This window comes from Streptomyces sp. NPDC003379 (genome assembly GCF_053589195.1).
Genome location: NZ_JBSFRK010000009.1, coordinates 57269 through 112843, shown reverse-complemented (window position 1 = coordinate 112843; position 55575 = coordinate 57269). Strand labels below are relative to the sequence as shown.

Sequence of the window (55575 nt, the reverse complement as noted above, 5' to 3'; positions counted from 1 at the left end):
GTCCGGGCGGGAGGCCAGGAGGGTGCGTACGGCCGAGGACATCCACACGTGGCGGTGGGCGTCGCGGACCACCGCGACGATGCGGCGCTCCCCCGCCGCCGCGAGGGCCTCGGCGCCCGCCGTGTCGCCGGAGAAGCTGCCCGACGCCGTGCCGGGAAGTCGGCGTTCGAGCTCGGCGGTGACGCCCCACGGGGTCTCGTCGCCGACCGCGATGTTCGGGAGCGGGGTGAAGGTGGCGACGTAGGGGGCCTCGATGACCGGGGCCGCGTAGGTCTCACCGCGCGTGACCGTCAGCGCGCGGCGGGCCGCGACCAGGCCGATTCCGGTGTCGGGCGCGCCCCCCGAACGATCGGCCGCGCCCGACACCGAAGTCCAGCCCGCCAGCGCCCGTACGCGGTCGGCCGCATCGGCAAGACGCTCCTCGGGCAGTTCGCCCGAGCGCACCGCCGCGACGAAGGCGTCCCGGAGGCGCAGGACGGTGCCCTCGTCCGAGGGGCCGCCGCCCACGCAGATCGCGTCGGCGCCCGCCGCGATGGCGAGGACGCAACCGCGCTCGAAGCCGTACCGGCCGGCGATGGCCTGCATGTCCATGCCGTCGGTGACGATCAGGCCGTCGTAGCCGAATTCCCCGCGGAGGAGGTCGGTGAGGATGCGGCGGGAGACCGTCCCCGGGTACTCGGGGTCCAGGGCGGGGGCCAGGATGTGGGCGCTCATCACGGCCCGGGTGCCGGCGGCGATCGCGGCGCGGAACGGCGCGAGGTCGCGGGAGTTCAGCACGTCCCGGTCGACGTCGATGACCGGCACGGAGTGGTGCGAGTCGACCGCGGTGTCCCCGTGCCCCGGGAAGTGCTTGGTGGAGGCGGCGACGCCGGAGGACTGCAGGCCCTCGACGTACGCGGCGGTGTGCCGGGCCACCAGCAGCGGGTCCGCGCCGAAGGAACGTACGCCGATGACGGGGTTGTCGGGGTTGGCGTTGACGTCGGCGGACGGTGCCCAGTTGAAGTTGATGCCGCAGGCGGCGAGGCGGCGGCCGAGGTCGGCGGCCACGTCGCGGGTCAGCGCCGTGTCGTCGACGGCGCCCAGCGCGTGGTTGCCCGGGTAGGAGGAGCCGGTGCGCACCTCCAGGCGGGTGACGTCGCCGCTCTCCTCGTCGATGGCGACCAGGAGGTCCTCGCGCTCGGCCCGCAGCTGGGCGGTGAGGGCGGCGACCTGCTCGGCGGTCCTGACGTTGCGGCCGAAGAGGCCGACGGAGGCGAGGCCCTCGCCGATCCTGCGGCGCAGCCAGTCCGGCGCGGTGGTGCCGTCGAAGCCGGGCTGGAGCACGGCCAGAGCGTTACGGGTGAGCGTGTCACCGGCGGATGTCGCGTCACCGGCGGGCGTCGTGAGTGTCGTCATCAGGCGTTATCCCTTCACTGCGCCGTCGGCCAGGCCGCTGACGGCCCTGCGCTGCAGGAAGACGAAGAGGATCAGGATCGGGAGGGCGAAGAGCGAGGCCGCGGCCATCGTGGCGCCCCAGTCGTCGCCGAAGGCGGTCTGGAAGCTGGAGAGCCATATCGGCAGGGTCTTGGCGTCCGCTTCCTTGTTGAGCACGAGGGCCAGCGGGAACTCGTTCCAGGCCGTGATGAAGCCGAAGAGCGAGGTCGACATGAGGCCCGGCGCGAGCAGCGGCAGGATCACCCGGCGGAAGGCCTGCATGCGCGTACAGCCGTCGACCATGGCGGACTCCTCCAGCTCCTTCGGCACGGCGGCGACGAAGCCGCGCAGCGTGAGGAGGGTGAAGGGCAGGATCATCACCATGTAGAAGAGGGTGAGCGGGATCAGGCTGTTCAGCATGTCGGCGTCGCGCACGATGATGTAGATCGCGATGACCATGACTTCCCAGGGCGCCATCTGGGCGAGCATGAAGCCGATGATGAAGCCGCGCCGCCCCTTGAAGCGCATCCGGGCGAGGGCGAACGCCGCGGTCACGCCGATGATGAGGGAGAAGACGACCGCGCAGACCGTGACGGTGATCGAGTTGCCGACCATGGTCCAGAAGTGGTCGACGTCCATGGCCGTCCTGAAGTGCTCCAGCGTGGCGTCGGTCGGGAACCAGACCGGGTCCTCGCTGATGATGTCGCCGGTCGGCTTGAAGGCCGTGGCGAACATCCAGTAGACGGGGAAGACGAAGATGAGGAAGAGAACGACGGCGGTCAGGTTGGGCCAGATCCGGCCCAGCGGCGAGCGCTTCACAGCTCGTCCTCCCCTTGCTTGAGCACGATCCGCAGGTAGTACGAGGTGATGGCCAGCAGGATGACGATGGTGAGCAGCGCGATCGCCGCGCCCATGCCGAAGTGCTGGTTGCCCATGCCCTCGATGTAGGCGTAGACGGGCAGGATCTCGGTGAGCCGGTCCGGGCCGCCCTCGTTGAGGGTGAAGACCTGCACGAACGCCTTGAAGACCCAGATGATCTCCAGGAACGTCGTGGCGTAGAGGAAGGGACGCAGATACGGCATGGTGACCGAGGTGAACTGCTTCCAGGCGCCGGCGCCGTCCAGGGAGGCGGCCTCGTACAGCTCCTTGGGGATGGTCGTCGTGGCGGCGTAGAGGTTGATCGCCACGAAGGGGATCGACTGCCAGACGATCAGGAGCAGGACCACGAAGAAGGTGGAGTACTGGGTGCTGAGCCAGTCGTGGTCGGCCATCGACTCGAAGCCGAGTTTGGCGAGCACCCAGTTGACGACGCCGAAGCGCTGCGCGAACAGCCACTGGTAGACGGTGGTCGAGGCGACCACGGGCATCGCCCAGGCCAGGACGAGACCGACCATGAGCAGCGTGCGCATCTTCCGGCCGAGCCGCGCGAGCAGCAGGCCGACCAGCAGGCCGAGGATCATGATCAGTACGACGTTGGCGGCGGTGAAGACGACCGAGCGTCCGGTGACCCGCCAGAAGTCCTCGCCGGTGAGGACCTCCTTGTAGTTGTCGAATCCGTTCCACTCCGTGAGGTGCAGAATGAACTGCCTCATGTTGAGGTTCTGGAACGACAGCATCCCGTTGCTGACCAGCGGCCAGCCGAGCAGCAGCAGGGTGGCGACGATCGCGGGGGCGAGGAGCAGATAGGGCGCCAGGCCGGCGAGACGTTTTGGGCCCTTGCGCGGGCCACGTGGTCGTGGTCCGCCGTCCGGTGTCTGCACCTCCGTCGGGCCGGAGGGCGGCCCTTCGGTCTTCTGCACGGTCATGCTCGCCATCTCTTTCGTGGGCATCGCGGTACGCAGAGGTGAGCCGGGGGCGGCGAGGGCGTGTCACCCGCCGCCCCCGGCGAGAGGGGCGTCCTTACTGCTTCTGCGACAGGCGCTTGTTCATTTCGCCCTCGACCTGCTTCGCGGCGTCGGCGGGCGACTTACCGTTGAGCACCGCGGTCATGTAGTTCTTGATCGGGTTCGGCGGGTTCTCGACCGCGCCCCACTCCGGGATCAGCGGGGTGATGCCGCCGCCGGGGGTGGCCGGGGTCATGGCCTTGGCGGCCGGGTTGCCCGCGAGGGCGGACTCGAGAGACTCCTTGTTCGGGATGACGCCGCCTTCCTTGGCGAACTGACCCTCGAACTTGTCGGACAGCGCGATCTTCAGGAACTCCTTGGCGAGCTCCTGCTTCTTGCTGGTCGCGGCGATGGCGAGGTTGGAGCCGCCGAGGAAGACACCCTCGGGCTTGTCCGCCGTGGCGCCCGGGATCGTGAAGTAGCCGATGTCCTTCGCGATCTTCTTGTCCGTCTTGATCGCGAGGTCCGCCTCCCACGGCATGCCGATGAACGTGGCGGTCTTGCCCTTGCCGAAGACCTCGCCCTGCTGCGGGGTGGCCTCGTCCTTGTTCTTGGGGGCCTTGGAGAGCTTCTGGAACTCCTGGTACGTCTTCATGGCCTTGGTGACCTTGGGGTCACCGAGGTTGGAGACGTACTTGTCGCCGTCCTTCTTGACCAGCTCGGCGCCCTCACCGATGGTCAGGCCGACGAAGTGGTACCAGAACTGGCCCGGCATGTAGAGCGGCTCGGCGTCGGTCTTCTCGCCGATCTGCTTGAGGTCCTTGAGGAACTCGGCGCGCGTCTTCGGGGTGTCCTTGATGCCGGCTTCGGCCCAGATCTTCTTGTTGTAGACCACGACGCGGTTCAGGACGAACCACGGGGCGGCGTACTGCTTGCCGTCGATCACCGAGGCCTTGTTCATCGACTCGGTCCAGTCGGCGCCGAGCGTCTCCTTGAGGTCGCCGAGTTCGGCGAGGCCGCCCGTCTTGGCGTACGCGGCGGTCTGGGTGTTGCCGATCTCGAAGACGTCCGGCGGGTTCTCCTCGGAGAGGGCCGTGGTCAGCTTCTGCTGGATGCCGTTCCACTGCTGGACTTCGAACTTCAGCTTCGCGCCGGTCTTCTTCTCGAAGGCCGCCGTGACGTCCTTCTGCCACGTGTCCGGCGTCGAGCCGTCCATCGCCCAGAGCGTCAGCGTCTCGCCCTTGAAGCCGTCGGCTCCGCCGGACTTCTTGTCCCCGTCGTCACTGCCGCAGGCCGCGACCGAGACCAACATGCCCGCGACACCAATGGCCGCTATGAGCTTGCGCTTCACGTCACCCTCCTCAAGGGATGCCAGTCAACCCCCCACCCGCAGCGACCGAATGGACCGAGATCTGCCCGTGGGACTGGAACCTGGTCTTTAATGGTGTAGACCAGTACCGGGAGCTTGGCCTAGACCTATAGGGGTGTCAAGGGTGTATAAGAAGGGCTGTCGCGTCCGTTATCGGACCGACACCTGAGCGGACAAGGTCCTCCCCCAAGCTCTCGACTTCGCTCGACCAGGGGGCGCCCCCATGCCCCGTACCGTGCCACGATGTGAGCCGCGACAGACGGAGGAGCCGGTGACGGCAGCAGCACAGGAGCCGGGAAGGCTGACCATGGGCACCGAAGCGGGCAGGACCGGGACCGATGCGGGCGCGCCTTCGGAGGGCCCGAGCGTCGGCCGCACCGCGCGCGTGCCCAAGTACTACCGCCTGAAGCGGCACTTGCTCGACATGACGGAGACGCTGCCGCCCGGCACCCCCGTCCCCCCGGAGCGCACGCTCGCCGCCGAGTTCGACACCTCGCGCACGACGGTCCGCCAGGCCCTCCAGGAGCTGGTCGTCGAGGGGCGCCTGGAGCGGATCCAGGGCAAGGGCACCTTCGTCGCCAAGCCGAAGGTGTCGCAGGCCCTCCAACTCACCTCCTACACCGAGGACATGCGGGCCCAGGGCCTCGAACCCACCTCGCAGCTCCTGGACATCGGCTACATCACCGCCGACGACACCCTCGCCGGGCTGCTCGACATCGGCGCGGGCAGCCGGGTCCTGCGCATCGAGCGCCTGCGCCTTGCCAACGGCGAGGCGATGGCCATCGAGACCACGCACCTGTCGGCCAAGCGCTTCCCCGCGCTGCGCCGCTCCCTGGTCAAGTACACCTCGCTCTACACCGCGCTCGCCGAGGTGTACGACGTGCATCTCGCCGAGGCCGAGGAGACCATCGAGACCTCGCTGGCCACCCCGCGCGAGGCGGGCCTGCTCGGCACCGACGTCGGCCTGCCGATGCTGCTGCTGTCCCGGCACTCGCTGGACGGCACGGGCCGGCCGGTGGAGTGGGTGCGCTCGGTCTACCGGGGCGACCGCTACAAGTTCGTGGCCCGCCTGAAGAGACCCACCGACTGAGCACGGCACGGACACACCGACCACGCGGTCTGGCGCGGATCACCTCGCTGCTCTACGTTCCTCCCGTCATCGCATGATGAACGGGAGGACGACCCGGTGCGCAGAGCAGATCCCCGATCCATCGCCGTCTGGACCCTCGTCGCGCTGGTCGGCGCCACGGGCTGGACCGTACTGGCGCTCGCCCGCGACGAGGAGGTGTCGGCCGCCTGGATGGTGGCGGCGGCCCTCGGCTCGTACGCCGTCGCGTACCGCTTCTACTCCAAGTTCATCGCGTACAAGGTCCTGAAGGTCGACGCGACCCGGGCGACGCCCGCCGAGCGGCTCGACAACGGCATCGACTTCCACCCGACCGACCGCCGCGTCCTGCTCGGCCACCACTTCGCCGCCATCGCCGGCGCGGGACCGCTGGTGGGGCCGGTCCTCGCCGCGCAGATGGGATATCTGCCCGGCACGATCTGGATCATCGTCGGCGTGATCTTCGCGGGTGCCGTACAGGACATGGTCGTGCTCTTCTTCTCGACGCGGCGGGACGGCAAGTCGCTCGGGCAGATGGCACGGGACGAGATCGGGCCGTTCGGCGGGGCCGCCGCGCTGCTCGCCGCGTTCGCCATCATGATCATCCTGCTCGGGGTGCTCGCGCTGGTCATCGTCAACGCGCTCGCCGAGTCGCCGTGGGGCACCTTCTCCATCGCGATGACCATCCCGATCGCCCTGCTGATGGGCTTCTATCTGCGGGTCCTGCGCCCGGGGCGGGTCAGCGAGGTCTCCCTCATCGGTGTCGCGCTGCTCCTTGTCGCGCTCGTCGCCGGGCGCTGGGTCGCCGAGTCCTCGCTCGCGGACACCTTCACGCTCGCGCCATCGACGCTGGTCGTCTGGCTGGTCGCGTACGGCTTCATCGCCTCGATCCTGCCGGTGTGGATGCTGCTCGCGCCGCGCGACTACCTGTCGACGTTCATGAAGATCGGGACCATCCTGCTGCTCGCGCTCGGTGTCGTCATCGCCCTGCCGACGCTGAGAATGGACCCGGTGACCGACTTCGCCTCGCGCGGCGACGGGCCGGTCTTCGCGGGCTCGCTCTTCCCCTTCGTCTTCATCACCATCGCGTGCGGTGCCCTGTCCGGCTTCCACGCGCTGATTTCCTCGGGCACCACGCCGAAGATGATCCGGAAGGAGACGCAGGTCCGGATGATCGGGTACGGCTCCATGCTGATGGAGTCGGCCGTCGCCGTCATGGCGCTCGTCGCGGCGTCGATCATCGACCCCGGACTGTACTTCGCGATGAACGCGCCGGCGGGCGTCGTCGGCGACACCGTGCAGGAGGCGTCGAAGGCCGTCGCGGGCTTCGGGTACTCCATCTCCCCCGCCGACCTGGCGCAGGCCGCCAAGAACGTGGAGGAGTCCTCGCTGCTCTCGCGCACGGGCGGCGCCCCCACGCTCGCGGTCGGCGTCTCCGAGATCTTCTCGAAGGTCACGGGCGGCTCGATGCGGGCCTTCTGGTACCACTTCGCGATCATGTTCGAGGCGCTGTTCATCCTGACCGCGCTCGACGCGGGCACGCGCGTGGGCCGCTTCATGCTCCAGGACATGCTCGGGAACGTCTACAAGCCCTTCAAGAACGTCAGCTGGAAGCCGGGCCTCGTGCTGACCAGCGCGGCCGTCACCGGCCTCTGGGGCTACTTCCTCTGGGTGGGCGTGCACGAGCCGCTCGGCGGCATCAACCAGCTCTTCCCGATCTTCGGCATCGCCAACCAGCTCCTCGCCGCCGTCGCCCTCACCGTCTGCACGACGCTGCTCGTGAAGTCAGGACGCCTCAAGTGGGCCTGGGTGACGGGCATTCCGCTCGCCTGGGACGCCACGGTGACGCTGACGGCGAGCTGGCAGAAGGTGTTCTCCGGCGATCCCCGGGTGGGCTTCTTCACGCAGCGCTCGATCTACCAGGACGCCATCGACGACGGCAAGGTCCTGCCGCCCGCCAAGACCATGGACGACATGCACACCGTCGTCACCAACTCCACGGTGGACGGCGTCCTCTCGGCCGCCCTCGCCCTGCTCATCGTCATCGTGATCCTCGACGCGGCACGCGTGTGCGTGAGACACGTGCGCAACCCCGCCGCCACCGAACTGCACGAAGCGCCTTACGTGGAATCGAAGTTGACGGTATGACCATGGTGCTGCGCGGGCTGCGCTGGATGCGCTGGTACGTCCGCGAACTGACCGACGAGTCGGCGTACGAGCGGTATGTGGCGCACGTACGCAAGGACCATCCGGCCGCGCCGGTGCCCAGCCGCCGCACGTTCGAGCGTATGCGGACGGACCGCCAGGAGTCGGACCCCCGGCAGGGGTTCCGCTGCTGCTGAGCAGGCACATTGGCCGGTCCGTTATTCGGACAGGGGTTCCATACAGCGAGACCGTGGCTTAGATTTCCCGCACGTTAAGCATGAGATAAGTGAGGGAACGGAGCCGCGACATGTCAGATGCGCCTGAAGTGAACAGACCGGTGGTCACACCGGTCCGCGTGATCATCGCAGCCTGCCTTGTCGCACCCTTCGTGGCAATGCTCTGGGTCAGTTCGTACGCGAAGATCGAACCGACCTTCATAGGCATCCCGTTCTTCTACTGGTACCAGATGCTCTGGGTGCTCGTCTCCACGGTGCTCACGATGATCGCGTACAAGCTGTGGCAGCGTGACCAGCGCGCCCGCAAGGAAGGTGCGCGGTCATGAACGGCGGAGTCAACGGCGTCGCGCTCGCCGTCTTCATCCTCTTTTTCGTCGCGGTCACCGTCATGGGCTTCCTCGCCGCCCGCTGGCGCAAGGCCGAGAACGACCAGAGCCTGGACGAATGGGGCCTGGGCGGCCGGTCGTTCGGCACCTGGGTCACGTGGTTCCTGCTCGGCGGCGACCTCTACACCGCGTACACCTTCGTGGCCGTCCCGGCGGCGATCTACGCGGCGGGCGCGGCCGGGTTCTTCGCGGTGCCGTACACGATCCTCGTCTATCCGCTGATCTTCACCTTCCTGCCGCGCCTGTGGTCGGTCTCGCACAAGCACGGCTATGTGACGACCTCCGACTTCGTGCGCGGGCGCTTCGGCTCGAAGGGGCTCTCGCTGGCCGTCGCGGTCACCGGCATCCTCGCCACGATGCCCTACATCGCGCTCCAACTGGTCGGCATCCAGGCGGTCCTCGACGTCATGGGCGTCGGCGGCGGCCCGGACACCCACTGGTTCATCAAGGACCTGCCGCTCCTGATCGCCTTCGCGGTGCTCGCCGCGTACACCTACTCGTCGGGGCTGCGCGCGCCCGCGCTGATCGCGTTCGTGAAGGACGGCCTGATCTATCTCGTCATCATCGTCGCGATCATCTACATACCGATCAAGCTCGGCGGCTTCGACGAGATCTTCGCCAAGGCCGGTGACGCCTTCGCGCAGACCAACCCGGCGACCGACAAGCCGCGCGGCGCCCTCGCGCCCGCCGAGGCCGGGCAGTGGACGTACGCGACGCTCGCGCTCGGCTCGGCCCTCGCGCTCTTCATGTACCCGCACTCGATCACGGCGACCCTCTCCTCCAAGAGCCGCGACGTGATCCGCCGCAACACCACCATCCTGCCGCTGTACTCGCTGATGCTCGGCCTGCTCGCGCTGCTCGGCTTCATGGCGATCGCGGCCGGGATCAAGGTGGACAACGGCCAGTTGGCGATCCCGCAGCTCTTCGAGACCATGTTCCCGGACTGGTTCACGGGCGTGGCCTTCGCGGCCATCGGCATCGGCGCGCTGGTCCCGGCGGCCATCATGTCGATCGCGGCCGCGAACCTCTTCACCCGGAACATCTACAAGGACTTCATCAAGCCCGACGCGACGCCCGCGCAGGAGACCAAGGTCTCCAAGATGGTCTCGCTCATGGTGAAGGTCGGCGCGCTCGCCTTCGTCCTCACCATGGACAAGACCGTCGCGATCAACTTCCAGCTGCTCGGCGGCATCTGGATCCTCCAGACGATGCCCGCGCTGGTCGGCGGCCTGTTCACACGCTGGTTCCACCGCTGGGCGCTGCTCGCGGGCTGGGCGGTCGGCATGGTCTACGGCACGCTGGCCGCGTACGGCGTCGCCTCGCCGACGCAGAAGCACTTCGGCGGCTCCTCCGACACGATCCCGGGCATCGGCGAGATCGGCTACATCGGCCTCACCGCGTTCGTCCTGAACGTCGTCGTGACCGTGGTCCTCACCTTCGTCCTCAGGGCGCTGAAGGCGCCGGACGGCATCGACGAGACCTCCCCCGAGGACTACACCGCGGACGCGGGCGACCCCGGCGTCGTCCAGGAACTGCCGAAGGCGACGGCGGGCGCCGGGCACTGAGCCTCTCCCCGTCACGACGTGGGCCGCCGGAAAAACCGGCGGCCCTCTGTCGTACCCGTGTTGCACACTGCGCGGCATGGACATCACGATCAGACACGCACACCCCGAGGAGTACGAGGCGCTCGGCGCCCTCACCGCGCAGGCCTATCTCGACGGCGGGCACCTGGACTTCGGGGCCGAGGACCCCTATCTCGCGGTGCTGCGCGACGTGGCGGCGCGCGCGGCCGACGCCGACATCCTGGTGGCCGCCGCGGACGGGAGGATACTCGGCTGCGTCACCTACGTCCCGTCCGGCGGGCCGATGGCGGACATCGCGCGCGAGAACCAGGCCGAGATACGGATGCTGGCCGTCTCTCCCGAGGCGCGCGGCCGGGGCGCCGGCGAGACGCTCGTACGCGAGTGTGTGCGGCGCGCCAAGGACGCGGGCCGCACCGGGCTCGTCCTGTCCACGCAGACGTCGATGCACGCCGCCCACCGGCTGTACGAGCGCATCGGCTTCGTACGGACACCCGAGCGCGACTGGAGGCCGATCGAGACGGTACCGCTGCTGACGTACGAGCTGAGGCTCTAGGCACACCCCTCCGGGCACCGCCCCTCCAAGCAACACTCCTCCAAGCACCGCCCCTGCGAGCCGACACAAGATGTGGGCCCGCTTCAGAGACCCGGCACAAGATGTATGCTCGTGCTCGCTGTCGCCGCAGGGGAATCCGGTGCAAGTCCGGAACTGTCCCGCAACGGTGCATGTGTACGTATTTGGCGTACGCGGAGTCCGAGGACCTGTCGACAGCGCACCCGTGCCGTCCGGCCCGGGTGCCGACCGTCCGGGCCTCGTGGAGTGGGCCGGTGGACGCGGTACGCCGCCCTGCCCGGGTGCGCCCGTGTGCCCTTCCCTCCCCTGGCCCAGAGCCGAGCGAGGGAGTGCCCCACGTGACCATCGCGCCTGCCGAACCCGCGTCAGTGCCGTCGACGCCGACGCCGATGCCGACCACCCAGGGTGCCGAGGGAACCGACGGACCAGGGGCCGCGCTGCTGCGCACCCTGACCGACCTCACCGCCGACCTTCCCGACGCCGACCCCGGCCGGGTCGCCGCCGCCGCGCTGCGGGGCCGGTCCGCGAAGGCCGCCGCCGAGATCACCGCGGAGCTGCGGGAACTGGCGACCGAGGCGGCCGCGGGGCTCATCTCCGAGGACCCGGCGTACTCGAAGCTGGCGGCCAGGCTCCTGTCGATCGGCATCCGCGAGGAGGCGGCGACGCAGGACGTGCGCTCCTTCACCGACTCCATCGCGGTCGGCCACCGCGAGGGCCTGATCGCCGACCGCACGGCGTCCTTCGTGACGGAGCACGCGGCCCGGCTCGACGCGCTGGTGGACGCCGCGCTCGCCGACGGCGCCGACTTCCGCTTCGAGTACTTCGGTCTGCGCACCCTGCACAGCCGCTATCTGCTGCGCCACCCGATCACCCGGCAGGTCATCGAGACCCCGCAGCACTTCATGCTGCGCGTCGCGAGCGGCCTCGCGGAGGACGGCAGCGAGCGCGCCCTGGACGAGGTGGCGGCGCTGTACCGCCTGATGAGCCGCCTGGACTACCTGCCGTCGTCGCCGACGCTCTTCAACTCCGGCACCCGCCACCCGCAGATGTCCTCCTGCTACCTCCTCGACTCCCCGCTGGACGAGCTGGACTCGATCTACGACCGCTACCACCAGGTCGCGCGGCTCTCCAAGCACGCGGGCGGCATCGGACTCTCGTACTCCCGCATCCGTTCCCGTGGCTCGCTGATCCGTGGCACGAACGGGCACTCCAACGGCATCGTGCCGTTCCTGAAGACCCTGGACGCCTCGGTCGCCGCCGTGAACCAGGGCGGCCGGCGCAAGGGCGCGGCCGCGGTCTACCTGGAGACCTGGCACTCCGACATCGAGGAGTTCCTGGAGCTGCGCGACAACACCGGTGAGGACGCGCGCCGCACGCACAACCTCAACCTCGCGCACTGGATCCCGGACGAGTTCATGCGCCGGGTCGCCGCCGACCAGGACTGGTCGCTGTTCTCCCCGGCCGACGTGCCCGACCTCGTCGACCTGTGGGGCGAGCAGTTCGACGCCGCCTACCGCGGGGCGGAGGCCGCCGGGCTCGCGAAGAAGACCATCCCGGCCCGGGAGCTGTACGGCCGCATGATGCGCACCCTCGCGCAGACCGGCAACGGCTGGATGACGTTCAAGGACGCCGCCAACCGCACCGCCAACCAGACGGCGGAGCCGGGCCACACCGTGCACTCCTCCAATCTCTGCACGGAGATCCTGGAGGTCACGGACGACGGCGAGACGGCCGTCTGCAACCTCGGCTCGGTCAATCTCGGCGCGTTCGTGGACGCCGCCGCCGGTGACATCGACTGGGAGCGGCTCGACGAGACCGTCCGTACCGCCGTCACCTTCCTCGACCGCGTCGTCGACATCAACTTCTACCCGACCGAGCAGGCCGGGCGCTCCAACGCCAAGTGGCGCCCGGTGGGCCTCGGCGCGATGGGCCTCCAGGACGTCTTCTTCCAGTTGAAGCTGCCCTTCGACTCCCCCGAGGCGCGCGCCCTTTCCACCCGCATCGCCGAGCGGATCATGCTCGCCGCCTACGAGGCCTCGGCCGACCTCGCCGAGCGCAACGGGCCGCTGCCCGCCTGGGAGAAGACCCGCACCGCGCGCGGCGTGCTGCACCCCGACCACTACGGTGCCGTGCTGACCTGGCCGGAGCGGTGGGCGGCTCTGCGGGCGCGCATCGCCACCACCGGCATGCGCAACTCCCTGCTGCTCGCCATCGCGCCGACCGCCACCATCGCGTCCATCGCGGGCGTCTACGAGTGCATCGAGCCGCAGGTCTCCAACCTCTTCAAGCGCGAGACGCTCAGCGGCGAGTTCCTCCAGGTCAACGCCTACCTGGTGGAGGAGCTGAAGCGGCTCGGCGTCTGGGACGCGCAGACCCGCGAGGCGCTGCGCGAGGCCAGCGGCTCGGTGCAGGGCTTCAGCTGGATCCCCGAGGACGTGCGCGCGCTGTACCGCACGGCGTGGGAGATCCCGCAGCGCGGTCTGATCGACATGGCCGCCGCGCGCACGCCGTTCCTCGACCAGGCGCAGTCCCTGAACCTGTTCCTGGAGACGCCGACCATCGGCAAGCTCTCCTCGATGTACGCCTACGCCTGGCAGCAGGGCCTGAAGACGACGTACTACCTGCGCTCGCGCCCCGCCACCCGCATCGCCCGCGCGGCAGGCTCCGGTGCGACCGCCGCCACCGCCCCCGTTCCCGCGCAGGTCACGGCCGAAGACGCCGTCGCCTGCTCCCTGGAAAACCCCGAGTCCTGCGAGGCCTGCCAGTAATGAGCTCCACGACCAACAGTACGAAGAACCTCCTCGACCCGGGCTTCGAGCTGACGCTGCGCCCCATGCGCTACCCGGACTTCTACGAGCGCTACCGGGACGCGATCAAGAACACGTGGACGGTGGAGGAGGTCGACCTCCACTCGGACGTCACCGACCTCGCCAAGCTCACGCCGGGCGAGCAGCACATGATCGGCCGCCTGGTCGCGTTCTTCGCGACCGGTGACTCGATCGTCTCCAACAACCTCGTGCTGACGCTCTACAAGCACATCAACTCCCCCGAAGCGCGGCTGTACTTGAGCCGTCAGCTGTTCGAGGAGGCCGTGCACGTCCAGTTCTATCTGACGCTGCTCGACACCTATCTGCCCGACCCGGAGGACCGCGCTGCGGCCTTCGACGCGGTCGAGGAGATCCCCTCCATCCGCGAGAAGGCGCAGTTCTGCTTCAAGTGGATGGACTCGGTCGAGAAGCTGGACCGCCTGGAGACCCAGGCCGAGCGCCGCCGCTTCCTGCTCAACCTCATCTGCTTCGCCGCGTGCATCGAGGGCCTCTTCTTCTACGGCGCCTTCGCGTACGTCTACTGGTTCCGCAGCCGCGGGCTGCTGCACGGCCTGGCGACCGGCACCAACTGGGTGTTCCGCGACGAGACGATGCACATGAGCTTCGCCTTCGACGTGGTCGACACGGTCCGCAAGGAGGAGCCCGAGCTGTTCGACGACGCGCTCCGGACGCAGGTCACGGACATGCTGAAGGAGGCCGTCGAGGCCGAGCTGCAGTTCGCCCGCGACCTGTGCGGCGACGGTCTGCCGGGCATGAACACCGACTCGATGCGCGAGTACCTCCAGTGCGTCGCCGACCAGCGCCTCCAGCGCCTGGGCTTCGCACCGGTCTACGGCTCGTCCAACCCGTTCTCGTTCATGGAGCTTCAGGGGGTCCAGGAGCTGACCAACTTCTTCGAGCGGCGCCCTTCGGCGTACCAGGTCGCGGTCGAGGGGTCGGTCTCCTTCGACGACGAGTTCTAGGGACGCCCGCGCTCGGGAGCTGCGCGGGGCGTCCTCCGCCGCGCGCAGCTGCCGGTCGATCCGGAGCCCGGGTCCTCGCCGACCGGCACCACGCCGTACCGCTGGTTCCTGCGCCGGCGGGTGCTGCCGGCGCAGGAGTTGCTGGCGGGCTCGGAGGAGACGGTGGACGCCGAACGCCTACCGCCGCACCTTCCGCGGACCGGCCGTCAGCGCCGCTCGGCGCGCAGGACCAGACGCTTGGGGTGCAGCGTGATGCCCACGCGTGTGCCGGTGTCGGTCTCCGCGACCGGCTCCAGGCGCCACTTGGGCACCACGGTCCCCAGGATCAGGGCCAGTTCGGCCAGGCTGAAGTGGTCTCCCGGGCACTTCCGGTTGCCGACACTGAACGGCATCATCGCGAACTCCGGTACGTCCCCGACGCGTTCGGGGCTCCAGCGGTCCGGGTCGAACTCCAGGTGCCGCTCGAAGGAACGCGGGTCGCGCTGCATCGCGTACACGCTGTAGACGATGTCCGCGCCAGCCGGAATGCGATAGCCGCCCAGCTCGGTTTCGGCCACGGACCGGCGCGTGAATATCCAGGCGGCCGGGCGTATGCGCATGGCCTCGGTGATGACATTGCGGAGGTGCGGCAGGCTCCCCAGATCGGCGAATGTGATCGCGCGATCCCTGGCCACGGAATTTACTTCTTCAACCAACCGCCTTTCGTGCTCGCGGTGTTCGGTGAGCAGATGGAACGCCCACGCCAGCGTCGACGCGACATTCTCCGCTCCGGCGACGACGAGCGAAACCACGTGGTCGTGGATCTCCTGGTCGGCTATGGGCTCCCCGGATTCGTCCGTGGCCCGCAGCAATTCCGCGAGCAGGTCGTCCGGGCCGCCGGGCCCTGCCGCGCGGCGCTCCGCGACGATCTCGTCGACGAGTGCGTGCAGATCGGCGAGCGCCCTCTCGAAGCGCCGGTTGGCGGGGGTCGGCACGCGGTGGAGCGGCCCGAAGGAGAGCACCATCCGGCGGTAGAGCCCCTGGAAGACGGTGTGCAGCGAGTCGGCGATGCGGTCCGCCTTCTCGCCGATCGAGCCGACCTCCAGCAGGGAGCGCGAGACGACGCGCACGGCCGTGCGGAACATCTCCGCGCTCACGTCGACCGTGGCGCCCGGCCGCCAGCGGGCCGCCGTGGCGCGTGCCTCCTCCTCCATCACCTTGGCGTAGTCGGCGATCCGCTCGGGCCTGAACGCGGGCTGCATCATCCGGCGCTGGCGCCGGTGCAGCTTGCCGTTGCTCGTCGCCACACCCTTGCCGAGAAGCACCTCCAGGGTGTCCCAGAGCGGTCCGCCGACGATGTACTCGGGGCGTTTCAGCAGGGCGCCGACCAGCTCCGGGGCGCAGACCACGTACGCCGTCCCGGGCCCCAGCCTGATCCGTACGAGATCCCCGTGGTCACGCAGCGCGGCGAGGAAGCCGAGCGGGTCGCGCACCAGGTTCCAGGCGTGGCCGAGCAGCGGGGCACCACCGGTGACGAGCGGCGGGGCGCTCATTCCTCACCCACCAGTTCGTTTTCCGCCAGGACATCCTCCGTCACATACGGGGGCATGGACCGGTCGTCCCAGCTGTCCACCCGATAGCGCCCGGATTCGTGGTGGAACCAGTAAACGGAAGAGAACCAGTTCCGCATGTTGAAGACGCAGGATTCCACCGCGTCCGCGAGTTCTTTTCCTTCGACGGTTCCGTCGGACAACTGCGCGGCGAGCGACAGCACTTCTCCTTCGGCTGCGAGGAAATCCGTGACGCATTGACTGACCCGCCGGTGCACTTCTCTTACGGCTTCTTCGAGCGTCAGCCCCTCGTGCTGAATGAGGCTGATCCCGAGATTGTGCAGTTCGTCTCCCGCGAGTTCTTTGGGGAGCGAGCACAGGTCGTTGTACCAGGCCGAGAAGTCCTGGGTCGCGAGGGCCGCCCGGAGGTACGCGGGGTGTTTCCTTATGGCGCGTGGCAGTTCACAGCGCGCGGTCGGTTCGAGGAGGTCGATCCAGGCCCAGTGCGCGAATGTGAGGCGGCGCAGCTCCACGTACGCCTCGACCGTGGGGACGCTGCCGCTGCGCCGGTTCCTGAACTCCTGGTCGTACGCCTCGATCACGGGGTGGAAGTGGCGGGCGAACCGGGCGTTCCAGCTGGGGCCGAGGAAGCAGTACAGGCGGCGTACGCAGTCCGCGAACCCCGCGACCAGCGGGTCGCGGTGGTGGCGGTACCGCCGGGGGTCTTCGAGGGCGCCGTGCAGGCCGCGGCAGAGCCACCGCCACTGTGCCGCCCTGCCGTGCACCGAGTCACGGTCGTGCCGGTCGTCCCAGGCGAAGAACCAGCTGCTGAGGTCCGCTATCGCCCTCAGCAACTCGTCGGGGGCGCCAATGTAGTAGCCCGCCACCAGGTCGGTGTAGCAGAGGCCGTCCGCGTACCGCTCGACCTTGTCGGGCGGCATGAGCCGCATTTCGCGTAGCCAGCTCCTGGACTTCTCCTGAAGTTCTGGCCAATACGGGTGCAGACGGCGAGGAAACGCTGCCTCGATCACCGGAACGGCCAGCGCCGGTGGGACCGATACCTTCTGCGCGTGTGGCTGTGTCTGTGAAGTGCTTCCGGAATATGCAGGCACGGACAAACCCCTTTCAGCCGCCTGAGCGGCACACACCCCTCCCGCCGTGCCGGGCGCGCGCCGTGGTGTATCTCCCCGCGCTTTCCATTCAGCACCACAACTGACCGTTCAGGGAACAGTTTTGCGCCATTCACTACCCCCCAGTGCCGAGAACACCCCCGTACATGACTGATTATGGATCTTCGGCAGCCGGTTCTGCTCGCACAGGTGAGCGGCTCATGCCGACGGCCCCTGACCGGGAGGGTTCCCGGCCAGGGGCCGTCGGTGTCACGCGGTTACCGCGCCGCTCAGATGTCGCGCACGCCGCTCACGTCAGTCATTGGGCACCACGGGGTAGCGCGGGGTGCCCTCTGCCATCTGGCGCAGGGCGTCCTTGCGCTCCCTCTTGGAGAGACGGTCGATGTACAGGTAGCCGTACAGGTGGTCCGTCTCGTGCTGGAGGCAGCGGGCGAAGTAGCCGCCGCCCCGCACCTTGATGGGGTTGCCCTTCTCGTCCTGCCCGGTCACCTCGGCGTAGTCCGGGCGAGCCAGATCCGCGTAGGCGGTGGGGACGGAGAGGCAGCCCTCGCCCGAGTCGTCGAGACGGCGGCGCTCGGCGGGCAGCTCGGCCAGGACCGGGTTGCAGACCACGCCGACGTGGCGCACGCCCTCGTCGTCCATGCAGTCGTAGACGAAGACCTTCAGGTCGACGCCGACCTGGTTGGCGGCCACGCCCACGCCCTGCGCGACGCGCTGGGTCGCGAACATGTCGTCGACCAGCTTCGCGAGCTCGTCGTCGAAGGACGTGACGTCCTTGCACTCCTTGTGCAGGACCGGGTTGCCGACGACCGTGATCGGCCGCGACGTGCCGCGCTCGCGGTAGGCCGTCTCGCGCTCCTCGCAGTCCTCCGTGTCGATGACGAAGCCCTCGTCGTCGACGGGGAGCACCCCGCCGGAGGCCTGCTGCTCAGTGTCCTGCGCCATGTCCGCCGTAAGCCTTCCGTGAAACCCTCAGAGTTTGTGCCGGTACAGCCTACGGCGAAGCGACGACCGGCCTCTTCGCGTCAGCGGACCTCTTCGCGTCAGCGGACCTCTTCGCGTCAGCAGACCTCTTCGAGATCCCGCCAGTCCCGCGAGTCCGGGCTGTCCGCGACCCAGCTGTCGAGGAGCCCGCGCACCAGGGCGGCCGGCGCCGCGATGCCGCACTCCCGCTCCGGCACCCAGACCGCGCCGGGGCTGCGGTGGCCGAGGGGGCCCGGATGGCCCGGCTCGCTGTGGTCGTGCGGGTCCAGGTGCTCGCCGTCGCCCTCGTCGCTCGGCATCCGGGACTCCGAGCACATGCGGCACAGCAGCCGCACGGACGACGACCAGTCCTCGGCGGCGAAGCCCGCGTCGGCCGCCAGCTGCTCCAGGGCGTCCCGGTCGTCCTCGGTGGCGGCCTCCAGGAGGACGACCCAGGTCGGCACGGGTGAGGGCGCCCAGAGCTCGATCTCGTCGAACACGGGGTACGAGTGTCCGGCCGCCGTCGTCCGCTCGCCGTGCGGGACGCCGTCGTGCAGCACGACCTCGCCCCAGCGGCGCCCGGAGGAGGGCAGCGGGATGGAGAGCACCTCGATGCGCGCGGGGTCCAGCCTGCGGCCCCACACCACCTCGGCCTCGCCCTCCGGGGAGAGCCGCACGGCCGCGCTGCCCAGCTCCATGCCCGAGGGCTCGCCGGACGCGGCCACACCGCCGGGCACCTTCAGGCCGTACGCCTGCCAGGCGCGGCGGGCCAGCGGCCAGTCCTGGAGGGCGGTCGCCGCGATGCCGACGTTCCACCAGTCCGGGGCGCCGGCCGAGCGGTCCAGGAGCGCGACGGCGCGCAGCCCGGCGGCCCGCGCCTGCTCCCAGTCGTGCCGGAACTTGTGCAGCAGCGCGAGGTTGAACCAGGACTCGGACAGCCAGGGTTCCAGATCCGCCGCGCGCGTGAGCAGCGCTCCCGCGTCCTCGTACCGGCCGTCGCCGATCAGCGTGAACGCGCGGTCGGTCGCCTGCCGCCATGAGGCGGAGGGCCGATGCCGTCCCTTGCCGAAGATCCTCACGATTCCCGCCTGATTCCCGCCTGTCACGATTTCCGGAAGTCCCATCTTGCGAAGGCGCGGCGTCGGGTCCATGCCCCCGTGCACCCTCTTCTTCGCATCCAACCACGTACGGTCGGACGGCCGCTCATTACCCATGGGTTACCCAGCCGGGGACGAGCTAAGGCCGCCCCTCGACACCACCCTCGCCAGCGACTCCACGACCTCGGGCTGGTAGTCGCGGCCGGTGGCGAGCCTCAGCCTCTCCAAGGCGTCGAGCGGCCCGCCGAGCGCCCCCGAGACTCCTTCTCCCCGCGCCATCTCGTCGTACGCGTTCGCGGTGCGCACAATACGGGCGGTGAGCGGCTGACGGCGGTAGGGGTCGGCCTGGCGCTCGACGACGACGGCGACCTCGGAGTCCACCCCCGTCTGCCGTACGACGGCGCCGCCGAGCAGGGCTATTCGGCGCTGCTGCGCCTCGGGCAGCGCGGCGGTGGCGCCCTCGGGGACGGGGTCGACGAGGGACAGCTGGCCGATGTCGTGCATCAGCGCCGCGTACTCCAGGACCGTGAGGTCCGGCCCGGTGAGGCCGAGGTCCCGCCCGACGGCCCGGCTGAGCCCGGCGACGCGGTGGGCGTGGCCCTGCGGGGTGTACCCGGCGATCTCGGTGGCGCGGGCCAGCGACGCGATGGTCTGCCGATAGGTGGCCCGTACCGCCGCGTACCGCCGGAAGGACAGCTGGGTGAGCAGCAGGGGGAGGCTGAACACGGGCAGCGCCCAGAGCCCCGCCACGGCCACCGCGAGCGCCATCACGGCCCCCGTCGCGCAGACGGCGGAGCCGATGCCCAGCATGGCCCGCAGCTCGTCGCGGAGCAGCGGCCCGAACGGCCAGCGGGTCCGGGCGTGCGCCATCGCGGCGGCGAGGACGGCGTCGCAGAGCGCGGTGAGGGCGAGCAGGGCGACGATGACGAGCGCGAACCAGGGCCCGTGGCCGACCCAGTCCTTCAACTTGCCCGCGTTGTAGAGGGGTTGGAAGCACACGGCGGCGAACGCGACGGTCAGCACGCGCCGCGCCATGTGGTCGGGCGTGGGGCCCCGGCCGCGCGCCACGTGCGGCACGGCCCCCACGAGGGCGGCCGCGACGACCACGGCGATCACCTGGAGTACGCCGTGGTGCGTGGCCTGCCCGGCGTTCTGCCCGAGCAGCGCGTACGCCAGCGCCCCCGCGGCGCCGAGCGGCGCGGGCTCGCGGTCGCCCGCGCCTCCCCACCGGGCCAGCTCACCGAGGGTGATCAGCACCCCAAAGGCGAGCGCGACCGGTCCTTCGACGACGCCGTGCCACAGGGTCCAGCCGAGAGCGGCGGCGGCGAGCAGCCCGGCGAGCCCGTGGGCCGCCGTTGCGGGCAGGCGTTCCGCACGCCGGGACAGGCGGCGGGCACCCTCGGCGCCGGGAGCCGGGACGGAGGCGCTCACCGCGGTGCCGAACCGCGGACCGCGGGTGCGGGCAGAGGCCGTGCGGGCGGTACGTTTCCGCCGCCTTCGGGGACGTCCGACGTGACCCCGGGGTGCCATCCGTCCCGGCCGAGGGCCCGCGTAAACGCCGCGACCATCACCGGGTCGAACTGCGCCCCCGCGCACCGGGCCAGCTCCTCCAGCGCCGCCGGCACCGGCCGGGCCCGCCGGTAGGACCGCGTGGACGTCATCGCGTCGAAGGCGTCGGCCACGGCGACCACCCGCGCGCTCTCGGGGATCTGCCGCCCGGCGAGCCCGTAGGGGTAGCCGCTGCCGTCGATCCGCTCGTGGTGGTGCAGGATCGCCGCCCGCGCCTCGCCGAGGAAGCCGATGCCGCGCACCATCTCGTGTCCGTACTCGGGATGCAGTTCGATGACGCGCCGCTCCTCCGGGGTCAGGGGTCCGTCCTTCCGCAACAGCCGTGTCGGTACGCCGAGTTTCCCGACGTCGTGCAGGATCCCGGCGAACCGCAGGACCTCGACCCGCTCGTCGTCCATGCCCAGCTCGCGCGCGATCATCACCGAGGCGCGGCCGACCCGCTCGCTGTGGCCGCGCGTGTACTTGTCCTTGAGGTCAACGGCCTGGACGAGCGCCCGGATGGTGGCCTGGTGGGCGGCCCGCTCACGGTGGTACTGCGCGAAGACCCAGCAGGAGACGCCCATCGGGAGCAGCACGAGCAGCGCGGCGGCGGGGCCGTACGGGCTGGTCCAGAGCACCGCCATCATCAGACCGGCGAGCCCGTGCACGGCGACGGGCGCCAGCGAGCGCGGGAAGAGCCCCCGCCAGGCGGCCCGCGCGGGAACGCGCTCGGCGGTCAGCAGAACGCCGCCGTCCAGGGCGGCGAGCACGGCGGAGAAGGCGAGCACGGCGGCTCCCGCGGGCCCGAGGACGTACGGGAAGTCCGGCGCGGCACAGGCCGCGGGGCCGCCCAGCGCGGCGTACACCCGCGCCGCCGCCCAGGTGGCCAGGGCGAGTTGGGCGGCGCGCCAGAGGCGGCGCACCCAGCGGGGGCGCCGGTCGACACGGGCGAGCAGCGCGCCGGGCACGGCGACGAGCGCGGCGGCCGACGGCGGCAGCAGGAACGCCCCGGCGAGCAGCACGGGGAAGAAGGTGCCGAGGCCGCGCGTGCGGCTTCGGGGAAGGGTGATCCGCTCGCACCCGGCGCAGAGCGCCGCGAGGAGCGCGACGGCGGGCCAGGGGGTGCGCCCGCTCAGCAGCGCCGGGGCGGCACAGGCGGCGCCGACCAGGGCGACGCACAGGGTGTACACGCGGGCCCACGCCGGCACCGACCGCATGGAGTTCTCCTCCCCGTTCCGGGTCGCAAGACCCAGGTCCGGAGACTAGAACGGCTGCTCGGCGGCCAGCACCCGACGGCGGCGAATTAGCACATTCGAGTGACGGGAGGGGGGAACGGGGCCTTGGGGTGGTACCGGAGTGTTCACGCCTCCGAGGGGGCCGCGTCCTGCGTGACGTCCTGGTCGGGCACGGTCTGCCCGGAGCGGATGAGGTCGATGCGGCCCATCACCTTGGCCCGCAGGTCGACGGGTACGTCGTCCTGGCCGCAGCAGCGCTTCACCAGCTTCTTCACGGCCTGCTCCAGGCCGTACTTCTCCAGGCACGGTGAGCACTCCTCGAAGTGCGTCTCGAACTTGGTGCAGTCACTGTCCGGCATCTCGTGGTCCAGGAACTCATAGAGGTGGTCCAGGACTTCACTGCAGTCAGTCTCGTGCGGCTCTCCGCAGCTCATGAGCCCGAGCCTTTCGTTCCGTTCGACTCCCCGGCACCCGCCGGGACGAGCCCGCGCTCACGGGCGTAGTCCTCCAGCATGCCGCGCAGTTGGCGTCGGCCCCGGTGCAGCCGGGACATCACCGTACCGATGGGTGTCCCCATAATGTCCGCGATCTCCTTGTAGGCAAAGCCCTCTACATCGGCCAGATAGACGGCGATGCGGAATTCCTCGGGGATCGCCTGCAGCGCCTGCTTCACGTCCGAGTCGGGCAGGTGGTCCAGCGCCTGCGACTCGGCGGAGCGCAGACCGGTGGACATGTGCGACTCGGCGCGCGCGAGCTGCCAGTCCTCGATCTCCTCGGCGGCGCTGCGCTGGGGCTCGCGCTGCTTCTTGCGGTACGAGTTGATGAACGTGTTCGTGAGGATGCGGTACAGCCACGCCTTGAGGTTGGTGCCCTCGCGGAACTGGTGGAACGACGCGTACGCCTTCGCGTAGGTCTCCTGCACCAGGTCCTCGGCGTCCGCCGGATTGCGCGTCATGCGCAGCGCCGCCGAGTACATCTGGTCGAGGAAAGTCAGTGCGTCCCGCTCGAATCGGGCCGTGCGCTCCGCGGCCGTCTCAGAACCCTCATCGGGGCGCTCCGCCTGGCCGTGCTCGGTCCCTGCGTCGGTCCCAGTGACCGGACCCACCTCCTCCAACGACGTGGCGAGGCCGAAAGCAGCCCCACTCGAATCGGAGGATAGACGACGATCCGCTCCGCGCGCCGCCCGAATAGTTGCGCTTTTGGGTGCGCTCAAGACCGTCCACTCCAGGTCAGAGGCGCTGGAGCGGTTCGGGCAGATGGTCGAACCCATGCGGCGGACTCCCTCTTGTACGAACACGTCGGCGACGGTGCACACCGTCTGTTCGCGACAACAGAGGTCACGCGCCCAACATTCCCGTCCACCGTGTGACGCCGTCCGTGATGACCGCCACGGCCTCGTCCTGGGTCGGATCCGCCTTCTTCGGCACCGCGAAACCGTGATCGCCGAAGGGCACTTCCACCAACTCGTACGTCCCGTCGGGGAACTCGGCGGGCCTCCCGAACGGGTCGTTGCCGCCCTGCACGACGAGGGTCGGCACGCCGGCGCCGAGCAGCTCGTCGGCGCGGGACTTCTCGGGCCTGCCCGGAGGGTGCAGGGGGAAGCTGAGGGCGAGCACGGCGGCCGCGCCCAGCTCCGTGGCCGTGCGGCAGGCGACGCGCGCGCCCGCGCTGCGGCCGCCGGAGATCACCGGGAGCCCCTTCTTCTCCAGGGCGGGCCAGATCCCCCGCCACCCCACATCCAGCGTCTTGGGGGCGGGCGCCAGCTTCTTGCCCGCGACCCGCCAGGGCTGCTCGACGAGGGCGACGCTCACGCCGTGGGCGGGCAGGGTGGCGGCGAGCGCCCGGAGGTCGCGGGCCTCGATGCCGCCCCCGGCGCCGTGGCTGACGGCGAGCAGGAAACGGGCCTTCTTCTTCGCCGGGTGCCAGGTGATCCGCGCCTCACCGGCGTCGGTCTCGACGGTCTCGGTGGTCTCGCTCCGCGTCACGTGCGTCGTCATGTGCGTCACGTCAGAAGAGTGTGCCCTCTTCGGGGCCCTCCAGCTCCTTCAGCAGCTCCGGGCCGTTGTTGCGTACGTTGCTGACCGCCGTCGATACGGGGTAGGCCCGCATCAGCCCGGCCGGGGGCGGCTCCAGGAGGGCGCGCAGCTCCTCGACGTCCGTGCGGGACGGGTCGAGCCAGGCGTCCCAGCGGTCGGGCGTCAGCATGAGCGGCATGCGCGGATGGATGTCGGCGAGCGAGCGCGGGCCCTCCCCGGGGGCGACCGCGAGGGGCGTGGTCTCGGCCTCCGTGGTGATCACCGTGCAGGTCACCCACCAGGCGAGGGGGTGCTCGTCGGGCAGGGTCTTGTCCCGCCAGAACTCATAGAGCCCCGCCATGGCGAAGACGGAGCCGTCGGCGGGGGTCACGAAGTACGGCTGCTTGCGGGGCCGCTTCTTCTTGCCCTCGACCTCCAGCTGCCGCTCCTCCGGCGCGGTCACCCACTCGTAATAGCCGTCGGCGGGCAGGACGCAGCGGCGGGAGGCGAAGGCGCGGCGGTAGGAGGGCTTCTCGTGCACGGTCTCCGCGCGGGCGTTGATCATCCGGGCGCCGCCCTCGGGCGTCTTGGACCAGGACGGCACGAGCCCCCACTTGAGGGTGCGCAGCTGGCGAACCGGAGCCGGGTCTTCGGCGTCTTTCAGTGGACGGTCGAGAACCGCGTAGACCTCTTTGGTGGGGGCCACGTTGAAATCGGGGGCGAGCGTCTCCTCGGGCTCCCACTTCTCGATCTCGAAGGTCGCCGCGAGATCCTCGGGCCTACGACTGGATGCATACCGTCCGCACATACGTGCCAGACTGCCAGACCGCGTACAACCAGAGGAGCCAGTACCAACAATGGCCATAGGAACGGAAAGCACCGCCACGGCCAGCCTGGCCCACCTCTGGGACCGCGTCTTCGGTACGCAGTCCGCGCCCGAGCAGTGGCTGGTGATCGCGGCCGCCGCCGTGGCCCTCGCCGTGGTCGTCCCGCACGGCATATGGCGCCTCGCCCGCAACGCCATCACCATCGCGCACGAGGGCGGCCACGGCCTGGTCGCCCTGCTCACCGGGCGCCGCCTCGACGGCATCCGGCTGCACTCCGACACCTCGGGCCTGACCGTCTCGCGCGGGAGACCCACCGGGCTCGGCATGATCCTGACCGCGGCGGCGGGGTACACCGCTCCCCCGCTGCTGGGCCTCGGCGGCGCTGCGCTGCTCTCCTCGGGGCGCATCACGGCGCTGCTGTGGATCGCCACCGCGCTGCTCGTCGCGATGCTGGTGATGGTCCGCAACGCGTACGGCGCCCTGACGGTGATCGTGACCGGCGGCACGTTCCTGCTCGTCTCCTGGCTGGCGGGCACGGACGTGCAGGCGGCGTTCGCGTACGCGGTGGTGTGGTTCCTGCTCCTGGGAGGCGTCCGTCCCGCCTTCGAGCTCCAGGCCAAGCGCAGGCACGGGGGCGCGGGCGACTCGGACGCGGACCAGCTCTCGCGGCTGACGCATGTCCCCGCGGGCCTGTGGCTCTTCCTCTTCCACGCCGTCTCGCTCTGCTCCCTGATGGGCGGGGCGCGCTGGCTCCTCGACGTCTGAGAGGGGCGGGGCGCGCTGGCCGCCGACCGTCTGAGCGGGGTCACCGGCAGCCACTAAAGTGAGGGCATGACCGAAACCCCGGCGCACACCGCCCTCTGGCCCGCCCCGCACGCAAGCGGAGCCGTCACCGCGACGGTCCACGTCCCCGGTTCGAAATCGGTCACCAACCGCGCGCTCGTCCTGGCCTCGCTCGCCGCCGAGCCCGGCTGGCTGCGCCGCCCGCTGCGCTCCCGCGACACCCTGCTGATGGCGGGCGCCCTGCGCGCGATGGGCGTCGGCATCGAGGAGACGGTGTCCTCCAGCTCCTCCGTCGCGGGCGCCTCCGGCGAGGCCTGGCGCGTGATCCCCTCGGGCCTGCACGGCCCGGCCACGGTCGACGTCGGCAACGCCGGCACGGTCATGCGTTTCCTCCCCCCGGTCGCCGCCCTCGCCGACGGCCCGATCCGCTTCGACGGTGACCCTCGTTCGTACGAGCGGCCGCTGACCGGCGTGATCGACGCCCTGCGGGTGCTCGGTGCCCGCATCGACGACGACGGGCGCGGCGCGCTGCCGCTGACCGTGCACGGCGGCGGGGCCCTGGACGGCGGCCCGGTCGAGATCGACGCCTCGTCGTCCTCCCAGTTCGTGAGCGCCCTGCTGCTTTCGGGCCCGCGCTTCAACCAGGGCGTGGAGGTCCGTCACGTGGGCGGCCCCCTGCCCTCCATGCCGCACATCCGGATGACGGTCGACATGCTCCGCTGGGCCGGTGCGCAGGTGGACACCCCGGAGGCGGGCGGCGAGCCGAACGTGTGGCGGGTCACCCCGGGCGCGCTGCTCGGCCGCGACGTGACCGTCGAGCCTGACCTCTCCAACGCCCAGCCGTTCCTCGCCGCGGCGCTGGTCACCGGCGGCACGGTCACCATCCCCGACTGGCCCTCGCACACCACGCAGCCCGGTGACGCGCTGCGCCGGATCTTCACGGAGATGGGCGGCTCCTGCGAGCTGACCGAGCAGGGCCTGGTCTTCACCGGCTCCGGGTCGATCCACGGCCTCGACGTGGACCTCAGCGAGGTCGGCGAGCTGACCCCGGGCATCGCGGCGGTCGCGGCCCTCGCCGACTCCCCCTCCACGCTGCGCGGCGTCGCCCATCTGCGTCTGCACGAGACCGACCGCCTGGCCGCGCTCACCAAGGAGATCAACGAACTCGGCGGTGACGTCACCGAGACCGCCGACGGACTGCACATCCGCCCGCGCCGGCTGCACGGTGGCGTCTTCCACACCTACGACGACCACCGCATGGCGACCGCGGGCGCGGTCATCGGCCTCGCGGTGGACGGCGTACAGATCGAGAACGTCGCGACGACGGCGAAGACGCTCCCGGACTTCCCCGACCTGTGGACCACCATGCTCGGGAACGGCTGACGGGCGGAACGACAATGCGCCGCTACGGAAAGAACCCCGACGAGGACGACATCCGCGTCCGCCCCAACCGCAAGGGCAACCGCCCCCGCACCCACATCAGGCCCAAGCACGAGGACGCGGCCGAGGGCATGGTCCTCACCGTCGACCGGGGACGCCTCACCGTGCTGGTCGACGACCGGATCGTGATGGCCATGAAGGCCCGCGAGCTGGGCCGCAAGGCCGCCGTGGTGGGTGACAGAGTGGCGGTCGTCGGGGACCTGTCCGGGAAGAAGGACACCCTCGCGCGGATCGTCCGGATCACGGAGCGCACATCCGTCCTGCGGCGCACCGCCGACGACGACGACCCCTACGAGCGGGTGGTCGTCGCCAACGCCGACCAGCTCGCCATCGTCACCGCCCTCGCCGACCCCGAGCCGCGTCCGCGGCTCATCGACCGGTGCGTAGTGGCGGCGTACGACGGCGGCCTCGAACCGATCCTCGTACTGACCAAGTCGGACCTTGCATCGGCCGACAAGCTCCTGGAGACGTACGCGACTCTCGACATCCCCTATGTGGTCACCAGCCGCGAGGAGTTCACGGACGGCGCGGAGCTCGCGCGGGTCCACGAGCTGCTCGACGGCAAGATCACGGCCTTCGTCGGGCACTCGGGGGTGGGCAAGACGACATTGGTGAACGCCCTTGTGCCCGAGGAGCGGCGGCGCTCGACCGGGCACGTCAACGCGGTCACGGGCCGCGGCAGGCACACCACGACCTCCGCGCTGGCGCTCCCGCTGGCGGATGTGGGCGGCTGGGTGATCGACACCCCGGGCGTGCGGTCCTTCGGGCTCAACCACGTCGACCCGTCCCGCGTCATCCTCGCCTTCCCCGACCTGGAGCCGGGCACGGCCGGCTGTCCGCGCGGCTGCAGCCACGACGAGAAGGACTGCGCGCTGGACGCCTGGGTCGCCGACGGGCACGCGGACCCGCAGCGCCTGTACTCCCTGCGCCGGCTGCTGGCCACGCGGGAGCGGCGCGAGGACGACTGACCTCCCCGTTGTTTGCGCCCCCCGTGGCGCAGGTAAATGCATAATCGCACCAAGCCGGATTCAGCCGGGCGAAGCGGTCACGGAACGTGGACGAGTGCGGGAGGCAGGGACATGGCGTGGCTGCTGGTCATCGTGGCGGGGATTCTGGAGACCGGCTTCGCGGTCTGTCTGAAGCTGTCGCACGGGTTCACCAGGCTCTGGCCGACGATCGCGTTCGCCTGTTTCGCGCTCGGCAGTTTCGGTCTGCTCACGCTGGCGCTGAAGAAGCTGGACGTGGGGCCCGCGTACGCGGTGTGGACGGGTATCGGCGCCGCGGGCACCGCGATCTACGGAATGATCTTCCTCGGCGACCTGGTCTCCACGCTGAAGATCGTCTCGATCTCCTTCGTCATCATCGGCGTGGTCGGCCTCCAGCTGTCCGGCTCGGCACACTGAGCCCAATGACCTCCCTGACGCGCCTAGTCGGCGCCCACCCAGCGCCCGATGGCCCCGCGGACCAGCTCCGCGGGGTCGTCGTCGTTCCGGGCGGGCGCGACGACGTACGACAGGGCGAGCCGGACGGCGCTCTCGCAGGCGAGGGCGAGCTCGGGGTCCTTGGGCCTGCCCCGGCCGCCGAGCGCGGCCACCGCCCGGTCCCGCACCAGCGCGAGCAGCTCCGCGGACGAGGGCACCCCGGCGTCCGCGCGGCGCTGCGCGGGCACCGACGACGTGGACCCGGCGGCTCTGCTCGGCGCGGGCAGCCGCTCGCCCCAGCAGCCGGTGAGCGCGGCCCGCACGAGCGCGTTGCCGCGCGCGGCGCCCACCGTCCAGGCGGCGACGGCGGCGAGCCGGTCGGCCGGCTCGCGCTCCTCGGCGAGCGCGCGTTCGACGCCGTGCAGATAGCCGTCGGTCTCCCGCCGCAGCAGGGCGCGGGCGAGGCCGTCCTTGCTGCCGAACTCGTTGTACAGGGTCTGCCGGGACACCCCGGCGACGGCCGCGACATCGACCATGCGCACACCCGGCCACGGTCGCCGGGTGAGGGCCGTGTAGGCCGCGTCCAGTAAGGATTCCCGTGCTGCGGGCATCGTCGCCTCCCCGGGCCGAACCGGCTCCGGCTGCCAGAGTTGACGCGCTGGGAGGCACTGTCAATAGCTCCGGCGCGAGCCCGCGCATACCGGGCCCGGTCGGGCGTTGTGGCTCGCGCCGATCGAGATCGATACTGTTCACCCATGCCCGACTACCACGATGATCTGCGTCTCGCCCACGTCCTCGCGGACGCCGCCGACGCCCAGACCATGGACCGGTTCAAGGCTCTCGACCTCAAGGTCGAGACCAAGCCGGACATGACGCCGGTGAGCGAGGCCGACAAGGCGGCCGAGGAGCTGATCCGCTCCCAGCTGCAGCGCGCCAGGCCGCGCGACGCGATCCTCGGCGAGGAGTACGGCATCGAGGGCACGGGCCCGCGCCGCTGGGTGATCGACCCGATCGACGGCACGAAGAACTACGTACGCGGTGTCCCGGTCTGGGCCACGCTGATCTCCCTGATGGAGGCGGGCGAGGGCGGCTACCAGCCGGTGGTCGGCGTCGTCTCCGCGCCCGCGCTCGGCCGCCGCTGGTGGGCGGCGAAGGGCGGCGGCGCCTACACGGGGCGCAGCCTCACCTCGGCGAGCCGGCTGCGCGTCTCGGAGGTCTCGCGGCTCTCGGACGCCTCCCTCGCGTACTCCTCGCTCACCGGCTGGGAGGAGCAGGGCCGCCTCGACGGGTTCATGGACCTCACCCGGGCGGTGTGGCGCACGCGCGGCTACGGCGACTTCTGGCCGTACATGATGGTGGCCGAGGGCGCGGTCGACATCTGCGCGGAGCCCGAGCTGTCGCTCTGGGACATGGCGGCGACCGCGATCGTGGTCACGGAGGCGGGCGGCAACTTCACCGGCCTCGACGGCAGGCCGGGCCCGCACAGCGGCAACGCGGCGGCGTCGAACGGCCTGCTCCACGACGAGCTGCTGGGGTACCTGAATCAGCGGTACTGACCCGGAGCCCTGCTGATCCGAGCGTCGGAGATACGTCCGCCGGTGGCGCGAACGTTCGTATCGCATGCCCTGAACTGACGACGTACGCCCTCTTGTTGACCCCCGGTCCGGCTGCGACTCTGGGAGTCCCCCCACTTGTGAACTTGTGAATCCATTCTCCAAGCAGGTAGCGGAGGCAATCCTTCGCCCACCGGGAGACCTCGGATCCACCAAGGAGGTGGCTCACGCCCATGCTCGTCCGCGACGCCATGAGCACGGTGGTCCTGACCATCGGCCCCACCCACACCCTGCGCCAGGCGGCCAGGCTGATGTCCGAGCGCCGTGTCGGCGCCGCCGTCGTCCTGGACCCCGACACCTACGGGCTCGGGATCCTGACCGAACGTGACGTCCTCAACTCCGTGGCCCTCGGCCAGAGTCCGGACACAGAGATCGCCGGTACGCACACCACGACCGACGTCGTCTTCGCCACCCCGGCGTGGACCCTGGACGAAGCGGCGGACGCCATGGCGCACGGCGGCTTCCGGCATCTGATCGTCATGGAAGCGAACGAGCCCACGGGCATCGTCTCGGTCCGCGACATCGTCCGCTGCTGGGCGCCCGCCCGGCGCGCGGCGCCCCAGCTGGCGGTCTGAGAGAACGGCGGCGGACCGGACCCCCGAGGGAGTCCGGCCCGCCGTCACTCTTCGACAAGAGGTACTGGTCAGCCGCGCAGGGCCTGGACCGCGGCCTCCAGCCGCTTGCCGAAGTCGCCGTCCGCCTGGCGGAAGTTGTTGATCGCGCGCTCGGCGATGTCATCGCGCGAGACCTTCGCGATGAAGCCCGACAGGTTCTCGATCAGGCGGTCCTTCTCGTCCTCGGACATCAGGCGGTAGAGGTTGCCCGCCTGCACGAAGTCGGTGTCCTCGGCGTGCCGGACCGCCTCGTGGCTGCCCGTGCCGCCCGTGAGGGGGACGGACTGCCACAGCGGCCGGTCCGTCTGGAAGGGGCCGCCGAAGCTGTTCGGCTCGTAGTTCTTCGCGCCCTTGTGGCGGCCGTCGTACAGGAAGCCGTCACGGGAGTGGGTGCGCGCCTCGGTGGCGTGCGGGCGGTTCACCGGCAGGTGGTCGGCGTTGATGCCGACGCGGTAGCGGTGCGCGTCGCCGTACGCGAAGAGGCGGCCCTGGAGCATCTTGTCCGGGGAGGGACCGATGCCCGGCACGAAGTGGGCGGGGCTGAAGATGGCCTGCTCGACCTCGGCGAAGACGTTCTCCGGGTTGCGGTTGAGCTCCAGCTTGCCGATCTCGATCGGCGGGTAGTCCGCGTGCGGCCACACCTTGGTCAGGTCGAACGGGTTGAAGCGGTAGTTCGCCGCCTCGTCCGCCGGCATGATCTGCACCTGCACGGACCAGGTCGGGAAGTCACCGCGCTCGATGGCCTCGCGCAGGTCGCGCTGGTGGGAGTCGGGGTCCTCACCGGCGAGCTTGTTGGCCTCGGCCTGGGTGAGGTTCTTGATGCCCTGGTCGGTCTTGAAGTGGTACTTGACCCAGAAGACCTCGCCGGCCTCGTTGTTCCACTGGAACGTGTGCGAGCCGAAGCCGTCCATGTGGCGGTACGAGGCCGGGATGCCGCGGTCACCGAAGAGCCAGGTCACCTGGTGGGTGCTCTCGGGGCTGAGCCCCCAGAAGTCCCAGACGTTGTCCGCCTCCTGCGAGCCCGTGTAGGGGTCCCGCTTCTGGGTGTGGATGAAGTCGGGGAACTTGATGGCGTCCCTGATGAAGAAGACCGGGGTGTTGTTGCCGACGAGGTCGTAGTTGCCCTCTTCGGTGTAGAACTTCAGCGCCCAGCCGCGCGGGTCGCGCACCGCGTCGGCGGCACCGAGGTTGCCGGCCACGGTGGAGAAGCGGAGGAACGTCTCCGTCTCCTTGCCGACCTCGGAGAGGAACTTCGCCCGCGTCCACTGCGAGACGTCGCGGGTCAGCGTGAAGGTGCCGTACGCACCCGCGCCGCGGGCGTGCACGATGCGCTCCGGGATCCGCTCGCGGTTGAAGTGGGCGAGCTTCTCCAGCAGCAGCTGGTCCTGGACCAGGACGGGTCCGCCGGCGCCCGCGGTCTCACTGTTCTGGTTGTCGGCGACCGGCGCGCCGGCCTCCGTGGTGAGCGGTCCCTGCGTCACGTGCGCCTCCTGCGTAATCAAGCCTGCGGGTCCTGTCCCTCGGCCAATGTCGTAATTGATCCTACGATAGACTTTGTCTAAGTCAAGTGAACATCCAAAGTCACACCCGTTCGGGACTTGGTCCCCCGCCTGTTAGGCTGGTTCTCATGAGTGACCTGTTGGAACGACTGCGCGGACGCGGCTGGCGCATGACAGCGCAGCGGCGCGTCGTGGCCGAGGTGCTCGACGGGGAACACGTCCACCTCACGGCCGACGAGGTGCACGCCCGCGCCACCGACAAGCTGCCGGAGATCTCCCGGGCGACGGTCTACAACACCCTGGGCGAGCTGGTGACCCTCGGCGAGGTGCTTGAGGTCTCGACGGACCGCCGCGCGAAGCGGTACGACCCGAACGCCCACCGCCCCCACCACCACCTGGTCTGCGCCCGCTGCGGCGCCATCAGGGACGTCCACCCCACGGGCAACCCCCTGACCAGCCTCCCCGACTCGGAGCGCTTCGGCTTCACGGTCGAGGGCGTGGAGGTCACGTACCGAGGGGTCTGCCCGGACTGCGCCACGGCGTAGTTTTTCCGTACGTTCCTGAAGGGCCCGGCGTCGAAAGGCGCGGGGCCCTTCGGCGTGCCGCCACCCCTTCTTCGCGCGTGCGCCGAAGGGCGTACGCCGTGCATACACCGAAGGCCCGGAACCCATTGGGTTCCGGGCCTTCGGCCTTCAGTAGCGGGGACAGGATTTGAACCTGCGACCTCTGGGTTATGAGCCCAGCGAGCTACCGAGCTGCTCCACCCCGCGTCGGTAAACTCAACAGTACGTCAGGGCTCCGACCAGCGCAAATCCGTTCCCCGGCGGGCGCTCCGGCCGGGGCGATCACGCCGACGCGACCGTGCCGGGACGACCGTGCCGGGACGACCGTGCGGGGCACCACACCTACGCGGACAGCTCCTGCCGCAGCGCCTCGCGCAGCCGGCCGGCCCGCTCCGCGACCTCCGCGGGACCGAGCTCGACCGCCCGCGAAGCCCACCGCTGCCCCTGCGCCAGCTGCCCGCGCCGGGCGTAGAGCAGGGCGAGCCGGAGCGCCGCCCGGCCGTGCCCCGCGTCGGCGGCCCGCGTCCACCAGAGCGCGGCCTCGGGCTCGCTCCCCTCGCGGGCGAGCAGCAGCCCGAGGTTGAACGCGCCGTTGCGGCTGCCCGCCTCCGCGGCCTTGCGGTACCACCGCGCGGCCTCGACGACGTCGCCCCGCCCCGCGGCCAGCATGCCGACCCGGACCTGGGCCCGCCGGTGGCCCTGCTCGGCGGCGCGCTCGTACCACTCCTCGCACTCGGTCTTCTCCGCCGCGGGCTCGCCGAGGGCGGGCGGCGCCGCGGCGGGGCGGCGCGCGTCGAGCAACGTCCCGAGCCGGTACGCCGCCTCCGCGCTGCCGCCTCCGGCCGCGCACCGCAGATGCCGCTCGGCCTCCTGCTCGTCGCCCTCGCGCAGCCGCGCGGTGCCGACCTGGAGGGCCGCGTCGGTGTGCCCGGCGGCCGCCGCGCGCTCGTACCAGCGCAGGGCGGAGGCCTCGTCGCCGCGGCTCGCGAAGAGGATCCCCAGGTTGAACGCGGCGTCGACGCTGCCCGCCTCGGCCGCCTTGGAGAACCACGGCTCGGCGCCGGCCGCGTCGCCGCCCTGGAGCAGCAGCACGGCCAGCGCGTTGGCGGCCTCGCGGTGCCCGGCGTACGCGGCGCGGCGGTACCACTGGTCGGCCTGCGCGGTCCTGCCCTGCTCGGCGCAGAGCAGCCCGAGGTTGTACGCGCCGTTCACATCGCCCGCGTCCATCGCGGCGCGGTACCAGCGCTCGGCGGTCTGGGTCTCGCCGCGCTCGGCGTGCAGCGCGCCCAGCGCGTTCGCGGCGTTGCCGTCGCCGTCCTGCGCGGCCTTGAGCCACCACACGGCGGCGCTCTCCTCGTCGCCCGCGTCCCGCAGCAGGAAGCCGAGCGCGCAGGCAGCCCTGGACTCGCCGTCCTTGGCGGAGTTGAGGTACCAGCGCCCGGCCTCCTTCAGGTCCCCGCGGTGCTCCAGGATCGCGCCGAGGTGCAGCGCGGCCCTGCGGTGGCCGCGCGCGGCGGCCTGGCGGTACCACTGCTCGGCCTCGCCCGCGGGACTCCGTACGCCCGCACCGTCACCGCGCCCGGCGCGCGCGAGGCCCTGCCCGCGCTCGGCGCGCACGGGGCCCTCCCCGCGCTCGGCGGGCTCGCCGCGCTCCGCCGCGGCCCGCCGGTCGAGCGCGCGGGCCAGGCGGTACGCGGCCTCGCGGTGGCCGCGCTCGGCGGCGACCCGCATCCAGCGCTCGGAGCCGACGTCCCCGCGGTGCTCAAGGAGGTCCGCGAGCGCGTACGCCCCGAGGGTGTGGCCCTGCTCGGCGGACTGCCGCAGCCAGTACTCGGCGGCGGGCTCGTCGCCCCGCTCGCGGTGGTGGCGGCCGAGCGCGTGCGCGGCCGCGGCGGACCCGGCGACGGCGGCGACCCGCCACCAGCCGGCCGCCTCGTCGGCGTATCCCCGCTGGTGGAGGAGGACGCCGAGGTTGTTCGCGGCGGCGCGGTCGCCCTCAGCGGTCGCCGCGCGCAGCATGGATTCGGCCCCGTCCAGATCACCGCGGCGCAGCAGAAGGCTTCCCAGGACGCTCATCGCGTCGACGTCCCCGGCCTCGGCGGCCAGCCGATGGCGCAATTCCTCGGCGGCCGCCCCGGGATCCTCCCGGTCGGCCGGCTGCACAAACCGCCCCGTTTCCAACAGAGTTGCCTTGTCCCCCATAACGTCCATCGTCGCACCACCTGCAACCTGGGTACACCTGGTATACCGCAGCCAGTGAGGTCACTTCAGCGTTTTGTCGACATGCCCACAGAGAGATAAGTGAAACACAGATCCCCCAACTCTCCCCCGGCGGCGCACCGTTCGCATGTCTTGGCATAGGACACCCGCACACGACAGGCGTCACGGCACACGACGAAGGCCCGGATCCGTAAGGATCCGGGCCTTCACCTTGCAGTAGCGGGGACAGGATTTGAACCTGCGACCTCTGGGTTATGAGCCCAGCGAGCTACCGAGCTGCTCCACCCCGCGCCGTTGTGTTCAAACCGTACCACGGCGCGAGGTGGCTCCTTGACCAGCTGCTCAGCCGCCGCTGCCCGCTGCCTGATCGCCACTCTTGTCGGCGCCGTCATCAGCGTTCTTGTCGGCGTTCTTGTCCGCGTCCTTGTCGGCGTTCTTGTCGGTGCCGCTGTCCGCGTCCTTGTCGGTGCTCTTGTCCGCGCCCTTGTCGGCGTTCTTGTCGGCGTTCTTGTCCGCTGCCTTGGCCGACGCCTCCTCGGCGCGCTCCAGCGCCTCCTGGAGGCGGTCCTGCGCCTCGCCGTACTTCTTCCAGTCGCCTTCCTTCATGGCCCTCTCGCCGTCCTCGAACGCCTTCTGGGCGTCGTCGAGCGCGGCCTGGACCGTCGGGTCGTTCGACTTGGGCGGCTTGGTCGGCTCGTCCCCGTCCTGGTCCGGATCGTCGGCCGGCGGCTTGGTGCCCGCGCCGGCGCCGAAGACCTGGTTGAGGCCCTCGCTCAGGGTGTCCGCGAAGACCGTCTCCGTGCCGTACGACACGGCCACCTTCTTCAGCAGCGGATACGCCGACTTGCGGCCCTGTACATAGACGGGTTCGACGTAGAGGAAGCCGTCGTCCAGCGGCACGGTCAGCAGATTGCCGTACAGGACGTCGGAGTCGGCGCCCTTCATGTCGCGGACGAAGGTGCCGACCTCCTTCATGGAGTTCAGCTTGTTCTGCACCTGTTCAGGGCCGTCGACGTCGCCCGTCACTCTGAGCAGGCTCATCTTGCCGTAGTTCTTGCTTCTGGCATCGGCGTCGACCGTCATGAAGGCCCGTAGGTTGGGCCGCTCACTCGGGGTGAACGTCGTCGTCAGCGCGAACTGCTGCTGATCCTGGCCCGGCGCCTTCATGGACAGGTAGTACGGCGGGACCGCACTGTCGTCCTTCTTCGTCGGGTCGTTCGGCACCTGCCAGGCGTCACTCGCGTTGTAGAACTGGCCCGGGTCCGTGACGTGGTAGAGCGTCAGGAGTTCGCGCTGCACCTTGAACATGTCCTGCGGGTAGCGCAGGTGGTCCGTCAGCGCCGGCGGAATCTCGCTCTTGTCCTTGACGGTGCCCGGGAACGCCTTCTTCCAGGTCTTCAGGACCGGGTCCTTCTCGTCCCACGTGTAGAGCTTGACGTCTCCGGTGTACGCGTCGACGGTCGCCTTCACCGAGTTACGGATGTAGTTGACCTGGTTCTGCTGCGCGATCACCGTGCGCTGGCTGTCCGCCTCCGACAAGGAGTCGGCCGTGGTGTCACCGAGCGTGGTGCGCGAGGCGTACGGATAGCCGTTCGTGGTCGTGTAGGCGTCGACCACCCACTGGATGCGGCCGTCGACCACCGTCGGATAGACGTCACCGTCGATGGTCAGCCAGGGGGCCACCGCCTCGACGCGCTCCTTGGGGGTGCGGTTGTAGAGAATCCGCGAGCCCTCGCCGATCGCGCCCGAGTACAGGATCTGCGGCTCTCCGAAGGACACCGCGTACGCGGCGCGGTTGATCGGGTTGGAGAGGTTGACCCCGCTGTTGCCCTTGTAGCTGTAGGTCTTCTGGCCGCCGCCGTCCTCTTCGTAGTCGAGCTCCTTCTGGGGCCCGCCCACGATCGAGTACTGCGACGTCTTCTCGCCGTAGTAGATCCGCTGCTCGTACTCCTTCATGTCACCCGTGGTGGGCAGACCGGACTCGGTGAACGCCGGGGCGCCCTTGGAGCCCTTCTCGGTCTCCGTGCCCTTGGCGGCGACGACGCCGTAGCCGTGGGTGTACGCGAAGTGGTCGTTGATCCAGTTCCGCTTGTCGAGCTTGTTCACGTTGAGCTCGCGCAGGCCGACGATGGTGTCCTGGCCGTTGTAGCGGTCCACGTCCAGCGTCTTCGGGAACTGGTAGTAGCTGCGCTCCTGCTCCAGCTGCTGGAACGTGGGCGAGACGATGTTCGGGTCGTTCAGCCGGTAGTTGGCCGCCGTGTCCGCGTCCTCACGCTTCTTCTGGCGGTCCTCGTCGACCTTGCCCGCGCCCCTGTAGTCCTTCGGCTTCACACCGCTGATGCCGTACGCGTGCCGGGTGGCCTCGATGTTCTTCTCGATGTACGGCGCTTCCTTGGCCTGCTCGTTCGGCTGGACCTGGAACTTCTGGACGATCGCGGGGTAGAGCCCGCCGATGAGGATCGCCGAGAGCACCATCAGGCCGAAGCCGATGACGGGCAGCTGCCAGGTGCGCCGCCACAGCGTCGCGAAGAAGAGCACGGCACAGATGACGGCGATGCAGAACAGGATCGTCTTCGCCGGCAGGTACGCGTTCGCGTCGACGTACCTCAAACCCGTCCAGTTGCCCGTCGCCTTGAAGTCACTGGACTTCACCGCGAGGCCGTACCGGTCGAGCCAGTACGCGATGGCCTTGAGCGAGACGAAGACGCCGAGCAGCACCGACAGGTGGCCGGTCGCCGCCGCGGTCGCGCGCGCGCCCGGGCTGGTGATCCGCAGCCCGCCGTACAGGTAGTGCGTCAGGGCGGCGGCCACCAGCGAGAGCACCGCGGCCGCGAAGCCGAAGCCCAGCAGGAAGCGGTACCAGGGCAGGTCGAACGCGAAGAACGCCACGTCCATGTGGAACTGCGGGTCCTTCTGGCCGAAGGGCACGCCGTTGACCCACAGGAGCCACGTGCGCCACTGCCCCGCCGCGGACGCGCCCGCGATCAGGCCCACCAGGGCGGTGATCCCGATCAGCAGCCACTTCTTGTACGGGGCGATGCCCATGCGGTAGCGGTCGAGGCTCTGCTGCTCCATCGACATGGCGCTCAGCGGCGGGCGCAGCCGGTGCGCCAGCCAGATGTTCACCCCGACCGCGGCCGCCATGAGGAGGCCGAAGACGAAGAACAGACCGATCTTGGTCCACAGGGTCGTCGTGAAGACCGATGAGTAGTTGACCGAGCGGTACCACAGCCAGTCCGTCCAGAACCCGGAGAACATGACGAAGGCCATGGCCAGCACGGCCAACACGCCCAACGTCATAAGCAGGGTCCGGACGCGACGGGAGGGTCGGCCCACTCTGATCCGTGGCCCCGTCGGGCCTCCGCCGCGGTCCGGCATCTGGAAAGCCAAGGTGCGCACCTCGAAGTTCGCTGTTGATTCGGTGTTGGTCCGTCAGGCCCCCGAGATCGCGGACCCACACCTATGCAACTTACTCACGCTTTACTCGGTTCCCGATTCTCGGGACTAACGAGGCAGGATTGTGACCATGTCCAACACTCCCATGGCAGCGAGCCCCCTCACCCGGGCCGTGCTCGAAATCGACGAGTACGTATCCGGCCTCGGCTGGGACCGTCCCGCCCGCCTCTTCGCACTCGTCGACACGGCGCGGCTGCGCACTCAAGAACCCGGCCTGGCCTCTCAGCTCGGCCTCGACGACGGCGTGGAGCACGCCGGTTTCACCCCCATCGAGCAGGAGGAGATCCCCGCCGACAAGCCGCTGGACGAGTTCCTCGGCACCATCGCCTGGCCGGACGCGGTGATCGGCTGCGCCCTCACGGTGGAGCGCCTGATGCTGCCGCCGTCCGCCGAGACGTCCGTCCCCGAGGGCCTCAGCGAGGCCCAGCTGGCGAAGTGGGTGGAGAAGCACCCCGACCGCCAGGAGGTCCGCATGACCGTCGCGGTGCTCCGTGACGGCGCCCGCGAGTCGGCGCTGCGGCTGCGCGAGAAGGACTCGCCGACCGAGGTCCTCACCGGCTCCGACCTGGTGCCGGGCCTGGCGGACGCGCTGGCGGCGACGTTCGCGTAGCCCCCGCTGTCGCTCGTACGCGGGTGGGGGCGCCGGGGGTGTCCCCGTCCGCGTACGGCTGTCCTCCGGACGAGCCGCTACTTCGCGGTGCAGCTCGGCAGGGCGTCGGTGTCGCCCTCGCGGATCTTCTTCAGCGACTTCACGGCGTCGTCGATGGTGTCCACCTTGACCAGGGTGAGGCCGTCGGGGACGTCGCTCGCGGCCGCCGCGCAGTTGGCCTTCGGCGTCAGGAAGTACTCGGCGCCCTTCTCGCGCGCGCCGACGGTCTTCATCTCGATGCCGCCGATCGGGCCGACCTTGCCCTTCTCGTCGATGGTGCCGGTGCCGGCCACGAACTCGCCACCGGTGAGGTCGTCGGGGGTCAGCTTGTCGACGATGCCGAGCGCGAACATCAGCCCGGCGCTGGGGCCGCCCACGTCGGCCAGCTTGATGTCGATCGTGAACGGGAAGGTGTGGTCGGTTCCCGCCTGGATGCCGACGATGGCGCGGTCGCTGTCCTCCGCCTTCTCCGTCGTGATCTTGATCTCCTCGGTCCTGGTCGCCTCCTTGCCCGCCTTCTCGGCGGTGGCCGCCTCCTTGACCGGGACCACGGTGAACGTGACGCTCTCGCCGGGCTTGTGCTCGGTGACGAGCTTGGCGACGTCCGTCATCTCCTTGACGGGCGTGCCGTCGACCTCCTTGATGACGTCACCCGCGTGCAGCTTGCCCTCGGCAGGGTCGCCCTTGATGACGGTGGAGACGATGACCTGGGACTTCACTGGAAGGTCCAGCTCCCTGAGGGCCGCGACCTTGGCGCTCTCCTGGGACTGGCTGAACTCCTCGGCGTTCTCCTGGGAGGACTGCTGTTCGGTTTTGCCGTCCGGGTAGAGCGTGTCGTGCGGCACCACGATGTTGTCGTGGGACAGCCAGCTGTAGACGGCCTCCGCGAGGTTCATGTTGTAGTCCGCGCTGGTGACCCTGACCGTCGTCATGTTGAGGTTGCCGGTCGTGGGGTACGTCTTGTGCCCGGAGATCTGCAGCACCGGCTCGCCGTCGTGGTCGCCGAGAGTGTTCACCGTGGGGCCCGGGGACATCTCCGAGTAGGGCACTTTGATGAGCACTCCGGCGCAGAGCAGCGCGATCAGCATCAGGGTGGAGGCGAGCATCGTCGCAGTGCGGCGTGGCATGGAACGACAGTACGGGACGGGCCTGTCAGCGCACCTGTGGGGCCGGTCCGTACGAGGGCGTCACATACGGGAGCGGGACTTCTCCATCGCCTCGCGGAAGGCGGCGTAGCCGTTGAGTTCCAGGGCGTCGCCGGTCCGGCCCGATCTGCGGTTGCGGGCGGCCCAGCCGCCCCACAGGCCCGCCCCGACGGCCGCCAGAAGCGGAATCAGCAACCAGGCAAGTGATGCCATGTCGACCTCCCGACCCCATGTGCGACCGCAACTGACTGGTCAGCAGATTAACCATCCGCATGGTCAACGCTCACGGCAGGGGTCGGGTTCCGCAACCGGAGCCGCATGGGTCAATCGGGCCCGAGCCGCCCCTCGCCTCAACAGGCGCCGACCCACTCCTCCTTGCCGTCGGAGAACCGCTGGTGCTTCCAGATCGGCACCTCGTGCTTGAGGTCGTCGATGAGCTTGCGGCAGGCGTCGAAGGCCTCGGCGCGGTGCGGGCAGGAGACGGCCACGACCACCGCGAGGTCGCCGACCGCGAGGTCACCGACGCGGTGCACGGCGGCCAGGGCGCGCACCGGATACTCGGCGGCGACCCTCTCGGCCACCCGCCGCATCTCGGCCTCGGCGGTGGGATGCGTCGAATAGCCCAGCTCGTCGACGTCCGCGCCGCCGTCGTGGTTGCGCACCGTCCCCACGAAGAGCGCCGTGCCGCCCGCCGAGTCGTCGCCGACGGCCCGGAAGACCTCGTCCAGGGAGAGCGGGGTGTCGCGGATCGCGAGGAGGCGGATCGGGTCCTGAGCGGCCTGCTCGCCGGGATGGTCCATCGTGGTGCGTGCCATACGGCCATGGTGCCGCACGGCACGGACATCACGGAATAGACCTTTCGCCCGGCACGCGCGCGTGGCGCCTTGGAGTTCCCTACAGAGCGACGGCCGCGAGGCTCAGATCCGCCGCCGCGCCTTCCGCGCCCTGCGCACCACGGCCGCCGCGCCGAGCAGCGCGACCGTCGCCCCCGCGGCCCCCGCCGCCGTCGCGTCCTTGCGGCCCAGGCGCCGTCCGGCCACGGTCCGCCGCCCGGAGACCTCTTCGAGCAGCTCCGCGAGCACCTCTTCGTTGGTCCACCGCGGCCGCCACCCGGCGTCGTGCAGCCGGCTGACGCTGACCACCCAGGGATACATCGTGTACGCGAGGTCGCCGGCCGGGGACGGGGTGAGGCCGATGCGGTGCAGGCGGGCTGCGGCGCCGAGCGCGACCGCCGACGGCAGCTCCATGCGGCGGATGCCGCTGAGCTCCTCGACCTCCTCCTGCTCCAGCCAGCCCTCGCAGCCGACGGCGAGCTCACCGTCGACCTTCTCCAGGACGGCGTACTCCAGGGCGCTGCACAGGTCCTCGACGTGACAGAACTGCCAGGCGGGCCGGGAGCCCGCCACGACCAGGAGGCGCGGCGACTCGAAGTAGCGGGTGAGGGCCGTGTCCGTGCCGCCCACGAGGGTCGCGGGCCGTACGACGGTGACGTTGAGGCCCGGGTGCGCGCGGGGTGCCCTGCGGGCGAGCCGCTCGACCTCCAGGAGGTCGCCGACGCCGGTGGCCTCGGCGGTCGCGCGCAGTTCGGCGTCTTCGGAGAGGGGCAGTTCGTTCTCGGGCAGGGCTCCGTAGACCATCGCCGAGGTGCACAGGACCACGCGGTGCACGCCCGCGGCGGCCGCGGCGGTCAGGACGGTCTGGGTGCCGCGTACGTTGTACGCGGTGCGGGCGGCGCCGTCGGTCTCCAGGTCGAGATCGAGCGCCAGGTGCACCACGACGTCCGCGCCACGCAGCTTCTCGGCGATCGCCGGGTCCCGCACGTCCAGAATGTGCCACTGGACCTGCGAGCAGTCGCCCCGGCGCTCGTCGATGGCGATGACCTGCTTGATCTCCTCCGAAGCGGCAAGGCGCTCGGTCAGCAGCGCGCCCACGCCGGAGGCGGCGCCGGTGACGGCGACTACGGGCCCACGGGCGGGCGCCGGGGTTGACGGGTTTCGCGCTGCGCGAACCTGTGGATCTGGGGAACTCACCGGGCGTCTCCAGCGGTTGTCTTCAGTACGTACGCGAATGACGCGTACGTACCAGGTGGCATCCATCCTGCCGCAGGCCATCTGTCGGCGAAGCACCGAGGCCCGATCCCGTCATGGTGTCTACGCTGGGTGGTGTTGTAGGGCAGCCGCCGCCGGAACGATACCGGCGGCCTGACGAGCCGAGGAATCCCGTGAGTGACACCCCATTCGGATTCGGCCTTCCGCCGGAGGAGCCGGAAGACGGCGACGAGGGCAAGAAGAAGGAATCCCCTGGAGAGGGACAGCGCGGGGGACAGGGCGCCGGTGGCCCCGCGAACCCGTTCGGTTTCGGGGGCTTCCCCGGAGCAGGCGGCCCCGGCGGCGGTGACAACCCGTTCGCCGCGATGTTCGGTTCGATGAACCCGAACGACCTGGGTGCCGCGTTCCAGCAGCTCGGCCAGATGCTCTCGTACGAGGGCGGCCCGGTGAACTGGGACATGGCCAAGGACATCGCCCGCCAGACCGTGTCCCAGGGCACGGCGGACGGCACCAAGGACGCCAGCGTCGGTCCCGCCGAGCGCTCCGCCGTCGAGGAGGCCGTGCGCCTGGCCGACCTGTGGCTGGACGACGCGACGTCGCTGCCGTCCGGGTCCGGCACGGCCGTGGCGTGGAGCCGCGCCGAGTGGGTCGAGGCGACCCTTCCGGTGTGGAAGGAGCTCGTCGACCCGGTCGCCGAGCGCGTGGGCCTCGCCATGGGCGACGTGCTCCCCGAGGAGATGCAGGCCATGGCGGGCCCGCTGATCGGCATGATGCGCTCCATGGGGGGCGCCATGTTCGGCCAGCAGATCGGGCAGGCCGTGGGCGTGCTCGCCGGCGAGGTCGTCGGCTCCACGGACATCGGCCTGCCGCTGGGCCCCTCCGGCAAGGCCGCGCTGCTCCCGGTGAACATCGAGACCTTCGGCAAGGACCTGGGCGTCGACAAGGACGAGGTGCGCCTCTATCTGGCGCTGCGCGAGGCCGCCCACCAGCGGCTCTTCGCCCATGTGCCGTGGCTGCGCTCGCATCTGTTCGGCGCCGTCGAGGGGTACGCCCGCGGGATCAAGGTCGACACGGCCAAGCTGGAGGACGTCGTCGGCCAGCTCGACCCGCAGAACCCCGAGCAGCTGCAGGAGGCCCTCCAGCAGGGCATGTTCCAGCCGGAGGACACCCCCGCCCAGAAGGCCGCCCTGGCCCGCCTGGAGACGGCTCTCGCGCTCGTCGAGGGCTGGGTGGACGCCGTGGTGCACGCCGCGGCCAAGCCCCGCCTGTCGTCCGCCGACGCCCTCCGGGAGACGCTGCGCCGCCGCCGCGCGTCGGGCGGCCCCGCGGAGCAGACGTTCGCCACGCTGATCGGCCTGGAGCTGCGCCCGCGCCGCCTGCGGGACGCCTCGCGCCTGTGGGCCTCCCTCACGGACGCGCGCGGTGTCGACGGCCGCGACGGCCTGTGGGAGCACCCGGACATGCTGCCGACGGCGTCCGACCTGGACGACCCGGACGGCTTCGTCCACCGCGAGCAGATGGACTTCTCCGAGCTGGACAAGATGCTCGGCGAGGCGGCGGGCGGCGGCTCCTCCACGAAGCCGGACCTCACGAAGGACGAGGGCGACGACCAGTCCCCGGAGGACGGCGGTAAGTGAGCCTCTACGACGACACGGTCCTCGTACTGAAGGGGTACGAGGACCAGGCCGAGCTGCGCCAGCTCTACTTGGACCACCTGTCCACACACGGTGAGGACGGCATGTGGAAGGCCTGCACCGCGGGCCATGTGACGGCGAGCGCCTTGGTCGTCGACCCCTCCCGCGGCCGGGTGCTGCTGACCCTGCACAAGAAGCTGCGGATGTGGCTCCAGATGGGCGGCCACTGCGAGCCGGGCGACGCGTCGCTGGCCGGAGCCGCGCTCCGTGAGGCCACCGAGGAGTCCGGCGTGCCGGGTCTGACGCTGCTTCCAGGCGGCCCCGTCCGCCTGGACCGGCACCCGATCCCGGGGCCGTGCACGTGGCATCTGGACGTGCAGTACGCCGCGCTCGCCCCCGAGGACGCCGTCGAGGCGATCAGCGACGAGTCACTGGACCTGCGCTGGTTCGCCTACGACGAGGTGCCGGACGTAGCCGACGAGTCGGTCGTACGCCTGATGGAGGCGGCGAGGGCGCGCCTGTAGAGCGCCCTTCGGGGCGCGCGCCCCGAAGGGGCGCGGGGAACGGCGCGACCAGCCACATCCGGCCCGCAGTTCCCCGCGTCCAGCAGCCCACCGGAGCGCTCAACTCCAGACGTTGCCCTGGTTCTGCCCCCGGGCACCTTGCTGGCCCACCCCGAGCTGCGCCTGGGCGCCCCGCCCGATCACCGCGTTCTGCGGCGGCAGCATCTCGCTGGGCTGGACGAGCGCGTAGCCCTGCCCCATGAAGCTGAGCTCCCAGCCCTCACCGGTGTTGCCCCGGCGCCGCCAGACGCCCGAGGAGTGGGTCTGGGCCTGCATCTGCACCCGCAGGCCGTTCGACCAGGCGACGATGGCGTCCGCGTCCGCGTTGACGTACCGGTCGGGTGTGACCTGCAGCATCAGCGGCTGGCCCGACGTCATCAGGGCGACCTTGCCGCGCCCGGAGATGTTGAGCTGGTACTTGCCGGAGCCGGAGATGCCGTACTGGCTGTCCACGGCGATGACCTGGTGGGTCAGCGACGAGTCCATCGCGAGGACGTAGCTGCTGTCCACGGTCAGGCCGTCCTGGTCCACATCCACTACGTGGATGTACTGGGCGAGGTTGGCGAGATGGACGGTGCCCTGGCCGTGGCAGCGCATCAGGTCCAGACCCTCACCGGTGTGCGCGCGGGCACGCTGGTTGCCCTGGCTCTGGTACTCGGCGTCGAACTCGATCAGCCCCTGGTAGGCGACCATGGCGCCCTTGCGGGCCAGGACGTCGTCGTGCCCGTCCAGGGCGACCCGCAGCAGCTGCGGGTTCTGGACGGAGTAGCGCTCCTGGGTCTGCTGCTCGGCGTGCGCGAAAAGTGAGCTCTGCATGGTGTTGTCGCTTCCCCTCAGCCCCGTGCTCGGAGACGGTCGGTGCTGTCCTCGCTGGGCTGTACGACGACGATGCCCTCTCCGGAGAAGCCCATCTGGTAGGCCTCGCCGCTGCCGCGCCCGATGAGGGAGCCGGCCTTGAAGCTGCGCTTGCCCTTCACCTTGAGGTTCGGCGACCAGGCGATGAGGGCGTCCGGATCCACGTACGTCTCGTCCTCGCCACGACCGCAGTCGACGACGACGGGAGTGCCCCGGGAGGTCAGCGCGACCCAGCCCTGGCCGGAGATCTTGATGTTCCACAGGCCCTGCCCGGCGAACTTGGCGAGGCCCTTGACCCGCTCGACGCCCCACTGGAGGGACGCGTCGAAGGCGAGCAGGTTGGTGCCGTTCACCGAGAGGGCATCGCCCGCCAGATTGATGACGACGACGTCCGCCCCGTAGTCGGCGAGGTAGAGCAGGCCGTCTCCGGAGCACTTCATCAAGGGCGCGCCCTCGCCGGTCATCCACTCGCGCGCGACCTGACGGACGGCGGGCGGATTCGGCTCGTACTGTACGAACCCTTCGTAGGCGACCATCGAGCCCACGCGTGCGAAGAGGTCGTTGCCGGTCTGCATGGCCACCTTGACCATGTGGTGGCCGTGGTTCTCCATGCGCGTGGCTACGGGTGCGGGAGCGAAGCCCGCGAGTTGCTGATTCATGACGGGCTCCCTCAGACCTCGTACGGCTGGACGACGATGAAATTGCCGGGCGCGCCGCGGAACTGGAGGTTCACGCTCTCCCCCGTGGAGCCCGCGTAGGCGTTGCTGCGCATCCGGACCTGGCTGGAAACGATCGCCTGTGCGGCGGCCGACCAGGCGACTACGGCATGACAGTCGGCGAACGTCGTCGGCGTGACGGGCAGCACGACGGGCACGCCGTGGGTCTTCACGATGACCGTGCCGGTGCCCTGGAACTGCATGACGAAGAGCGCGCCACCGGGGATGCCGTGGCCCTCGATCCTGCGCACCTCGTGCTGGAGGGACTCGTCAAAGGCGAGGACGTTCTCCGCGGAGACACAGATCGCGTCGCCCTGGAGCTCGATGGGGTGCAGGTGGGTGCCCTCCTCGGCGAGGAAGACCTGGCCGCGGCCGGAGCAGCGCATCAGCTGCATCTCCTGGCCGGTGGCGTTGCCCACGATGCGTCCCGCGAAGCCCGCGCCCTTGTAGCCGAACTCGACCTTGCCCTGGTAGAGCACCATGCTGCCCTGGCGGGCGAGGATCGGCTGGTCGGCGACGCCGAGGTCGACGCGGATCAGCTTCTCGTTCTGCTGCGTCCAGCGCTGGCCGGTGGGCGCTTCGCGGTACTTCTGGAGAGCCGCGGCGACACCGGCGCCCTGGGGAGCGGCGCCTTGCGGGGCTCCCTGCGGCGCCTGGGGCCGGCCGGGGAACTGCCCGCCCTGAGGCTGCTGGCCGTAGCCGGGCGGCATCGGGGCGGCGGGCTGCTGGCCGTAACCGGGAGGCAGCGGGGCCTGAGGCTGCTGGCCCGGCACCTGGCCGTACTGCGGCTGCTGCGGCTGCTGCGGCTGCTGCGGAGGCTGCTGGCCGGGCTGACCGTACGGCGTGGGGGCCGGCGGGGGCGGCATCGCGGCGCCCGGCGGCTGGTTCACCGGGGCCACGATGGTCTGCGCGGCGTGTACCGGCGGACCCGCGGGGGCGGGTACCGGCGGCGGGGTGGCGCCTTGCGGCGGCGCGAAGTGCTGCGCGGGGGCCGGGGCGGGTGCCGGGGTGGGAGCGGGAGCGGCGGCTGCGGGGGCGCCGAACGCGGGCGGCGCCGAGGCCTGGGCGGGCGGCGCGAAGGAGGGCGCGGCGGCCTGCGTCTTGGCGGGCGCGGGCTCCTCCTCGGCGACCTCGCCGCCGAAGTTCTTCAGGAGGGCGTCGAGCCCGCCGTCGAAGCCCTGGCCGATCGCGGCGAACCGCCAGACGTCCTTCAGGTAGAAGTCGCCCAGCATGACGGCGCGCTCCGTGGAGAACTCCGCGCCGTTGAAGGCGTAGCGGGCCACTTCCTCGCCGCCCGCGACGATACGGATGTATCCGGAGGCGACCTGCGACATCTGTCCGGCGCCGTCGATCGTCGCCGTGAACGACAGCCGCTGGATCTGCTGCGGGATGCGGTCGAGCGTGACGCGGAAGGACTCGGTGTCGCCCGCCTGGGCACCGAGGAGCTGGATGGACTCCTCGGGCGACTTCGGCTGGTTGAAGAAGATGAAGTAGCGGTCGTCCGAGAGCCGTTCGCTCGCGTCCAGGCCGAAGCAGCTGATGTCGAAGCTCAGTCCGGGGGCCGCGATCTGCACACCTACGTACAGATCGGTCCCCGCGGTGAGGTCACTGATCTTGGCCTTGTGGCCGCGTTGGAATTCCCTGGCCATACGTAACGACCGTCCCCCATCCCGAATGTGAATGCGTCGCGTCAGGCTAACCGCAAAGTCCGACGGCGAGCCAAGCCGGTACAGAGCCGCTACACAACCGTGGGACGGGGCGGACGTTCACTCCTCGCGGGCGGCGGGAAGATGGGGCAGCCGACCGGCCGCGACCACCCCTTCGAGGTAGCCCCTGGCCCGCTCCGTGCGCGGATAGGCCTCCAAGAGGCGCCAGAAACGAGGCCCGTGCCCGGGGACCAGGAGGTGGGCCAGCTCGTGGACGAGGACGTAGTCCACGACGTACTCCGGCATGCCCTGCAGTCGGTGCGAAAGGCGGATGCTGCCCTCCGACGGGGTGCAGGAGCCCCAGCGGGTGTTCTGGTTCGTGACCCAGCGAACGGAGGCGGGTCTGGCGCGGCCGTCGAAGTACTGCTCGGACAGCTGCTCGGCGCGCTCGGACAGCTCCGCGTCACCGAGTAGCCGTTTGCTCTCCTGCGCCGCCAGTTTGTCGAGCATCACATTGACCCAGCGCTGCTCCTCCGCCTCGGACATGCGGGCGGGGATGAGGACGACGGTGCGGTCGCCCTCGCGGTACGCCGAGACCGTTCTGCGCCGACGGGCACTGCGTCTGACCTCGACCGCGCTGGCCACCGCGCCGGACGACGGCGGACTGGTCGTGCTGCGCTGCGGAGTTCCGGCGCGACGCGCTGAGGTCTCCCCAGCGGCGCGAGAGGACGGGTCGGCGGGCACGCCCCGACGTTACCCGCTGGGTGCGGGGGAAGTCCCGCCTCCGGGACGGTTCGGCGTCGATCCGCTGCCCGGTCGTTCGACCAGTACGACGGTGCATCAGCACGGGCGGGCGGATTAGTACGACAAGTATCCCCTGCCTGTGGACAACGCGACGCGGGCATTCGGCGGGGCGGGCATTCTGGCATTCGATCGGCGCGGCGGACGGGACCGCGCCGGCCGGACGACGGGGGACGACCATGCATCCGACCGTGAAGCCCGCGCTGCGGCGCGGCTGGCGTGACCTGAGCACCGTGCAGTTCGGGGTGGCTCCCGCACACGCCTTGGTGCTCGGCCCGATGGACACCGCGACGAGCAGCTTCCTGACGCTGGTGGACGGTACTCGCGGGTTGCCGCTCCTGCGCGAGGAGGCCAAGCGGATGGGCCTGCCCGACGGGCATGTGGACCGGCTGATGGAGGAGTTGTCGCGGGCCGGCCTGCTCGACGACTCGACGGGCGGCGGCCCGGCAGCGGACGCGCTGCGCAAGCGGAGCGGGCCCATGGACCGGCTGCGGGCCGACCTGGCCTCGCTGTCGCTTCTCTCCTCCGAGCCGGGAGAAGCGATCGAGAGGCTGGCGGCGCGCCGGGTCATGCGCGTGCGCGTCCAGGGTGCGGGGCGGGTGGGGGCCGTCGTGGCCTCGGTCCTCGCGGGCGCGGGCGTGGGTCGGGTGGACGTCCTCGACGGTGGTCATGTGGAGCCTTGGGACGTCGCGCCGGGCGGCTTGCCGGCCGAGGCGATCGGGAACCGGCGGGACACGACCGCGCGCCGGCTCGTGCGGCAGTCGGCGCCCGACCGGCCGCCCCGGCAGCCCTCGGCACCGGCCGGAGAAGCAGGGCTGTCCCTGGTGATCATCGCCCCGCGGGACGGCCTTGACGCGTACGCCCCCGACCCGGTCGCCGCCCAGGGCCTCCTGGAAGCGGGCACACCCCATCTCTACGCCGGGGTGATCGAAGGGACGGGCGTGGTGGGCCCCTTGATCCTGCCCGGGTCGACCGCATGCGCGGGCTGTCTCTTCCGGCAGCGCGCGGACCGCGATCCCACCTGGGCCCGGATGCTGGCCCAGTGGCGCTCGGGGCGCGCTCGGCACGTGCCCGCGTGCGACCTGGCCCTGTCGACATCGGTCGCCGGGCTGGTCGCGGGGCATGCGCTCGCCTTTCTCGACGGGGTGTCGTCGTCCTGCGCGGGTGTCCGCTGGGAGGGGTCCGTCCCGGGATTCGACTGGCACGCGCGTCCGGTTTGGCCGCATCCCAGCTGCCCTTGCGGGGCTGGTGCGCGCGTTAAGGGGGATCGGCTCACCACGGACTTGAAGCAGCACGCAACAATGGCCGGGTAACCGCCTGAGAAGGCGTGGCTGTCTGGGACTTGGAGGGGCGCATGTCTGATCTTCCCCGGAAGGCGGTCACCCGAACCGCCAAACTGGCCGCGCTGCCGCTCGGCTTCGCGGGACGCGCGACCTGGGGGCTCGGCAAGCGGATCGGGGGCAAGTCGGCGGAGATCGTCGGCCGTGAGCTGCAACAGCGCACGGCGGAGCAGCTGTTCAAGGTCCTTGGCGAGCTCAAGGGCGGCGCGATGAAGTTCGGGCAGGCCATGTCCGTCTTCGAGTCGGCGCTGCCGGAGGAGGTCGCGGGGCCCTATCGCGCGGCGCTGACGAAGCTGCAGGAAGCGGCGCCGCCGATGCCGACGAGCACCGTGCACTCCGTGCTCGCGGAGCGGCTCGGCGAGGACTGGCGCGACCATTTCCTGGAGTTCGAGGACAAGCCCGCGGCCGCGGCGTCGATCGGCCAGGTGCACCGGGCGGTCTGGGAGGACGGGCGCGAGGTCGCGGTCAAGGTGCAGTACCCGGGAGCGGGCGAGGCGCTGCTGTCCGACCTCACCCAACTCAGCCGGTTCGCCCGCCTCCTGGGGCCGCTGATTCCCGGGATGGACATCAAGCCGCTCATCACGGAGCTGCGCGACCGGGTGTCGGAGGAGCTCGACTACGGCCTGGAGGCGCAGGCACAGGACGCGCACGCCCGCGAGTTCGCCGACGACCCCGACGTGGTGGTGCCCGCGGTGGTGCACCAGAGCGACCAGGTCCTGGTCACGGAGTGGATCGACGGGACACCCCTGTCGGAGGTGATCGCGGACGGCACCCAGGAGCAGCGCGACCGGGCGGGCCAGCTTCTGGCCCGTTTCCTCTTCTCTGGTCCGGCGCGCACGGGGCTGCTGCACGCCGACCCGCACCCCGGCAACTTCCGCCTGCTGCCCGACGAGAAGGACGGCTGGCGGCTCGGTGTCCTGGACTTCGGCACGGTGGACCGGCTGCCGGGCGGGCTCCCCCCGACCATCGGCGCATCCCTGCGGATGACGCTGGACGGCGAGGCCGACGCGGTCTACGACATGTTGTGCGAGGAGGGCTTCGTCAAGGAGTCCGTCGATCTCGAACCGGACGCGGTGCTCGACTACCTCCTGCCGATCATCGAGCCGATGCTGGTGGAGGAGTTCACCTTCACCCGGGGCTGGATGCGCGGCCAGGCGGCTCGTGTGGCCGATCCTCGCTCCCCCGCCTACCAGCTGGGCAAGCGGCTGAACCTTCCGCCGTCGTATCTCCTGATACACCGTGTGACGCTGAGCACGATCGGGGTGCTGTGCCAGCTGGGCGCGACGGTCAGGATGCGGACCGAGCTGGAGGAGTGGCTGCCCGGCTTCGTGGCGGAGACTGAGGCTGAGACGGACGAGGTGGAAGCGGAGGAGGGTGACGCGGTAGTGGAGGCGTGAGCGGACACACCGCGGGGGCCGGTCCGTTCGGACCGGCCCCCCGTCATATCTCTGTCGTCGTGCCGAGCCGCGTTCGCGGCTTTACTGCATGACCGCCATGGCGAGCGCGCGCCGGGCACGCAGCGAGGCGCGCTCAGCGCGGCGCTGCATACGGCGGGCCGCCATCAGGCGCGCGGCCGGGCGTTGAGCCTCGGCCTCACGCAGTCGTTCGCGCATATGCGCGCGAGCCATGGCTTCTGGGATGAGTTGCATCTCTCGGGTCCTGTTCTGGCGCGAGGCGTGCGCGCCGGTGGTGGTGAAGTCTCGGGTAGCGGAGCCTGCGGGCTCGCTGGTGGCTGCCTTCATCGGGGCCTGTTTCTTGGGGTCGTGCGTCAGGGGGCGGTCGATGGTTCCGGCGGTCCTCATGCGACGACCGGGTTCTTGCGCGGGCGGCCACGGGGCCGCTTGCGGGCGACGACAACACCCTGGACGAACAGCTCGCCGCCCCAGACACCCCACGGCTCACGCCGCTCCTTGGCGCCGGCGAGGCAGGCCTCCATCAGCGGGCAGGTGCGGCAGAGCGACTTGGCGTACTCGACGTCGGCCGGGGACTCCGCGAAGAAGACCTCGGGGTCGTAGGCACGGCAGGGGACGGGTACGCCGAGGTTCTCGATGGCGTCGTCGAGCGCGGTGAGCGCGGTCAGGGGGGTCAAGGTCGGGTCCTCCGTGGGTGTGGGCGGGGAGATCGTCTGTGAAGGCGGTACGGACGGGGCGTGCGCTTCGAGTTGCACGGTGGTGTTTTCCTCGTCTGGTCGTGCCGGCCTGGGTCGGCCGGTTGGCGGCTGGTACCGGGTCTTGCTCTTGGCCCCTTCGTCCTGTCTCCCTGTTTTGGGGAAAACAGAAGGGCCGCGGATCCCGGGTGGGGTTCCGCGGCCCTGGAAGGCGCCTGTCTGATCGAGGATCAGACTGGATCACTCCAGGGTTCGAGCCCACGGAAGGCCCACATCGTGTGGTGCTGCGTCGTCTGCTTCCGGAATCCGGCACCGGCCGCCGCAGAGGCATAGGCCTGCGCCTGCGCCTCCGCTACTGCTGCTTCCGGTGCCTTGGTCGGTCGCTCATTGCCCTCATTGGCCTCGCGAATGGAGAGACCGGCGAGAGGCAGGGCGGACAGCGGACGCATGGCGGGGGTGCCGCCGGACAGACCGGTGCCCTGGTGCGAGAAGCCGAGCAGGCAGGAAGCGACGACCGAGCGATCGGTCATTTTGACGGTGCTGATGAAGCTCTCGTTGATGCTGATCACTGGAATTCGCCTCCTCTCGGCGTCTGGGGGATCGACCGGAACCGATCCTGCGGACTGACAAGTACAGCACAGGACCAGGGCTTCGGAGAAGCCGCTGTTCCTGTGCTTAAGAACCTATGGGTCTTCCTTGCGCATGCGCAAACTATTTTTTCGACGAGTTTGAATCATTCGTCATCGGCGCCCCTTACAAGCTCCTGACCAGCGCAAATGGCAAGGACCTCGGTGCCGAAGCGGTGAAACTTGCGGACGCCGACCCCGGGAATCCGCGCCAGCTCGCCCTCGTCGTCCGGCACGGCCTCCGCGATGGCGATCAAGGTCTTGTCCGTGAAGACGCAGTACGCGGGCTGTCCCAACTGCCTCGCCTGGTCGGATCGCCACTCCCGCAACCGCTCGTAGAGACCCTCGTCCATGTCGGACGGGCAGTCCTCGCACCGCATCAGCTTCATCTCGCCCGCTTCGGTGAGGGTCCGGCCACAGACCCGGCAGCGGGCCGGGGCACGGTTCTTGCGCTGGCGGCGGCCGACCGCCGTGCCGGTGGCCTCACCGGCGGTGCCGCGCTCGACGCCGCCGGGGCCGCCACCCGCGGCGCGGCCCGCGGTGCCCGCGCCGGATCCCGGGCGCAGGCCGTCGAGGAACCGGCTGGGGCGGCGGTTCGGACGGCCGCCCGGCGAGCGGGACAGGGCCCAGGAGAGCGAGAGGTGGACGCGGGCCCGGGTCACTCCCACATAGAGGAGACGGCGCTCCTCCTCGATCTGCTCGTCGGTCTTGGCGTAGGTGATCGGCATCATGCCCTCGGCGAGGCCGACGAGGAACACGGCGTCCCACTCCAGGCCCTTGGCCGCGTGGAGCGAGGCGAGCGTGACGCCCTCGACGGTGGGCGCGTGCTGGGCGTTCGCCCGCTCGTCGAGCTCGGCCACGAGGTCGGCGAGGGTCGCCTCGGGCTTGGCGCGCGCGAAGTCCTCGGCGAGGCGCACCAGCGCGGCCAGGGACTCCCAGCGGTCACGGACCGCGCCCGAGCCGGCCGGGGGCTGGTTCGTCCAGCCCTTGGTCGACAGCACGGCCCGCACCTGGGAGGGCAGGTCGATCACGTCGTCCAGGAGTGCGTCGTTGCCCCCGAAGCGGGCGGCGCCGCGCAGGGCCGCGCCGGCTTCGCGGACCTCGGTGCGCTCGAAGAACCGCTCGGCGCCGCGCAGCTGGTAGGGCACGCCCGCGTCGGCGAGGGCCTGTTCGTAGATCTCCGACTGGGAGTTCGTGCGGAAGAGGACCGCGATCTCGCTGGCGGGGACGCCGTCGGCGAGGAGGGCCCGGATGCGGCGGGCGGCGCCTTCGGCCTCGGTCGGCTCGTCCACGTACTCGGTGTAGATCGGTTCCGCTCCGGACTCGCGCTGGGAGATCAGCTCCAGGCGGTGGTCGGCGGCGCGGCCGCGGGCCTGGGAGAGCAGCCCGTTGGCGAGGTGGACCACCTGGGGGGTGGAGCGGTAGTCGCGGACCAGCTTGACGACCGTCGCTCCCGGGTGGCGGGCGCGGAAGTTCAGCAGGTGGTCCGGCGTCGCGCCGGTGAAGGAGTAGATGGTCTGGCTGGCGTCGCCGACGACGCAGAGGCTGTCGCGGTCACCGAGCCAGAGCTCCAGGAGGCGCTGCTGGAGGGGGCTCACGTCCTGGTACTCGTCGACCACGAAGTGCTGGTACTGGGTGCGGACCTGCTCGGCGATGTCGTGCCGGTCCTGGAGGATGCCGACGGCGAGGAGCAGGACGTCCTCGAAGTCGATGACGGCGCGGTCGCGCTTGAGGTCCTCGTACGCCGCGTACAGCTGGGCCGTCTCGGCGGGGTCTCGGGGGACGTCACGGCCGGATTTGGCGGCGGCCGCCGCGTAGTCCGCCGGGACAGTCTGGGTGACCTTGGACCATTCGATCTCGCTGGTCAGGTCGCGCAGTTCGTTGCGGTCCAGGCGGATGCGGCAGGCGGCGGCCGCGTCCGCGACGAGCTTGATCTTGCGGTCCACGATCCTGGGCAGGGATCCACCGACTGCTTTCGGCCAGAAGAACTGGAGCTGGCGCAGGGCCGCGGAGTGGAAGGTGCGGGCCTGGACGCCGGAGGCGCCGAGCTGGCGGAGGCGGCCGCGCATCTCGCCCGCGGCGCGGTTGGTGAACGTGACGGCCAGCACGCTGGCGGGCTGGAGGATTCCGGCGCGCACCCCATAGGCGATCCGGTGGGTGATCGCCCGTGTCTTGCCCGTGCCGGCGCCCGCGAGGACGCACACCGGCCCGTGCAGGGCGGTGGCCACCTCGCGCTGCTCGGGGTCCAGCCCGGCGAGCACCGCGTCGGCCGAGTCCGGGACCTGCGGGAAGAGGGGGGAGTGCGTTGCTGATGTCACCCCTTCATGCTGCCAGGTCGCCGGGGGCGGGTGAGTCGGTTGTCCACAGGCAGGGGTCTGCGGTCGTACTAATACGGGAATGGTGGCCGGGTCACGTACGTTCGTCTCATTGCGACGATGACGTCCCCGATGACGTACGCACAGCGACGAAGGAGCACAAGAGACATGCCGGGCACTGTGACGATGTACAGCACCACGTGGTGCGGCTACTGCCGACGCCTCAAGGGCCAGATGGACCGCGAGGGCATCGCGTACACCGAGATCAACATCGAGCAGGACCCCGACTCGGCGGCCTTCGTCGAGAAGGCGAACGGCGGAAACCAGACGGTTCCCACCGTTCTCTTCCCGGACGGCTCGACGCTCACGAACCCCTCGCTGGCCCAGGTCAAGCAGAAGCTGGCCGTCTGAGGGACGGAGCCGGAAGGGCTCAGCCCACGGTCCCCGGCTTCGGCAGGGGCTTGCCGTACCAGAGCTCGATCAGCCGGGCCGCAATCGAGATGCCGAAGGGAGGCAGGACCTCCCCGGACTCGAATGCGGCCCGCAGGTCTTCCCGGGAGAACCAGCGGGCCTCGTGGATCTCCTCACCGTCGACGTTGATCTCCGAAGAGGTCGCGTCGGCCATGAAGCCCAGCATCAGGCTGGAGGGGAACGGCCACGGCTGGCTCGCGACGTACTCGACGTCGCCGACCGTGACACCCGCCTCCTCGAAGACCTCGCGCCGCACCGACTGCTCGATGGACTCTCCCGGCTCGA

At 70.4% G+C, this 55575-nt stretch carries 52 protein-coding genes, 2 tRNA genes and 1 riboswitch (2 of these 55 only partly in view); of the genes, 21 read left to right on the top strand and 33 right to left on the bottom strand.

Annotated elements, in window-relative coordinates:
• The 4 genes from ACWDVB_RS11015 to ACWDVB_RS11000 all read right to left on the bottom strand — a co-directional run.
• Positions 1-1395: the 5' portion of a glycoside hydrolase family 3 protein gene (locus ACWDVB_RS11015; protein WP_451512714.1), read on the bottom strand. The gene continues 120 nt to the left of window position 1, outside the view; the window shows 1395 of its 1515 coding nt (coding positions 1-1395); it begins with the start codon at positions 1393-1395; the stop codon falls past the left edge of the window.
• A 6-nt stretch (positions 1396-1401) separates the two neighbouring features.
• Complete coding sequence (locus ACWDVB_RS11010) at positions 1402-2232, bottom strand: carbohydrate ABC transporter permease (protein ID WP_451512713.1); 831 nt, start codon at positions 2230-2232, stop codon at positions 1402-1404.
• Complete coding sequence (locus ACWDVB_RS11005; RefSeq protein WP_451512712.1) at positions 2229-3218, bottom strand: carbohydrate ABC transporter permease; 990 nt, start codon at positions 3216-3218, stop codon at positions 2229-2231. Before ACWDVB_RS11005 ends, ACWDVB_RS11010 begins: the two co-directional genes overlap by 4 nt.
• Before the next feature lie 94 nt (positions 3219-3312).
• On the bottom strand, positions 3313-4587 hold the full coding sequence (locus tag ACWDVB_RS11000) for an extracellular solute-binding protein (protein WP_451512711.1): 1275 nt from the start codon (positions 4585-4587) through the stop codon (positions 3313-3315).
• 325 nt (positions 4588-4912) lie between these two features.
• Here ACWDVB_RS11000 and ACWDVB_RS10995 point away from each other — a divergent pair, with 325 nt between their 5' ends.
• The 8 genes from ACWDVB_RS10995 to ACWDVB_RS10960 all read left to right on the top strand — a co-directional run bounded on the left by ACWDVB_RS10995 (position 4913) and on the right by ACWDVB_RS10960 (position 14421).
• Positions 4913-5695, top strand: a complete 783-nt coding sequence (locus tag ACWDVB_RS10995; protein WP_451512910.1) for a GntR family transcriptional regulator — start codon at positions 4913-4915, stop codon at positions 5693-5695.
• A 96-nt stretch (positions 5696-5791) separates the two neighbouring features.
• Positions 5792-7858 carry a carbon starvation CstA family protein gene (locus tag ACWDVB_RS10990; protein WP_451512710.1) on the top strand — a complete coding sequence of 689 codons (2067 nt, stop codon included), beginning with the start codon at positions 5792-5794 and terminating at the stop codon, positions 7856-7858.
• Positions 7855-8052, top strand: a complete 198-nt coding sequence (locus ACWDVB_RS10985; protein ID WP_451512709.1) for a YbdD/YjiX family protein — start codon at positions 7855-7857, stop codon at positions 8050-8052. The genes ACWDVB_RS10990 and ACWDVB_RS10985 overlap by 4 nt, the downstream gene beginning before the upstream one ends.
• Before the next feature lie 110 nt (positions 8053-8162).
• Positions 8163-8417, top strand: coding sequence for a DUF3311 domain-containing protein (locus tag ACWDVB_RS10980; protein WP_451512708.1), 255 nt, complete (start codon positions 8163-8165; stop codon positions 8415-8417).
• Positions 8414-10042 (top strand): monocarboxylate uptake permease MctP, encoded by a 1629-nt coding sequence (mctP, locus tag ACWDVB_RS10975; protein ID WP_451512707.1) that lies wholly within the window; start codon positions 8414-8416, stop codon positions 10040-10042. The genes ACWDVB_RS10980 and mctP overlap by 4 nt, the downstream gene beginning before the upstream one ends.
• A gap of 76 nt (positions 10043-10118) precedes the next feature.
• The gene (locus ACWDVB_RS10970) at positions 10119-10613 is read left to right on the top strand and encodes a GNAT family N-acetyltransferase (RefSeq protein ID WP_451512706.1); all 495 of its coding nucleotides are present in this window, start codon (positions 10119-10121) and stop codon (positions 10611-10613) included.
• Positions 10614-10718: 105 nt separating this feature from the next.
• Positions 10719-10841: riboswitch (cobalamin riboswitch) on the top strand.
• A gap of 128 nt (positions 10842-10969) precedes the next feature.
• Positions 10970-13399: a ribonucleoside-diphosphate reductase subunit alpha gene (locus ACWDVB_RS10965; RefSeq protein WP_451512705.1), complete on the top strand. Its 2430-nt coding sequence runs from the start codon at positions 10970-10972 to the stop codon at positions 13397-13399.
• Positions 13399-14421, top strand: a complete 1023-nt coding sequence (locus ACWDVB_RS10960; RefSeq protein WP_451512704.1) for a ribonucleotide-diphosphate reductase subunit beta — start codon at positions 13399-13401, stop codon at positions 14419-14421. The genes ACWDVB_RS10965 and ACWDVB_RS10960 overlap by 1 nt, the downstream gene beginning before the upstream one ends.
• A 206-nt stretch (positions 14422-14627) precedes the next feature.
• Here the strand turns inward: ACWDVB_RS10960 and ACWDVB_RS10955 are convergent, their stop codons facing one another.
• The 10 genes from ACWDVB_RS10955 to ACWDVB_RS10910 form a co-directional block, all read right to left on the bottom strand.
• Positions 14628-15953, bottom strand: coding sequence for a bifunctional albaflavenone monooxygenase/terpene synthase (locus ACWDVB_RS10955; protein WP_451512703.1), 1326 nt, complete (start codon positions 15951-15953; stop codon positions 14628-14630).
• Positions 15950-17062 (bottom strand): epi-isozizaene synthase, encoded by a 1113-nt coding sequence (cyc1, locus tag ACWDVB_RS10950; RefSeq protein ID WP_451512702.1) that lies wholly within the window; start codon positions 17060-17062, stop codon positions 15950-15952. Before cyc1 ends, ACWDVB_RS10955 begins: the two co-directional genes overlap by 4 nt.
• A 312-nt stretch (positions 17063-17374) precedes the next feature.
• A complete protein-coding gene (gene def, locus ACWDVB_RS10945) occupies positions 17375-18025 on the bottom strand; it encodes a peptide deformylase (RefSeq protein ID WP_451512701.1) in 651 nt (216 codons plus the stop codon).
• A gap of 116 nt (positions 18026-18141) precedes the next feature.
• Positions 18142-19122, bottom strand: coding sequence for a tetratricopeptide repeat protein (locus tag ACWDVB_RS10940; protein WP_451512700.1), 981 nt, complete (start codon positions 19120-19122; stop codon positions 18142-18144).
• 138 nt (positions 19123-19260) lie between these two features.
• On the bottom strand, positions 19261-20670 hold the full coding sequence (locus ACWDVB_RS10935; RefSeq protein WP_451512699.1) for an HD-GYP domain-containing protein: 1410 nt from the start codon (positions 20668-20670) through the stop codon (positions 19261-19263).
• Complete coding sequence (locus tag ACWDVB_RS10930) at positions 20568-21905, bottom strand: HD-GYP domain-containing protein (RefSeq protein WP_451512698.1); 1338 nt, start codon at positions 21903-21905, stop codon at positions 20568-20570. The genes ACWDVB_RS10935 and ACWDVB_RS10930 overlap by 103 nt, the downstream gene beginning before the upstream one ends.
• A 143-nt stretch (positions 21906-22048) precedes the next feature.
• Positions 22049-22357 carry a mycothiol system anti-sigma-R factor gene (rsrA, locus tag ACWDVB_RS10925; protein WP_451512697.1) on the bottom strand — a complete coding sequence of 103 codons (309 nt, stop codon included), beginning with the start codon at positions 22355-22357 and terminating at the stop codon, positions 22049-22051.
• Positions 22354-23028 (bottom strand): sigma-70 family RNA polymerase sigma factor, encoded by a 675-nt coding sequence (locus ACWDVB_RS10920; protein WP_055700425.1) that lies wholly within the window; start codon positions 23026-23028, stop codon positions 22354-22356. The genes rsrA and ACWDVB_RS10920 overlap by 4 nt, the downstream gene beginning before the upstream one ends.
• 232 nt (positions 23029-23260) lie before the next feature.
• Complete coding sequence (locus ACWDVB_RS10915; RefSeq protein WP_451512909.1) at positions 23261-23920, bottom strand: alpha/beta hydrolase family protein; 660 nt, start codon at positions 23918-23920, stop codon at positions 23261-23263.
• A gap of 10 nt (positions 23921-23930) precedes the next feature.
• On the bottom strand, positions 23931-24746 hold the full coding sequence (locus ACWDVB_RS10910; RefSeq protein WP_451512696.1) for an SOS response-associated peptidase: 816 nt from the start codon (positions 24744-24746) through the stop codon (positions 23931-23933).
• A 49-nt stretch (positions 24747-24795) separates the two neighbouring features.
• Here ACWDVB_RS10910 and ACWDVB_RS10905 point away from each other — a divergent pair, with 49 nt between their 5' ends.
• The 4 genes from ACWDVB_RS10905 (at position 24796) to ACWDVB_RS10890 (ending at position 28391) form a co-directional block, all read left to right on the top strand.
• Positions 24796-25530 (top strand): M50 family metallopeptidase, encoded by a 735-nt coding sequence (locus tag ACWDVB_RS10905; protein ID WP_451512695.1) that lies wholly within the window; start codon positions 24796-24798, stop codon positions 25528-25530.
• A gap of 66 nt (positions 25531-25596) precedes the next feature.
• Positions 25597-26931 carry a 3-phosphoshikimate 1-carboxyvinyltransferase gene (gene aroA / locus ACWDVB_RS10900; protein ID WP_451512694.1) on the top strand — a complete coding sequence of 445 codons (1335 nt, stop codon included), beginning with the start codon at positions 25597-25599 and terminating at the stop codon, positions 26929-26931.
• Between the two features lie 14 nt (positions 26932-26945).
• The gene (gene rsgA / locus ACWDVB_RS10895; RefSeq protein WP_451512693.1) at positions 26946-27956 is read left to right on the top strand and encodes a ribosome small subunit-dependent GTPase A; all 1011 of its coding nucleotides are present in this window, start codon (positions 26946-26948) and stop codon (positions 27954-27956) included.
• Between the two features lie 111 nt (positions 27957-28067).
• Positions 28068-28391, top strand: coding sequence for a DMT family transporter (locus ACWDVB_RS10890; RefSeq protein WP_127911081.1), 324 nt, complete (start codon positions 28068-28070; stop codon positions 28389-28391).
• Positions 28392-28414: 23 nt separating this feature from the next.
• Here the strand turns inward: ACWDVB_RS10890 and ACWDVB_RS10885 are convergent, their stop codons facing one another.
• Entirely contained in the window at positions 28415-29020 is a 606-nt protein-coding gene (locus tag ACWDVB_RS10885) for a TetR/AcrR family transcriptional regulator (protein WP_451512692.1), read from the bottom strand.
• Between the two features lie 144 nt (positions 29021-29164).
• Between ACWDVB_RS10885 and hisN the strand changes: the two genes are divergently transcribed.
• Positions 29165-29965 (top strand): histidinol-phosphatase, encoded by an 801-nt coding sequence (gene hisN / locus ACWDVB_RS10880; protein WP_451512691.1) that lies wholly within the window; start codon positions 29165-29167, stop codon positions 29963-29965.
• A 230-nt stretch (positions 29966-30195) separates the two neighbouring features.
• Positions 30196-30597 (top strand): CBS domain-containing protein, encoded by a 402-nt coding sequence (locus tag ACWDVB_RS10875; RefSeq protein ID WP_451512690.1) that lies wholly within the window; start codon positions 30196-30198, stop codon positions 30595-30597.
• A gap of 68 nt (positions 30598-30665) precedes the next feature.
• On the opposite strand, the gene ACWDVB_RS10870 is transcribed toward ACWDVB_RS10875, so the two are convergent.
• The gene (locus ACWDVB_RS10870) at positions 30666-32135 is read right to left on the bottom strand and encodes a catalase (RefSeq protein ID WP_451512908.1); all 1470 of its coding nucleotides are present in this window, start codon (positions 32133-32135) and stop codon (positions 30666-30668) included.
• A gap of 128 nt (positions 32136-32263) precedes the next feature.
• Here ACWDVB_RS10870 and ACWDVB_RS10865 point away from each other — a divergent pair, with 128 nt between their 5' ends.
• Positions 32264-32680 carry a Fur family transcriptional regulator gene (locus ACWDVB_RS10865; RefSeq protein WP_451512689.1) on the top strand — a complete coding sequence of 139 codons (417 nt, stop codon included), beginning with the start codon at positions 32264-32266 and terminating at the stop codon, positions 32678-32680.
• Positions 32681-32831: 151 nt separating this feature from the next.
• Here ACWDVB_RS10865 and ACWDVB_RS10860 read toward each other — a convergent pair.
• The 4 genes from ACWDVB_RS10860 to ACWDVB_RS10845 form a co-directional block, all read right to left on the bottom strand.
• Positions 32832-32905: transfer RNA gene (locus tag ACWDVB_RS10860), tRNA-Met, on the bottom strand.
• Between the two features lie 135 nt (positions 32906-33040).
• The gene (locus ACWDVB_RS10855) at positions 33041-34909 is read right to left on the bottom strand and encodes a sel1 repeat family protein (RefSeq protein ID WP_451512688.1); all 1869 of its coding nucleotides are present in this window, start codon (positions 34907-34909) and stop codon (positions 33041-33043) included.
• A gap of 226 nt (positions 34910-35135) precedes the next feature.
• Positions 35136-35209 (bottom strand) — tRNA-Met (locus ACWDVB_RS10850).
• A gap of 51 nt (positions 35210-35260) precedes the next feature.
• Positions 35261-38296: a UPF0182 family protein gene (locus ACWDVB_RS10845; RefSeq protein ID WP_451512907.1), complete on the bottom strand. Its 3036-nt coding sequence runs from the start codon at positions 38294-38296 to the stop codon at positions 35261-35263.
• A 148-nt stretch (positions 38297-38444) separates the two neighbouring features.
• Here ACWDVB_RS10845 and ACWDVB_RS10840 point away from each other — a divergent pair, with 148 nt between their 5' ends.
• On the top strand, positions 38445-38984 hold the full coding sequence (locus ACWDVB_RS10840) for a PPA1309 family protein (RefSeq protein WP_451512687.1): 540 nt from the start codon (positions 38445-38447) through the stop codon (positions 38982-38984).
• A 77-nt stretch (positions 38985-39061) separates the two neighbouring features.
• Here ACWDVB_RS10840 and ACWDVB_RS10835 read toward each other — a convergent pair whose 3' ends face one another.
• The 4 genes from ACWDVB_RS10835 to ACWDVB_RS10820 form a co-directional block, all read right to left on the bottom strand.
• A complete protein-coding gene (locus ACWDVB_RS10835) occupies positions 39062-40150 on the bottom strand; it encodes a YlbL family protein (protein WP_451512686.1) in 1089 nt (362 codons plus the stop codon).
• A gap of 60 nt (positions 40151-40210) precedes the next feature.
• Positions 40211-40381, bottom strand: coding sequence for a hypothetical protein (locus tag ACWDVB_RS10830; RefSeq protein WP_451512685.1), 171 nt, complete (start codon positions 40379-40381; stop codon positions 40211-40213).
• A gap of 137 nt (positions 40382-40518) precedes the next feature.
• Positions 40519-40983, bottom strand: a complete 465-nt coding sequence (locus tag ACWDVB_RS10825) for a molybdenum cofactor biosynthesis protein MoaE (RefSeq protein WP_451512684.1) — start codon at positions 40981-40983, stop codon at positions 40519-40521.
• A gap of 102 nt (positions 40984-41085) precedes the next feature.
• Positions 41086-42198 carry an SDR family oxidoreductase gene (locus tag ACWDVB_RS10820; protein WP_451512683.1) on the bottom strand — a complete coding sequence of 371 codons (1113 nt, stop codon included), beginning with the start codon at positions 42196-42198 and terminating at the stop codon, positions 41086-41088.
• A 191-nt stretch (positions 42199-42389) separates the two neighbouring features.
• Here ACWDVB_RS10820 and ACWDVB_RS10815 point away from each other — a divergent pair, with 191 nt between their 5' ends.
• A complete protein-coding gene (locus ACWDVB_RS10815) occupies positions 42390-43853 on the top strand; it encodes a zinc-dependent metalloprotease (RefSeq protein WP_451512682.1) in 1464 nt (487 codons plus the stop codon).
• The gene (locus ACWDVB_RS10810; RefSeq protein WP_451512681.1) at positions 43850-44374 is read left to right on the top strand and encodes an NUDIX hydrolase; all 525 of its coding nucleotides are present in this window, start codon (positions 43850-43852) and stop codon (positions 44372-44374) included. The genes ACWDVB_RS10815 and ACWDVB_RS10810 overlap by 4 nt, the downstream gene beginning before the upstream one ends.
• 99 nt (positions 44375-44473) lie before the next feature.
• On the opposite strand, the gene ACWDVB_RS10805 is transcribed toward ACWDVB_RS10810, so the two are convergent.
• The 4 genes from ACWDVB_RS10805 to ACWDVB_RS10790 form a co-directional block, all read right to left on the bottom strand.
• A complete protein-coding gene (locus ACWDVB_RS10805; protein ID WP_451512680.1) occupies positions 44474-45229 on the bottom strand; it encodes an AIM24 family protein in 756 nt (251 codons plus the stop codon).
• Positions 45230-45246: 17 nt separating this feature from the next.
• Positions 45247-45927, bottom strand: a complete 681-nt coding sequence (locus tag ACWDVB_RS10800) for an AIM24 family protein (protein WP_451512679.1) — start codon at positions 45925-45927, stop codon at positions 45247-45249.
• A gap of 11 nt (positions 45928-45938) precedes the next feature.
• A complete protein-coding gene (locus ACWDVB_RS10795) occupies positions 45939-47633 on the bottom strand; it encodes a TerD family protein (RefSeq protein ID WP_451512678.1) in 1695 nt (564 codons plus the stop codon).
• A gap of 117 nt (positions 47634-47750) precedes the next feature.
• Positions 47751-48374, bottom strand: a complete 624-nt coding sequence (locus ACWDVB_RS10790) for a M48 metallopeptidase family protein (RefSeq protein WP_451512677.1) — start codon at positions 48372-48374, stop codon at positions 47751-47753.
• A gap of 236 nt (positions 48375-48610) precedes the next feature.
• On the opposite strand from ACWDVB_RS10790, the gene ACWDVB_RS10785 reads away from it, so the two are divergent.
• Together ACWDVB_RS10785 and ACWDVB_RS10780 are read left to right on the top strand one after the other, a co-directional pair.
• Positions 48611-49744 (top strand): ThiF family adenylyltransferase, encoded by a 1134-nt coding sequence (locus ACWDVB_RS10785; protein WP_451512676.1) that lies wholly within the window; start codon positions 48611-48613, stop codon positions 49742-49744.
• 41 nt (positions 49745-49785) lie between these two features.
• The gene (locus ACWDVB_RS10780; RefSeq protein WP_451512675.1) at positions 49786-51168 is read left to right on the top strand and encodes an ABC1 kinase family protein; all 1383 of its coding nucleotides are present in this window, start codon (positions 49786-49788) and stop codon (positions 51166-51168) included.
• 81 nt (positions 51169-51249) lie between these two features.
• Here the strand turns inward: ACWDVB_RS10780 and ACWDVB_RS10775 are convergent, their stop codons facing one another.
• The 4 genes from ACWDVB_RS10775 to ACWDVB_RS10760 all read right to left on the bottom strand — a co-directional run bounded on the left by ACWDVB_RS10775 (position 51250) and on the right by ACWDVB_RS10760 (position 54903).
• Positions 51250-51573: a hypothetical protein gene (locus tag ACWDVB_RS10775; RefSeq protein ID WP_451512674.1), complete on the bottom strand. Its 324-nt coding sequence runs from the start codon at positions 51571-51573 to the stop codon at positions 51250-51252.
• Positions 51570-51938 carry a WhiB family transcriptional regulator gene (locus ACWDVB_RS10770; protein WP_451512673.1) on the bottom strand — a complete coding sequence of 123 codons (369 nt, stop codon included), beginning with the start codon at positions 51936-51938 and terminating at the stop codon, positions 51570-51572. The genes ACWDVB_RS10775 and ACWDVB_RS10770 overlap by 4 nt, the downstream gene beginning before the upstream one ends.
• Before the next feature lie 170 nt (positions 51939-52108).
• The gene (locus tag ACWDVB_RS10765; protein WP_451512672.1) at positions 52109-52447 is read right to left on the bottom strand and encodes a hypothetical protein; all 339 of its coding nucleotides are present in this window, start codon (positions 52445-52447) and stop codon (positions 52109-52111) included.
• A gap of 164 nt (positions 52448-52611) precedes the next feature.
• Entirely contained in the window at positions 52612-54903 is a 2292-nt protein-coding gene (locus ACWDVB_RS10760) for an ATP-dependent DNA helicase UvrD2 (RefSeq protein ID WP_451512906.1), read from the bottom strand.
• An 84-nt stretch (positions 54904-54987) separates the two neighbouring features.
• Here ACWDVB_RS10760 and ACWDVB_RS10755 point away from each other — a divergent pair, with 84 nt between their 5' ends.
• Positions 54988-55230, top strand: coding sequence for a mycoredoxin (locus tag ACWDVB_RS10755; protein WP_451512671.1), 243 nt, complete (start codon positions 54988-54990; stop codon positions 55228-55230).
• Between the two features lie 19 nt (positions 55231-55249).
• Here ACWDVB_RS10755 and nudC read toward each other — a convergent pair whose 3' ends face one another.
• Positions 55250-55575 carry the final stretch of an NAD(+) diphosphatase gene (gene nudC, locus ACWDVB_RS10750; protein ID WP_451512670.1) on the bottom strand. Its footprint extends 622 nt past the window's final position, so the window shows 326 of its 948 coding nt (coding positions 623-948); the start codon falls outside the window, past its right edge; it ends in the stop codon at positions 55250-55252.

Excerpts from the sequence above, each read along its gene's own strand:
- ACWDVB_RS11005 (WP_451512712.1), bottom strand. The coding sequence starts at position 3,218 with ATGACCGTGCAGAAGACCGAAGGGCCGCCCTCCGGCCCGACGGAGGTG.
- ACWDVB_RS10995 (WP_451512910.1), top strand. The coding sequence starts at position 4,913 with ATGGGCACCGAAGCGGGCAGGACCGGGACCGATGCGGGCGCGCCTTCG.
- ACWDVB_RS10985 (WP_451512709.1), top strand. The coding sequence starts at position 7,855 with ATGACCATGGTGCTGCGCGGGCTGCGCTGGATGCGCTGGTACGTCCGC.
- ACWDVB_RS10980 (WP_451512708.1), top strand. The coding sequence starts at position 8,163 with ATGTCAGATGCGCCTGAAGTGAACAGACCGGTGGTCACACCGGTCCGC.
- mctP (WP_451512707.1), top strand. The coding sequence starts at position 8,414 with ATGAACGGCGGAGTCAACGGCGTCGCGCTCGCCGTCTTCATCCTCTTT.
- ACWDVB_RS10970 (WP_451512706.1), top strand. The coding sequence starts at position 10,119 with ATGGACATCACGATCAGACACGCACACCCCGAGGAGTACGAGGCGCTC.
- ACWDVB_RS10960 (WP_451512704.1), top strand. The coding sequence starts at position 13,399 with ATGAGCTCCACGACCAACAGTACGAAGAACCTCCTCGACCCGGGCTTC.
- ACWDVB_RS10955 (WP_451512703.1), bottom strand. The coding sequence starts at position 15,953 with ATGAGCGCCCCGCCGCTCGTCACCGGTGGTGCCCCGCTGCTCGGCCAC.
- def (WP_451512701.1), bottom strand. The coding sequence starts at position 18,025 with ATGGCGCAGGACACTGAGCAGCAGGCCTCCGGCGGGGTGCTCCCCGTC.
- ACWDVB_RS10935 (WP_451512699.1), bottom strand. The coding sequence starts at position 20,670 with ATGGCACCCCGGGGTCACGTCGGACGTCCCCGAAGGCGGCGGAAACGT.
- ACWDVB_RS10930 (WP_451512698.1), bottom strand. The coding sequence starts at position 21,905 with ATGCGGTCGGTGCCGGCGTGGGCCCGCGTGTACACCCTGTGCGTCGCC.
- rsrA (WP_451512697.1), bottom strand. The coding sequence starts at position 22,357 with ATGAGCTGCGGAGAGCCGCACGAGACTGACTGCAGTGAAGTCCTGGAC.
- ACWDVB_RS10915 (WP_451512909.1), bottom strand. The coding sequence starts at position 23,920 with ATGACGACGCACGTGACGCGGAGCGAGACCACCGAGACCGTCGAGACC.
- ACWDVB_RS10910 (WP_451512696.1), bottom strand. The coding sequence starts at position 24,746 with ATGTGCGGACGGTATGCATCCAGTCGTAGGCCCGAGGATCTCGCGGCG.
- ACWDVB_RS10905 (WP_451512695.1), top strand. The coding sequence starts at position 24,796 with ATGGCCATAGGAACGGAAAGCACCGCCACGGCCAGCCTGGCCCACCTC.
- aroA (WP_451512694.1), top strand. The coding sequence starts at position 25,597 with ATGACCGAAACCCCGGCGCACACCGCCCTCTGGCCCGCCCCGCACGCA.
- rsgA (WP_451512693.1), top strand. The coding sequence starts at position 26,946 with ATGCGCCGCTACGGAAAGAACCCCGACGAGGACGACATCCGCGTCCGC.
- ACWDVB_RS10890 (WP_127911081.1), top strand. The coding sequence starts at position 28,068 with ATGGCGTGGCTGCTGGTCATCGTGGCGGGGATTCTGGAGACCGGCTTC.
- ACWDVB_RS10885 (WP_451512692.1), bottom strand. The coding sequence starts at position 29,020 with ATGCCCGCAGCACGGGAATCCTTACTGGACGCGGCCTACACGGCCCTC.
- hisN (WP_451512691.1), top strand. The coding sequence starts at position 29,165 with ATGCCCGACTACCACGATGATCTGCGTCTCGCCCACGTCCTCGCGGAC.
- ACWDVB_RS10875 (WP_451512690.1), top strand. The coding sequence starts at position 30,196 with ATGCTCGTCCGCGACGCCATGAGCACGGTGGTCCTGACCATCGGCCCC.
- ACWDVB_RS10865 (WP_451512689.1), top strand. The coding sequence starts at position 32,264 with ATGAGTGACCTGTTGGAACGACTGCGCGGACGCGGCTGGCGCATGACA.
- ACWDVB_RS10855 (WP_451512688.1), bottom strand. The coding sequence starts at position 34,909 with ATGGACGTTATGGGGGACAAGGCAACTCTGTTGGAAACGGGGCGGTTT.
- ACWDVB_RS10845 (WP_451512907.1), bottom strand. The coding sequence starts at position 38,296 with ATGCCGGACCGCGGCGGAGGCCCGACGGGGCCACGGATCAGAGTGGGC.
- ACWDVB_RS10840 (WP_451512687.1), top strand. The coding sequence starts at position 38,445 with ATGTCCAACACTCCCATGGCAGCGAGCCCCCTCACCCGGGCCGTGCTC.
- ACWDVB_RS10835 (WP_451512686.1), bottom strand. The coding sequence starts at position 40,150 with ATGCCACGCCGCACTGCGACGATGCTCGCCTCCACCCTGATGCTGATC.
- ACWDVB_RS10830 (WP_451512685.1), bottom strand. The coding sequence starts at position 40,381 with ATGGCATCACTTGCCTGGTTGCTGATTCCGCTTCTGGCGGCCGTCGGG.
- ACWDVB_RS10825 (WP_451512684.1), bottom strand. The coding sequence starts at position 40,983 with ATGGCACGCACCACGATGGACCATCCCGGCGAGCAGGCCGCTCAGGAC.
- ACWDVB_RS10805 (WP_451512680.1), bottom strand. The coding sequence starts at position 45,229 with ATGCAGAGCTCACTTTTCGCGCACGCCGAGCAGCAGACCCAGGAGCGC.
- ACWDVB_RS10800 (WP_451512679.1), bottom strand. The coding sequence starts at position 45,927 with ATGAATCAGCAACTCGCGGGCTTCGCTCCCGCACCCGTAGCCACGCGC.
- ACWDVB_RS10795 (WP_451512678.1), bottom strand. The coding sequence starts at position 47,633 with ATGGCCAGGGAATTCCAACGCGGCCACAAGGCCAAGATCAGTGACCTC.
- ACWDVB_RS10785 (WP_451512676.1), top strand. The coding sequence starts at position 48,611 with ATGCATCCGACCGTGAAGCCCGCGCTGCGGCGCGGCTGGCGTGACCTG.
- ACWDVB_RS10780 (WP_451512675.1), top strand. The coding sequence starts at position 49,786 with ATGTCTGATCTTCCCCGGAAGGCGGTCACCCGAACCGCCAAACTGGCC.
- ACWDVB_RS10775 (WP_451512674.1), bottom strand. The coding sequence starts at position 51,573 with ATGAGGACCGCCGGAACCATCGACCGCCCCCTGACGCACGACCCCAAG.
- ACWDVB_RS10755 (WP_451512671.1), top strand. The coding sequence starts at position 54,988 with ATGCCGGGCACTGTGACGATGTACAGCACCACGTGGTGCGGCTACTGC.